The 57659-nt window shown below is 41.8% G+C and carries 43 protein-coding genes and 2 pseudogenes; 18 read left to right on the top strand and 27 right to left on the bottom strand.

Features of this window, described 5'->3' with window-relative positions; all coding sequences use genetic code 11:
- The 7 genes from L650_RS0119720 to L650_RS0119690 all read left to right on the top strand — a co-directional run.
- Window positions 1-440: uroporphyrinogen-III C-methyltransferase (locus L650_RS0119720; RefSeq protein WP_029774144.1), on the top strand; the 440-nt coding region annotated here is incomplete at its 5' end.
- A 48-nt stretch (window positions 441-488) separates the two neighbouring features.
- A complete protein-coding gene (cysD, locus tag L650_RS0119715) occupies window positions 489-1388 on the top strand; it encodes a sulfate adenylyltransferase subunit CysD (RefSeq protein WP_004588199.1) in 900 nt (299 codons plus the stop codon).
- Complete coding sequence (gene cysN, locus L650_RS0119710; protein ID WP_024032042.1) at window positions 1388-2812, top strand: sulfate adenylyltransferase subunit CysN; 1425 nt, start codon at window positions 1388-1390, stop codon at window positions 2810-2812. Before cysD ends, cysN begins: the two co-directional genes overlap by 1 nt.
- A gap of 31 nt (window positions 2813-2843) precedes the next feature.
- Window positions 2844-4568: an SLC13 family permease gene (locus L650_RS0119705; RefSeq protein WP_029774143.1), complete on the top strand. Its 1725-nt coding sequence runs from the start codon at window positions 2844-2846 to the stop codon at window positions 4566-4568.
- Window positions 4569-4601: 33 nt separating this feature from the next.
- Window positions 4602-5198, top strand: coding sequence for an adenylyl-sulfate kinase (gene cysC / locus L650_RS0119700; protein ID WP_024032040.1), 597 nt, complete (start codon window positions 4602-4604; stop codon window positions 5196-5198).
- A gap of 5 nt (window positions 5199-5203) precedes the next feature.
- A complete protein-coding gene (gene cysQ / locus L650_RS0119695; RefSeq protein ID WP_029774142.1) occupies window positions 5204-5974 on the top strand; it encodes a 3'(2'),5'-bisphosphate nucleotidase CysQ in 771 nt (256 codons plus the stop codon).
- 156 nt (window positions 5975-6130) lie between these two features.
- Window positions 6131-6412 (top strand): hypothetical protein, encoded by a 282-nt coding sequence (locus L650_RS0119690; RefSeq protein ID WP_029774141.1) that lies wholly within the window; start codon window positions 6131-6133, stop codon window positions 6410-6412.
- Between the two features lie 199 nt (window positions 6413-6611).
- Here the strand turns inward: L650_RS0119690 and L650_RS0119685 are convergent, their stop codons facing one another.
- Complete coding sequence (locus tag L650_RS0119685) at window positions 6612-7211, bottom strand: hypothetical protein (RefSeq protein ID WP_029774140.1); 600 nt, start codon at window positions 7209-7211, stop codon at window positions 6612-6614.
- A 362-nt stretch (window positions 7212-7573) separates the two neighbouring features.
- On the opposite strand from L650_RS0119685, the gene L650_RS0119680 reads away from it, so the two are divergent.
- Window positions 7574-8845, top strand: coding sequence for an aromatic amino acid transport family protein (locus L650_RS0119680; RefSeq protein WP_029774139.1), 1272 nt, complete (start codon window positions 7574-7576; stop codon window positions 8843-8845).
- An 83-nt stretch (window positions 8846-8928) separates the two neighbouring features.
- Here the strand turns inward: L650_RS0119680 and speD are convergent, their stop codons facing one another.
- From speD to L650_RS0119625, 10 genes are all read right to left on the bottom strand, one after another.
- Window positions 8929-9741 carry an adenosylmethionine decarboxylase gene (speD, locus tag L650_RS0119675; protein WP_004588193.1) on the bottom strand — a complete coding sequence of 271 codons (813 nt, stop codon included), beginning with the start codon at window positions 9739-9741 and terminating at the stop codon, window positions 8929-8931.
- 88 nt (window positions 9742-9829) lie between these two features.
- The gene (locus L650_RS0119670; protein WP_004588192.1) at window positions 9830-10243 is read right to left on the bottom strand and encodes an OsmC family protein; all 414 of its coding nucleotides are present in this window, start codon (window positions 10241-10243) and stop codon (window positions 9830-9832) included.
- A gap of 149 nt (window positions 10244-10392) precedes the next feature.
- Window positions 10393-10740 (bottom strand): DUF3802 family protein, encoded by a 348-nt coding sequence (locus tag L650_RS0119665; protein ID WP_004588191.1) that lies wholly within the window; start codon window positions 10738-10740, stop codon window positions 10393-10395.
- A gap of 140 nt (window positions 10741-10880) precedes the next feature.
- The gene (gene astD / locus L650_RS0119660) at window positions 10881-12350 is read right to left on the bottom strand and encodes a succinylglutamate-semialdehyde dehydrogenase (RefSeq protein WP_029774138.1); all 1470 of its coding nucleotides are present in this window, start codon (window positions 12348-12350) and stop codon (window positions 10881-10883) included.
- Window positions 12351-12366: 16 nt separating this feature from the next.
- Window positions 12367-13383, bottom strand: a complete 1017-nt coding sequence (gene astA, locus L650_RS0119655; RefSeq protein ID WP_004588189.1) for an arginine N-succinyltransferase — start codon at window positions 13381-13383, stop codon at window positions 12367-12369.
- Window positions 13384-13467: 84 nt separating this feature from the next.
- Window positions 13468-14673: an aspartate aminotransferase family protein gene (locus L650_RS0119650; RefSeq protein WP_004588188.1), complete on the bottom strand. Its 1206-nt coding sequence runs from the start codon at window positions 14671-14673 to the stop codon at window positions 13468-13470.
- A 444-nt stretch (window positions 14674-15117) separates the two neighbouring features.
- Entirely contained in the window at window positions 15118-16278 is a 1161-nt protein-coding gene (locus tag L650_RS0119645) for an HDOD domain-containing protein (RefSeq protein ID WP_029774137.1), read from the bottom strand.
- A gap of 46 nt (window positions 16279-16324) precedes the next feature.
- Window positions 16325-16906, bottom strand: a complete 582-nt coding sequence (locus tag L650_RS0119640) for an anthranilate synthase component II (RefSeq protein WP_004588186.1) — start codon at window positions 16904-16906, stop codon at window positions 16325-16327.
- A gap of 128 nt (window positions 16907-17034) precedes the next feature.
- Complete coding sequence (locus L650_RS23940) at window positions 17035-19308, bottom strand: putative bifunctional diguanylate cyclase/phosphodiesterase (RefSeq protein WP_085065537.1); 2274 nt, start codon at window positions 19306-19308, stop codon at window positions 17035-17037.
- Between the two features lie 332 nt (window positions 19309-19640).
- Window positions 19641-20630: a zinc-dependent alcohol dehydrogenase family protein gene (locus tag L650_RS0119625; protein ID WP_029774135.1), complete on the bottom strand. Its 990-nt coding sequence runs from the start codon at window positions 20628-20630 to the stop codon at window positions 19641-19643.
- Between the two features lie 301 nt (window positions 20631-20931).
- Here L650_RS0119625 and L650_RS0119620 point away from each other — a divergent pair, with 301 nt between their 5' ends.
- Window positions 20932-21171, top strand: coding sequence for a YdcH family protein (locus tag L650_RS0119620; RefSeq protein ID WP_004588182.1), 240 nt, complete (start codon window positions 20932-20934; stop codon window positions 21169-21171).
- Between the two features lie 146 nt (window positions 21172-21317).
- Here the strand turns inward: L650_RS0119620 and L650_RS0119615 are convergent, their stop codons facing one another.
- The gene (locus tag L650_RS0119615) at window positions 21318-22145 is read right to left on the bottom strand and encodes an SDR family NAD(P)-dependent oxidoreductase (RefSeq protein ID WP_024032030.1); all 828 of its coding nucleotides are present in this window, start codon (window positions 22143-22145) and stop codon (window positions 21318-21320) included.
- A gap of 306 nt (window positions 22146-22451) precedes the next feature.
- On the opposite strand from L650_RS0119615, the gene galE reads away from it, so the two are divergent.
- The 7 genes from galE to glpD all read left to right on the top strand — a co-directional run bounded on the left by galE (window position 22452) and on the right by glpD (window position 31442).
- Complete coding sequence (gene galE / locus L650_RS0119610) at window positions 22452-23465, top strand: UDP-glucose 4-epimerase GalE (protein ID WP_029774134.1); 1014 nt, start codon at window positions 22452-22454, stop codon at window positions 23463-23465.
- A 1-nt stretch (window position 23466) separates the two neighbouring features.
- Entirely contained in the window at window positions 23467-24531 is a 1065-nt protein-coding gene (locus tag L650_RS0119605) for a UDP-glucose--hexose-1-phosphate uridylyltransferase (protein ID WP_029774133.1), read from the top strand.
- Window positions 24521-25669: a galactokinase gene (gene galK, locus L650_RS0119600; RefSeq protein WP_024032028.1), complete on the top strand. Its 1149-nt coding sequence runs from the start codon at window positions 24521-24523 to the stop codon at window positions 25667-25669. The genes L650_RS0119605 and galK overlap by 11 nt, the downstream gene beginning before the upstream one ends.
- A gap of 19 nt (window positions 25670-25688) precedes the next feature.
- Window positions 25689-26690 (top strand): Gfo/Idh/MocA family protein, encoded by a 1002-nt coding sequence (locus L650_RS0119595; RefSeq protein ID WP_029774132.1) that lies wholly within the window; start codon window positions 25689-25691, stop codon window positions 26688-26690.
- 31 nt (window positions 26691-26721) lie between these two features.
- Window positions 26722-28050 (top strand): alpha/beta hydrolase family protein, encoded by a 1329-nt coding sequence (locus L650_RS0119590; RefSeq protein WP_029774131.1) that lies wholly within the window; start codon window positions 26722-26724, stop codon window positions 28048-28050.
- Window positions 28051-28255: 205 nt separating this feature from the next.
- Window positions 28256-29755 carry a glycerol kinase GlpK gene (gene glpK, locus L650_RS0119585; protein WP_085065536.1) on the top strand — a complete coding sequence of 500 codons (1500 nt, stop codon included), beginning with the start codon at window positions 28256-28258 and terminating at the stop codon, window positions 29753-29755.
- A 181-nt stretch (window positions 29756-29936) separates the two neighbouring features.
- On the top strand, window positions 29937-31442 hold the full coding sequence (glpD, locus tag L650_RS0119580; protein ID WP_029774129.1) for a glycerol-3-phosphate dehydrogenase: 1506 nt from the start codon (window positions 29937-29939) through the stop codon (window positions 31440-31442).
- A 71-nt stretch (window positions 31443-31513) separates the two neighbouring features.
- Here the strand turns inward: glpD and L650_RS0119575 are convergent, their stop codons facing one another.
- Together L650_RS0119575 and L650_RS0119570 are read right to left on the bottom strand one after the other, a co-directional pair.
- On the bottom strand, window positions 31514-32470 hold the full coding sequence (locus tag L650_RS0119575) for a 2-dehydro-3-deoxygalactonokinase (RefSeq protein WP_029774128.1): 957 nt from the start codon (window positions 32468-32470) through the stop codon (window positions 31514-31516).
- A gap of 1 nt (window position 32471) precedes the next feature.
- Window positions 32472-33223: pseudogene (locus tag L650_RS0119570) on the bottom strand (SDR family NAD(P)-dependent oxidoreductase).
- Between the two features lie 178 nt (window positions 33224-33401).
- Between L650_RS0119570 and L650_RS0119565 the strand changes: the two are divergent.
- Complete coding sequence (locus L650_RS0119565; RefSeq protein ID WP_004588172.1) at window positions 33402-34103, top strand: FadR/GntR family transcriptional regulator; 702 nt, start codon at window positions 33402-33404, stop codon at window positions 34101-34103.
- 63 nt (window positions 34104-34166) lie between these two features.
- Here L650_RS0119565 and L650_RS0119560 read toward each other — a convergent pair whose 3' ends face one another.
- From L650_RS0119560 to L650_RS0119530, 7 genes and pseudogenes are all read right to left on the bottom strand, one after another.
- Window positions 34167-36299, bottom strand: a complete 2133-nt coding sequence (locus L650_RS0119560; protein WP_029774127.1) for an alpha-galactosidase — start codon at window positions 36297-36299, stop codon at window positions 34167-34169.
- Window positions 36300-36744: 445 nt separating this feature from the next.
- Window positions 36745-38223, bottom strand: coding sequence for an SLC5 family protein (locus tag L650_RS0119555; protein ID WP_024032020.1), 1479 nt, complete (start codon window positions 38221-38223; stop codon window positions 36745-36747).
- 81 nt (window positions 38224-38304) lie between these two features.
- On the bottom strand, window positions 38305-39066 hold the full coding sequence (locus tag L650_RS0119550; RefSeq protein ID WP_029774126.1) for a SapC family protein: 762 nt from the start codon (window positions 39064-39066) through the stop codon (window positions 38305-38307).
- A 12-nt stretch (window positions 39067-39078) separates the two neighbouring features.
- Window positions 39079-40533 (bottom strand): tryptophan halogenase family protein, encoded by a 1455-nt coding sequence (locus tag L650_RS0119545; protein ID WP_029774125.1) that lies wholly within the window; start codon window positions 40531-40533, stop codon window positions 39079-39081.
- Between the two features lie 173 nt (window positions 40534-40706).
- A pseudogene (locus L650_RS0119540) lies at window positions 40707-43458 on the bottom strand (TonB-dependent receptor).
- A gap of 186 nt (window positions 43459-43644) precedes the next feature.
- Window positions 43645-44625 (bottom strand): aldose epimerase family protein, encoded by a 981-nt coding sequence (locus L650_RS0119535; RefSeq protein WP_029774124.1) that lies wholly within the window; start codon window positions 44623-44625, stop codon window positions 43645-43647.
- A 181-nt stretch (window positions 44626-44806) separates the two neighbouring features.
- Window positions 44807-45196 carry an acyl-CoA thioesterase gene (locus tag L650_RS0119530; RefSeq protein ID WP_024032015.1) on the bottom strand — a complete coding sequence of 130 codons (390 nt, stop codon included), beginning with the start codon at window positions 45194-45196 and terminating at the stop codon, window positions 44807-44809.
- Window positions 45197-45232: 36 nt separating this feature from the next.
- On the opposite strand from L650_RS0119530, the gene L650_RS0119525 reads away from it, so the two are divergent.
- Window positions 45233-45937 (top strand): 2OG-Fe(II) oxygenase, encoded by a 705-nt coding sequence (locus tag L650_RS0119525; protein WP_029774123.1) that lies wholly within the window; start codon window positions 45233-45235, stop codon window positions 45935-45937.
- Between the two features lie 20 nt (window positions 45938-45957).
- Here the strand turns inward: L650_RS0119525 and L650_RS0119520 are convergent, their stop codons facing one another.
- The 6 genes from L650_RS0119520 to L650_RS0119495 all read right to left on the bottom strand — a co-directional run.
- Window positions 45958-47193: a cysteine desulfurase-like protein gene (locus tag L650_RS0119520; RefSeq protein ID WP_029774122.1), complete on the bottom strand. Its 1236-nt coding sequence runs from the start codon at window positions 47191-47193 to the stop codon at window positions 45958-45960.
- Window positions 47194-47202: 9 nt separating this feature from the next.
- Window positions 47203-47835: a 2OG-Fe dioxygenase family protein gene (locus tag L650_RS0119515; RefSeq protein ID WP_004588163.1), complete on the bottom strand. Its 633-nt coding sequence runs from the start codon at window positions 47833-47835 to the stop codon at window positions 47203-47205.
- Between the two features lie 220 nt (window positions 47836-48055).
- Window positions 48056-52234 carry a PKD domain-containing protein gene (locus L650_RS0119510; protein ID WP_029774121.1) on the bottom strand — a complete coding sequence of 1393 codons (4179 nt, stop codon included), beginning with the start codon at window positions 52232-52234 and terminating at the stop codon, window positions 48056-48058.
- A gap of 234 nt (window positions 52235-52468) precedes the next feature.
- Window positions 52469-55066 carry a bifunctional aconitate hydratase 2/2-methylisocitrate dehydratase gene (gene acnB, locus L650_RS0119505; protein ID WP_004588162.1) on the bottom strand — a complete coding sequence of 866 codons (2598 nt, stop codon included), beginning with the start codon at window positions 55064-55066 and terminating at the stop codon, window positions 52469-52471.
- A gap of 308 nt (window positions 55067-55374) precedes the next feature.
- Complete coding sequence (locus L650_RS0119500; protein ID WP_004588161.1) at window positions 55375-56433, bottom strand: OmpA family protein; 1059 nt, start codon at window positions 56431-56433, stop codon at window positions 55375-55377.
- 334 nt (window positions 56434-56767) lie between these two features.
- Window positions 56768-57659 (bottom strand): protein adenylyltransferase SelO family protein (locus L650_RS0119495; protein WP_174380555.1); only part of this gene is annotated, 892 nt, incomplete at its 5' end.

Here is a 57659-nt window from a genome sequence, read left to right as displayed (position 1 = left end):
CTGCCGCCGCTGGTTGTAGCGCGTATGCGGGTATTCCGCTTACTCACCGCGACCACGCACAAGCCATCCAGTTTGTAACAGGACATTGTAAAAAAGATGGCCAAGAGCTCGATTGGCAATCGCTTGCTAAAGCGCATCAAACTTTAGCTATTTATATGGGCGTTATTAAATCGCCACATATACAGGCTCAGCTTTTAAAACATGGCCGTAGCGCTAATACGCCAGTTGCCATAATCGAAAACGGCACGCGTAAAAACCAGCGTGTTGTTACGGGGCAATTAGGTGAGCTTGCAGATTTAATAGAGCGCAACAGTGTGGTATCGCCAGCATTACTTATTATTGGCGAAGTAGCCGCCCTGCACTCGCAGCTTGCATGGTTTGGCCAAAACGAGCAAACCAGTAGCTTTGCTCAGCCGCTAACCGGCGTATCAAATACATAATTATATTTTACTTAATCACTTTTAATCATTTTAGTAGGACGACTAACAATGGCTTTAACTCACCTTCAGCAACTTGAAGCTGAAAGTATCAAAATCATGCGCGAAGTCGCCGCTGAGTTTGAGAACCCAGTAATGCTTTACTCTATTGGTAAAGATTCGTCGGTACTTTTGCACTTAGCGCGTAAAGCATTTTACCCTGCAAAAATTCCGTTTCCGTTATTACACGTAGACACCAACTGGAAGTTTCGTGAAATGATTGAGTTTCGCGATCGCCTTGCAAAAGAATACGGTTTTGACCTGCTGGTACACAAAAACCCAGAAGGCATGGCAATGGGTATTAGCCCGTTTGAGCATGGCTCGGGTAAACATACCGACATAATGAAAACCCAAGGCTTAAAGCAAGCGCTAGATAAATACGGCTTTGATGCTGCATTTGGTGGCGCACGCCGCGATGAAGAAAAGTCTCGCGCTAAAGAGCGTGTTTACTCGTTCCGCGATAAACACCACCGTTGGGACCCTAAAAACCAACGTCCAGAGCTTTGGAATACTTACAACAGCCAAGTTAACCCAGGTGAGAGCATTCGTGTATTCCCACTGTCTAACTGGACTGAACTTGATATTTGGCAATACATTTACCAAGAAAACATTGAAATGGTTCCGCTTTATTTAGCGAAAGAGCGCCCAGTAGTAGAGCGCGACGGCACCTTAATTATGGTCGACGATGAGCGCATGCCACTTGCTGAGGGCGAAGTACCACAAATGAAGTCGGTACGTTTTCGTACTTTAGGCTGTTACCCACTTACCGGCGCAGTTGAATCTACAGCCAGTAACCTAACAGAAATTATTGAAGAAATGCTGCTATCTACGTCATCTGAACGTGAAGGCCGTGTAATAGATCACGACTCAGCAGGCTCAATGGAGAAGAAAAAACGTGAGGGGTATTTCTAATGTCTACCAATACTAACGACACCATTAACGAAGTAAAAGAGATTGGCATAGACGCCTACCTAGCACGCCAACAAGATAAAAGCTTATTGCGTATGCTTACCTGTGGCAGCGTAGATGACGGTAAATCAACACTGATTGGCCGCCTACTGCACGACAGCCACCAAATTTATGAAGATCAGCTAGCAGCTCTTCATAAAGATAACGAAAAAGTAGGTAACGCAGGCGAAGAGCTAGACTTAGCGCTATTAGTAGATGGCCTACAAGCTGAGCGCGAGCAAGGCATTACTATTGATGTAGCGTACCGTTATTTTTCAACGGCTAAGCGTAAATTTATTATTGCCGACACCCCAGGGCACGAGCAATACACACGCAACATGGTAACAGGCGCATCAACAAGCGATGTAGCCATTATTTTGGTTGATGCCCGCTACGGTGTGCAAGTACAAACTAAGCGTCATAGCTTTATTTGTGACTCACTAGGTATTAAACAATTTGTGGTAGCGATTAATAAAATGGATATCGTTGATTTTGACGAAACCGTTTATGAAAAAATCAAAGCCGACTACCTTAAATTTGCTGAGCAACTTAACGTATCAAACATTAAGTTTGTGCCTATGTCGGCGCTTAAAGGCGACAACGTAGTAACACGCTCTGCTCATACGCCTTATTACACCGACAAGCCATTGCTTGAGCTTTTAGAAGACTCACCAGCGGCAGAAACCGATACCGGCTTTGAAGCTCGCTTACCTGTGCAATATGTAGTGCGCCCTAACTTAAACTTCCGTGGTTTTCAGGGCACATTGGCATCAGGTAAATTACAAGTTGGCGATGCAATAAAAGTATTACCGTCGGGTAAAACATCAAGCATTAAAGAAATTGTGACCTTTAATGGCAACCTAGATCACGCAGAGGCCGGCCAAGCAATTACCGTTACCCTAAATAGCGAAATTGATATTAGCCGCGGCGATGTCATTGTGCCGCAAAGCTCAAGTGCAACGGTTACTAACCTTATACAAGCTAAACTTGTGTGGATGCACGAAGAGCCGCTGGTACTAGGTAAAAGCTACAACATTAAACTAGGTAGCAAAAATACATCAGCCGTGGTTAAAAAGATTGACCACACTATTGATGTAAACACTTTAGAGCACGGCACAGCCGATTCACTTCAGCTAAACGAAATTGCCATTGTCACGCTTGAACTAAGCGAAACAATATTAGCTGACGAGTATCACAACAACCACGAAACTGGCTCATTTATCCTTATCGACCGTTTATCTAACTTAACGGTTGCCGCAGGTATGATTGAGCAAGTACTAAAAAGCGAAAAACAAAACAGCGATTTCAGCGACTTTGAAATTGAGTTTAATAGCTTAGTACGCAAGCACTTCCCACATTGGCAAGCGCTTGATATTTCAAAACTGTAAGTATAAAAATGTCTGTTAGGAATAAAAAAGCATGGTAGAGCAGCTCGTTTTAACAGGCATTATGCTTACCTTAGTTGGGTGCCTTTTTGGCACCCGCATTAATCCAGCATGGTTATTTGTAAGTGCTATTGGTACGGGTTATTTAACAGGCCTGATTGACCTTGAAAGCATGTTAGTAAACTACGCAAACCCGTCGCTCATTACCCTGGTATTATTAGTGCTGGTTTCAATCGCTATTGAAAAAACCACACTCATACAACAGCTTTCCCAATCCTTATCTAAAGGGAGCTTAGTAAATTCGGTAACAAAGCTTGGTTTATCAACCGCGTTTTTATCGTCATTTACTAACAATACCGCGGTTGTGGCATCGCTTATCACCGCCATAAAAGACAACCCAAATCATTCACCCTCAAAGCTACTATTACCGCTGTCGTACACCGCTATATTAGGCGGCACCATTACACTTATTGGTACATCAACCAATTTAATAGTGAACGGTTTTGCCGTAGATGCAGGTATGGCGCCACTGGGCTTTTTTGATTTTACCTTAGTGGGCATTGGCGCATTAAGTGTGGGCCTCATTACTATTTTAGTGATGCTCAAATACCTGCCCGACAACGGCAAAAACACACAAGAGGTTATTCCCTTTTACTTAGAGGGAAAAGTGCAGGCAGGCTCTAAACTTATTGGCCGCACCGTAGAAGAAAACGGCCTACGCGATTTAAAAGATTTATTCCTCGCCGAAATTATTCGTGGCGATGAGCGTATATACGCAGTAACACCTCAGCAAATTATTAGACAAAACGACGTACTGCTGTTTGTTGGCGATATTAAATCGGTGCCCTTATTAAGACGCTTTGACGGATTAAAAGTGGTGCACGACAACCACGAAAAAGACATAGAACACTTAGTTGAAGTGGTTGTAAGCCAATCATCAAAGTTTATTGGCAAAACCGTAAAAGAGGCACGTTTTAGAGAGCAGTTTCATGCCGCTGTTATTGCCATTCGCCGAGGGCATGACCGCTTACAAGGCGGCCTTGGGCAAGTGCAATTGCAAGCCGGCGACTCCTTAATACTCGCTCCCGGTAAAAACTTTTACTCTTTACCTAATTTAAACCGCGAATTTGTGTATATATCGGGGTTTGACTTACAAACACATCTAAAACCTAAACAATCTAATATTGTATTGGCAGGCTTTGCCGCCGTGTTAGGGTTGAGCATTGTAGGTATAGTTCCTTTAGTTAAAGGCCTGCTGGTGTTACTCATTGGCTTATTGCTTAGCGGTACAGTTAAACTGAGCGAAGTAAAACGTCGCTTTCCCATTGAGCTACTCGCCGTTGTAGGCAGTGCCATAGGACTTGCTAAATTAATGATAGAAACTGGGCTTGCCGGGCAAATATCAGATGCCCTATTTATGGTACTAGGTGATTTTGGCCCTTATGGCGCGTTTATCGCCATATTTTTAATGACCGTATTATTCACCGAGCTTATTACTAATAATGCCGCAGCAGCGCTTTCATTTCCTGTGGCTTACTCGCTAGCAGTGGGTTTTAATGTAGACCCTCTACCCTTTATTATGGCGGTAGCGTTTGGTGCATCTGCCAGTTTCATATCGCCGTTTGGGTATCAAACAAACCTTATGGTTTACAGCGCGGGTAACTACCGCTTAAAAGATTACATAACAATGGGCTTGCCCCTTTCTATTATTTATTCAATCACGGTATTAACCTTGATCCCGCTCGTATTTCCTTTTTAATACGGGCGCTTACAGTACAAGAGACACACCACTATGGATGAAAATATTGTTTGGCATAACTACGCAACCACAAAAGCACAGCGTAGTGAGCAAAAAAAGCATAAACCGGCCATTTTATGGTTTACCGGTTTTTCAGGCTCTGGCAAAAGCACCGTAGCCAACGCACTAGAAGCGGCGCTTAATCAGCAAGGTGCGCACACTTACCTGCTTGATGGCGACAACGTACGTCACGGCTTATGTAAAGACCTTGGCTTTAGCGACGAAGACCGCATCGAAAACATACGCCGCGTTGGCGAAACCGCAAAACTAATGACCGATGCCGGCCTATTAGTACTTACCGCGTTTATCTCGCCATTTAGAGCAGAGCGCGACATGGTGCGCAGCCTAGTAGATGACGGCGAGTTTATTGAAGTATTTATAGATACCCCGCTTGATGTATGCGAAAGCCGTGACCCTAAAGGCTTATACAAAAAAGCCCGTGCAGGTGAGATTAAACACTTTACCGGTATCGACTCAAGCTACGAAGTACCCAACAACCCAGAAATAATTTTAGATACCAGTAAAAACACCCTAGACCAATCGGTTACACAACTGATAACGTATCTAAAACAAAAGCATATTATAGGTTAACCCCAATGAACCAAACCGAGCTACTAGAAGAAACCCTCATCCTTGCCCGCAAAGCAGGCCAAGCCATAATGGGGATTTACGAAAAGGACTTTAACGTTGAATACAAAGCCGATGAAAGCCCAGTAACCGACGCCGACTTAGCAGCTCATAAAGTCATTGTGACAGGGCTAAAACAGCTCACACCCGACACACCTATACTTAGCGAAGAAAGCGCTGATATAAGCTGGGACATTCGTCAAACATGGAAAAGCTACTGGTTAGTAGACCCAATCGACGGCACTAAAGAGTTTATTAAAAAGAACGGCGAATTTACCGTAAATATAGCCCTAATCGAAAACGGCAAACCTGTGCTTGCTGTCGTTGATGCGCCCGCGCTTGGCGTATCGTACTTAGCCAGTAACGACATTGGCGCGTTTAAAGATAAAGGCGATGAGCGCATCGAGCTTAAAGTAACCACCAAACCTAATAAAGGGTTAATCCGCGTGGTGGGCAGTCGCTCGCACCCATCACCCGATTTAGCCGAGTTTGTAAAACGCTTTGACGACGTTGAAATGGTCTCAAAAGGCAGCTCACTAAAATTATGCTTAGTTGCCGAAGGCAGTGCTGATATTTACCCGCGCTTAGGCCCAACCTGTGAGTGGGATACGGGAGCTGGCCATGCTATTGCTGAAATAGCCGGCGCTAAAGTAACCAAGCTCGATGGCAGCCCACTTATTTATAACACCAAAGATGAGTATTTGAATCCGTATTTTATTGTTTCGGCTTTAGAGGGATAAGAGCAGTTTCGAGTGGTTAGCTATCAGTTGTCAGCAAGATAAGTGATAGCTTTAGCTCTGTATATTATCAATAGATGACCACTCCTAATCTGTTAACTAAAACGCCTTTTAAGGTTTATAAATAAAGAACTTAAAGAAAAAATAAAGGCAGTCAGTATGGATAAAAAGAAGGTTATTGTTTTATTGTTTGGCATTTTATGGTTTGTGTTAGGAGCTACTTTTTTCATAGGTTTTGAGTCAGTAGAAAAGCTGTTGTTCTGCGTGTTAGTATTTTTCTTCTGTTATAGATATATCTATGCATTTATATTAAAAATAAGTATTTATACACCGTATACCGGTGAGGAAATTCCTCCTACTGAAGGTAATTTAATAAAGCGGCTCTTTATGCTGATTATAGGCATCGGTGCGTGCACCTATTTTACTTTCTTTATTTCTTAAAAAGCATATTAGCCCAAAAGCCTGAACAACCCCTAAAAGAAAAGGTTATATTATCACTTGGTATGTTTATAACGTTGCTGTGTTTCAGTACGCTTTATCAATTGGTAGACAAGTTTTTTAGTGCGAAATAGCGAGGATGGTTAACGGGTACTACACATCGAGGAGACCATTGCCTAGTATAAAGCGCTTGTTGTATGCTTTAGTTAGCAGGCTTATTTCTGTATCTACGCAACTTTCTTAATAAGTGTTCAGGATCTTCGTCTGAGCCTTTAGCTCTCAAATATTCTTCGGCTACTTCATATTGCGAACGTTTTTTCTTTTCATTACTAATAGCTTCCATAGATAACGTCATCTCTAAAAATTTAACGTCTTGCTTTTTTGCTTCTCGCCCAGAAAAGTTTCCAATGCCTTTAATAGGCTTTCCATAAAATGATTCTTCAAGATCAACTTTACCAGCTTGTAGCATATACACTTCATAAATCTCTGATATTTTGAGAAGTAATTCAGGTGGTGGGTAAATCCCAAGCTCCATGAAATATGCAAGTTTACCAAGTGGATCTTCCGACACTAAAGGGCGGTCTCTTTCTAAATTTAACTCACTATAAAAGTGCTTATTAAGGTACTCCCACGCCTCCTCTAATTCATTAATGGTTTGCTCATTAATATCTAGGTATTTACTCTTCATAACAGCCCCTGAAAATATTACGGTAAAAATAAGCGCAGCAATTATGCTACCTAAAATATTTAAAGCTAATATACCACTTGGTTTCTTGTGCCACTTTATAGAATTATTGCTCATACTATTACCCCTTAATTAGTTAGGAAATAATTATTAACGAAGTCATTACAATAAGTAAGGACACTCAAGCTTTTAGATATCCGTTGCCACATCTACTCACTAAAATCTAAAACACTATAACTAAAATAAAGTAAGAATTTAGAGGAGCAATGGCGTGTTGGGTTTCGCTTCGCTCTACCCAACCTACAACTGTGCTGGTTCGGGTATTTGTTTATTTTTACAGCGCCGTTTCGTATTCATGACACTTTTGGTGCAACGGCGTCTAATTAATTAGTCTACAAACCCCCTCAAAACATGAAACTTTTAGCTAAAAACTATATTCTTGCGCGCGATTATTATTTAAATAATGGATGAGCACACACATGACACCATCACAAGATGCAACGCTTTCAAATGCATCAACAACAGGTGAACACACACCTACTTCTAAATGGAACCTGCACGATACGCAGTGGACGTTAAGCCTTTTTGGTACCGCCGTTGGCGCGGGCATTTTATTTTTACCTATTAACATTGGTATAGGTGGTTTTTGGCCGCTTATTATTATGGCGTGTTTAGCCTTTCCAATGACCTTTTTAGCACACCGTGGCTTAGCCCGCTTTGTGTTGTCGTCTAAAAACAAAGATTCAGATTTTACTGATGTTGTTGAAGAGCACTTTGGTGTAACGGCGGGTAGATTAATCTCTTTATTATACTTTTTATCTATATTCCCCATTTTGCTTATTTACGGCGTAGGCTTAACCAATACCGTTGACAGCTTTATGGTTAACCAAATGGGCCTTGAGTCACCTTCTCGCGTGTTGCTTTCGGGTGTATTGGTTGCCGGTATGATTAGCCTAATGATGGGCGGTGAGCGCTTAATGCTGCGCGCGTTCGCTATTTTGGTGTATCCGCTTGTAGGTATTTTATTTTGCTTATCGCTCTATTTAATCCCTAGCTGGCAAATGCCTGATATGAGCCTACCTGAGGCGGGCAGCTTTACAAAAACGCTGTGGTTATCTATTCCTATTATTGTGTTTTCGTTTAGCCATGCGGCGGCTATTTCAAGCTTTGTGAACGTGCAGCGTGGGCATTATGGCAATCAGGCCACTAATAAGGCTGAGGCTATTTTAAAGCGCACTAGCTTACTGCTTATTGTATTTGTACTGCTGTTTGTGTTTTCGTGCGTGCTTTCGCTTACTAGCGAGCAAATGGCGGCTGCTAAAGCGGCTAACGTATCGATTTTATCTTACCTTGCTAATATCACCAGTAACTCGTATATCGCGACCCTTGGGCCGCTGGTTGCCTTTATTGCGATTACGTCATCGTTTTTAGGGCACTTTTTAGGTGCACGTGAAAGCTTTACCGGTTTGGTGACTAAGCAAACAAGCTTAAGTGCTAAAGTAGCCGACAAAATTGGCGTATTAATTATGTTTTTTGCTATTTGGTTTTGCGCGGTTAAAAACCCAAGCATTTTAGACATGATGGATCAGCTCTCTGGCCCTATCATTGCGATGATTTTATTTATTATGCCAATGATTGCCGTATACAAAGTGCCTTCGCTGAGTAAATACCGCAACCGTTTAAGCACATTGTTTGTACTTGCTGTGGGCTCACTAGCCGTATGTGCGCTTATTTACAGCATGCTTAATTAAGCGAATTGCTATAAATGCCCCACATAAAAAATGGCGCTCACTGAGCGCCATTTTTAATACAACTAAATTGCTTTTAAACTAATTTATTCTGCGTCTGGTAGGTTACGACCGTAGAATATTTCCTGCATTTCGCGGGTTAGTTTAGAGCGAATTTCTTCTTCTTCCTCATCCGACAGCTCATCAGTAGATAGGCCGAACAGGTAAGTGTTTAAGTCGGTTTCTTTTAACATCATTTTGGTGTGGAACAGGTTTTCTTGATACACGTTCACGTCCATCATTTGGTACGCTTCTTTGGTATCTTCTGTCATGAAGTTTTGAATCGAGTTAATTGCATGGTCAATGTAGTGTTTAACGCCGTTTACGTCGCGGGTAAAACCACGTACGCGGTAGTCAATGGTTACTACGTCTGACTCAAGGCTATGAATTAAGAAGTTTAACGCTTTAAGTGGCGAAATAATGCCACAGGTAGATACTTCAATATCAGCACGGAATGTACAAATACCATCATCAGGGTGTGCTTCTGGGTAGGTATGTACACAAATGTGGCTTTTATCTAGGTGCGCAACAACGGAATCTGGTAATGGGCCTGGCGCTTCGTCAGCATCGTAATTTTGCTGCTCTTCTACCGGCTCTTCCGAAACCAAAATAGTCACACTTGCGCCTTGTGGTTCATAATCTTGGCGCGCCACATTTAAAATGTTAGCACCAATAATATCAACAACATCACCTAGTATGTCGGTTAGTCTATCTGCACTGTACTGCTCGTCGATATATTCAATGTATTCTTTACGTTGTTGCTCGGTCTTTGCGTAGCAAATGTCGTAAATACTAAAGCTTAAACTTTTGGTTAAATTATTAAAGCCATGAAGTTTAAGTTTATCGAAGGGTTTGTTCATGATAAACCAACCTATAAATTAGTGAAATCTGCACCTGCAGAATGAAAAGTTCGCGGATTTTATACGAATTTTCCTCACGGAAAAAGCGTTATTTTACCTGTTCTTGCACAACTTCGTGGCTGTGGGTAATTTCTACTGTTTTATCAAGCATTAAAGCAACAGAACAATACTTTTCAGCAGAGAGCGAAACCGCGCGCGCAAGGTGTTTTTCCGAGACATTATTGCCTGTAACAACAAAGTGTAAATTAATTTTAGTAAATACACGAGGCGCTGTTTCGGCGCGCTCTGAGCTTAGTTGTACTTGCACATCAGAAAAATCTTGTTTGGCTTTTTTTAAAATACTTACAACATCTACCGACGAGCAACAGCCTACCGACATAAGTACCATTTCCATTGGACTTGGTGCAGCGCTGTCGCTACCGGCATCAAAAACTACATTGTGATTAGAATTAGAACGGCCAATAAAGGTGTCGCCTTCAACCCATTTTACATTTGCTTGCATGTGTTTATCTCTAAAAAAATTTTGTTGATTGTATAACAATCTGCAACGATACGTGAGCGCTGAGATTAAATTTAGTGGTGTTATTAATAAGGCGAGAAGTAATAGGAGCGCAGTTATTAGGTAATACTGCGCTGTGTTAACGGGTAACGTTAAGAGGTTTGTGTTACCGCGTTATCAAATAAGTTTTTAATAAGCCCAGCAAACTCATCTATAAATGCGTGTTGTTCAACCGTAACGGGTTGTGAGGTTATGCTGCTTAGTACTTCTTGTAAGTCGTAAACAATACCGTCTACCTCGCGCACTATTTGGCTGCGTTGTTCGGTATTAAGATTGGTATGTTGTTCACAAATTAGCATAACGTTATGCGCTATTACGTCTTCTATGAGTTCCATAACGGTAGGGGCACCGGGTTTGATTTCGCCTGGCTTCTCAAATAACGCTAAATTTTGAGTTAGATACATGATCAAGTCATCGTACCCTTGCCTGTCTAAAACCATTGTGATTTTCACCTTTGAATAACTAATTGCATAGATTTAAGCAGAAAGCGCCACTAATTACTAGCTTTGCGCGATACCAATACAAAAAAAGCAGCCTAAGCTGCTTTTCTCATTCTTTATAACTACAAATAGAACAGTAATTAATCTATTTTTAAGCCTGGGCTTAGTGTTGCTGGCATCGTTACTTTTTCAAGTTCTACCGAAGCTACAGGGTATGCACAGTAGTCGGCTGCATAATATGCGCTTGCTCTGTGATTTCCTGATGCGCCAATACCACCAAATGGGGCTGCACTTGATGCGCCTGTAATTGGGCGGTTCCAGTTAACAATACCGGCACGAATACGACGTAAAAAGTGATTGTAGTCGGCTTCGCTATCGCTTAATAAACCTGCTGATAAACCAAAGCTGGTATCGTTTGCTTTATCAATTGCGTGGTCAAAGTCATCAAAGCGGAACACTTTTAATAATGGGCCAAAGTGCTCTTCATCTGGGAAGTCGCTAATTGCTGAACACTCAATAATACCCGGTGTTACAAAACCAGTATTGGCTGTGTGCTCAAGCTCTACTAGTACTTCACCGCCAAGCTCAACCAGCTCGTTTTGTGCTTTTACCATGCCTGCTGCAGCCGCAGATGAGATCATAGAGCCCATAAATGGCTGATCTTCATCATCGTAGTTGCCTACTTTAATGGCTTTAGTTGCAGTGATAAGGCGCGCTAAAATGTCATCGCCTTGCTGGCCTTTAGGTAAAAATACTTTACGTGCACAAGTACAACGTTGACCGCTTGAAATAAACGCCGATTGAATAATATCGTGTACCGCGGCTTTAGTATCTGCCACATCTTTAATAATCAGTGGGTTATTGCCACCCATTTCAAGCGCTAAAATTTTACCCGGTTGACCCGCAAACTGCTCATGTAAAATATGTCCAGTGCGCGAAGAACCCGTAAAGAATAAACCATCTATGCCTTTATGCGCAGCAAGGGCTTTACCTGTTTCTACTTCACCTTGAACAAGGTTAATTACACCGGCAGGTAAACCGGCTTTTTCCCATAGTTTAAGCGTAAGCTCTGCCACCATTGGCGTAAGCTCTGATGGCTTAAATACTACTGTGTTACCGGCTAAAAGCGCTGGCACAATGTGGCCATTAGGTAAGTGCCCAGGGAAGTTATATGGGCCAAATACGGCAACTACACCATGTGGTTTATGACGGATCATCGCACGCCCTACCGGCATAGCGTTTTCAACGTCGCCAGTGCGCTCTAAAAATGCTTTTTCAGAAATGGCAATTTTACCTACCATAGCGCCCGCTTCTGTACGCGTTTCCCACAGTGGCTTACCGGTTTCTTGGGCAATCGCAACAGCAAGCTCTTCGCTGTGCTCTTTAAGTGTTGCTGCAAAGGTTTTAACTATCTCTAGGCGCTCGTTAAAGCTTTTATCTGCCCAGCTGTAAAATGCTTCGCGCGCCGAATTTACTGCGCTATCTACTTGCTCTGCAGTCGCTGAAGATGCCTGCCAAATAACGTCGTTATTTGCAGGGTTTACTGAATTAAATGCGTTGCCTTGGCCTTGTGACCACTGACCATTAATAAATTGTGCAGGATGAGTCATTATACTTTCTCCTTAATTAAACTGGGGTTGCGCTTACGGTGTCGCCCGATTGTAGCTGTAGGGCATCGGCTATTTGTTGCGATAAAATAAGGCTGCTTGCACGCTCATCAAAGCTAAGTGCTGCAACCGTTGCACGGTAATCTTCTAACTTGCCGTTAGCAAGCAGTACCATGGTATCGCCCGATGCTTCGCCTATTTCTACTTTAAAGTCTTTCGCATTACGAATAGTGGCAATGTTATCTACTTTTGCTTCTACTGTAGGGCCCGCATCAAAAATATCGACGTAACCGTTGAAGGTAAATCCTTCATTTTTTAATAGCTCAATAGCTGGGCGTGTGTTGTCGTGTACTTTACCAATCACCGCTTGAGCGTCTTTGCTCAGCAAGTTTACGTAAATTGGGTACTTTGGCATTAGTTCAGCAATAAACACTTTTTGGCCTATACCTGTTAGGTAATCGGCGGTAGGAAAGTCCATTGAGAAAAAGTGCTCTTCTAGCCACTGCCAAAACGGGCTGCTGCCGTTCTCGTCAGACACGCCGCGCATTTCTGCTATTACTGTTTGTGCAAAACGCTGCTCATGCTGTTTTATAAACATAAAGCGCGCTTTTGAAAGAAGTTTACCGTTACAGTTTTTACGATAGCCATCTTTCAAAAATAAGGTACATAGTTCTGTCGCGCCGGTGTAGTCGTTACATAGGGTTAAAATATCAACCGCTTTGTATACATCTAACGTGCGTGATGAGTGAATTACTTTACTTAAGTGGTAATGATAAAACGCATCATCAAGCCCTACTGCAGCTTCAATAGCTGAAGTACCGACTACTTCACCGGTTTCGGTATCTTCAAGAACAAACAGGTAGCCTTCGTCACCAGGTTGTGACGTTTGTTTAGCAAATGAACTTACAGAATGGTCAATTTTCTTTTGCAGTAACTCTTCGTTTAACGGCAAAGATGTAAAACCATGACCCGATTCGTGGGCAATTTTTAATAACGCTGCGTAATCATTTTGCTGGATTGGGCGAAGGATCATCATGAGTCCGCTTGCTCCCTTATCAATAACGGTAAATAGAATATGCAGGGCAAGCAGGCTTGCCCTTAATAAGGTGGTTTAACGCGCTTAAGCGTTTACTACGCTTGCTACTGCTTTTTCAAAACGCGCCATACCTTCGCGAATATCCGCTTCGGTGATTACTAACGATGGCGTAAAGCGTACTACATCAGCACCCGCTACAAGCGACATAAGCCCTTGCTCGGTAGCTGCTACTAAAAACTCTTTAGCACGGCCTTTGTATTGCTCGTTAACGGCTGCACCAATTAATAAACCTTGGCCACGAATTTCGCTAAACACGTTGTATTTTTCGTTTACCGCGTTAAGAAGCTCGTTAAATAATGCTGCTTTTTCTTTTACGCCCGCCAGNACTTCAGGGGTATTTACAGTATCAAATGCGGCTTCAGCTACTGCACACGCCAGAGGGTTACCACCGTAAGTAGAACCATGAGTCCCTACTTTTAAGTGCTGTGCAATCTCAGTAGTCGTTAGCATAGCGCCAATAGGGAAACCGCCGCCAAGTGCTTTAGCTGACGTTAAAATATCAGGCACTACGTTTAAACCTTGGTATGCGTATAGCTCACCAGTACGGCCAACACCTGTTTGTACTTCATCAAAAATAAGCAGTGCATTGTGTTTAGTACATAGCTCACGAACGCCTTGTGCAAATTCGTCAGTTGGCGAAATAATACCGCCCTCACCTTGCAGTGGCTCCATCATTACGGCACATGTTTTGTCGCTAATTAGCGCTTCAAATGCAGCTAGGTCATTGTAATCACAATGTACGATGTCGCCTGGCTTAGGACCAAAACCATCTGAGTATGCAGCTTGCCCGCCTACGGTTACGGTAAAGAACGTACGACCGTGAAAGCCTTTGTTAAATGAGATAATTTGTGATTTTTCAGCACCAAATTTATCAAGTGCAAAACGACGAGCTAATTTAAGTGCAGCTTCGTTTGCTTCTGCGCCTGAGTTTGCAAAGTAAACTTTTTCAGCAAAGGTCGCATCGACCATTTTTTTAGCTAAACGCAGCGCAGGTTCGTTAGTCATTACGTTTGATAGGTGCCAAATTTTTTCGCCTTGCTCTTTTAATGCACCTACTAATGCAGGATGGCAATGGCCAAGACAGTTAACAGCAATACCACCGGCAAAGTCGATAAATTCTTTACCTTGTTGATCCCATACGCGAGAGCCTTCGCCTCGAACAGGAATAACGCTTGAAGGCGCGTAGTTAGGAACCATTACGTGATCAAATAATTCGCGATTGACTGTCATTTTTTTTCCTCTTAATTGTGAGCAACACAAAACATCAAAATAGGTGTTTGGTTATAAATGTAACCAAGATATTTACGCACTAAATAGCAAAAGGTTGAGCGTAAAACTGCCTTGTGGTTCAATTTTCAGGCGCTCATTATTTCAGATATTTGTGGTGCTGTCTCGTTAAAAACTTTCATGCAGGCCTTTAAAATAAAGGCCTTGGGATATTATTTCATAGATAGTGAATAACTATCTGCATAGAAAATAAATGCCATTTTTTAATACTTATGCGCCTGCGCAGTGAGTCGCGCCTTACATTAAGTGCTTAAAGCGAGGTGTGCTTGGGGAGATGTTAATGAATGAATAGTCGCAAAAAAATTAACAAAAAATTCAATAGTTAATGAAAATTTGCCGCCACCAACGGCAATTTACCGATATAAGGACCAGCGAGTAAGCTGCTTTTTAGTCAATTTGAATAGCAAGGTTGGTAAAATTGCTTGTTTCGAGGGCTTTTAGCTCATTTTTAGTGAATTGATGATACGAAAACCATGCCTGCATTTCATCTTGTTCAATAAGTTGGTGCTGTTTTAGATTTAAATACTGCGAATAGCATCGCGCTTTAAGCATGACTTCACTCATAGGGAAAACATCACTACTTTGCTCAATACCATGAACAAGTTGCGCCATAACATGATTAAACGGCAAAAACTTAAAAGCCATTTTTCGTATAACTTTAGCACTTAACTCAAGCGACTTATTACTTAACAACGTGGTTAAAAATAAGGGATCTGGCTTTAGCTCCATCAATGCCGTGTGTAAATCTTTTTGCTGTGCTTCGCGTGCTATTTGCACTTTGCGTTGCCATACCTGTTCAAAGGTTTTTAAGTACAAACGCACTAAGGCAATACGCCCAACATCTATAAGCATGCCCAGTGTAAACGCATGTACGGGGTTTACATCGTTAAGCTCTGCAATTTTTTGCGCCGCAATTGCATTGGCCATGGCGGCATCGCGCAGGCGGCGTTTTAATAATGGAAATGGCTCTGTGCTGTGTGGCATCCAATGGCGCATAGCAAAAGTAGGAATTACCAATTGTAAGTTATCAAGGCCAATATAGCGCAGTGCAAGTGCGGGGCTGTCTACTTTAACTGAGGTACTTTTGCTGCGCTGCTTTCGGTAGTAAGGCAGGTTTACCAATGACACTAATTCGCGGCCAAGCCAACTAGAATCATTTACCAATGGCTCTAAACGCCCAACACTTGCCGACTTAACCGCCAGTATATCTAGCATGGTAGCAACGTTATCTTCTATGCCTATGGTGTTTTGAATAACAGCATCCATATCTTCTAATTGCTTAAATATGGCTGTTTCTATTACTTTATGAAGTTGCTTGCTCGCTTGTGCTCGGTACTTATGATGCGCGGTGCTACTTTGCTGGCGTTTATGCTGTGCGGCAACTTCTACTTCTAATAAAGTGCGTTGCTTCATTGGTTCGCCATAATCAATTTCCAGCGTATGAATAAAGCCAATTTGTTGATGTGCAAAACTATGGCCAAGCATCAAGTCGTGAGCACGCTGGTCAAGCATTGAGGCTATTCGCTTTTGCGACGCAAGTTCAGTCATAAAGTCCATTCAGTATAAGTATTACCATTCGGTGGTTACTGTAAGGTTAGAAGCGAGATAAAAAGTTAGCAAGCAATTCGAGCCCTTGAGTTGTTAAAATAGCCTCGGGATGAAATTGCACGCCTTCAAGAGCAAGCTCTGTGTGAAGTAGCCCCATAATTTCGTCAAACTCACCTTGCTCGGTTTGGCTCCATGCGGTAATGGCTAATTCACTCGGTAAACTGTGTTTTTCGACCACCAGCGAGTGATAACGACACACAGTAAGCGGGTTTTCTAAACCGGTAAATACCCCCTTATTATTATGAACAATAGGTGAGGTTTTACCATGCATGACTTGCTTAGCACGTATAACCTTGCCCCCTAGCGCTTGCGCTATAGTTTGATGCCCTAAGCAAATACCCAAAATAGGATAAATGCCTTTTAGTTGCTCAACGACATTGAGTGACACGCCCGCTTCGTTTGGCGTACAAGGCCCCGGAGAAATAACAATATGCTTGGGGTTAAGTTGCTTAATTTGCGCAACAGATATTTCGTCATTACGCTTTACCAGCACCTCTTGGTTTAAGCGCTGAAAGTATTGTACTAGGTTATAAGTAAACGAATCGTAGTTGTCGATCATCAACAGCATTACACAACGACCTTATTTAATAATGTAGTGCTCTTTGCTCACATGTGTGGCTTGTAAAATGAGCGATAGAAGCTTTTATAGGGCCATTCTATCACTAATAATTACCCAACATACATTAGCAAAACGCCTTAAAAACTTACGCCTTTAGCTAAAAATGCTTCAAATTCGTTTGCTGGTATTGGCCGGCTTAACAAGTACCCTTGAATTAGGTCGCAGTTATACTCTTTTAGTTTTTCAAGTTGGGCATGCTCTTCTACGCCTTCGGCGATAATATCGAGCCCTAAGTTTTTAGCTAATTGGCAAATACTCAGTACTAAAGCCTGATCCCGTGTGTCTGTGGCCATATTGCGCACAAACGACTGATCTATTTTTAATTTATTTACCGGAAAACGCTGTAAGTAACCCAGCGACGAATAGCCCGTACCAAAGTCATCAATTGATAAGCTAATACCCAGTGCACTCAGCGCCTGCAGTACTGAAATACCAAACTCTTCATCGTCCATAATGGCGGTTTCGGTAATTTCTAGCTCAATTAAATGCGCGGGCACGTTAAAATGTGCCAACCGCTGTTTTATGCTTTGCACAAAGTCTTGCTGTGTAAATTGCCTTGCCGATATATTAATAGCCAAGCGGATATTTAAGTTTTGCTGATGCCATTTTTTAGCTTGGGCAAAGGCACTATCAAGTATCCATTCGCCTAATGGCAATATAAACCCGCTGTGCTCGGCAATAGGAATAAACTGTGCCGGAGAGACAAATTTCCCATTATCAAACCACCTAATTAAACATTCGCAGCTGTTTATGGTTTGCGATTTAAGGTGCATTTTAGGCTGAAAATAAAGCTCAAACTGCTGCTTTTCAATGGCGGTATCAAGGCGCCGAGCAATATGCAGCTGCTGGGCGTGCTTAACTCCGCTTTCGGTATCAAAATGAGCGTAGGGAATATTACGTTTTACTGCCTCTTCTAAGGCAATATTGGCGTGCAGTAGAAGCGTTTTATAGTCATTACTGGTTGGGTAGCGTGTTACACCGCAGTTAAAGCTCATGCGCATTTCACCGTACGGTGTGCTAATAGCTTGGCTTAAACGGCTTTGTACGCCTTTGAGTAAGTCATCTAGGGTTGTCGAGCAATCTTGCTCGGTATAAATAACCACAAAGTTTGCATCGGCAATGTGGTAGAAGGTCAGTTTGTTTTTACTTTTTAGCTGCTGAGAAAATTTATTAGCGCTGCGCGATAAGTGCGTAGCAAAGGCATTTATACACTCGTTAGCGCCCGATAAACCATATTGCTCAAGCAATAGCTTAAAGTGGCTTACATCAATCAGCATTAAACTAAAAGGCTGCTCAAGCGAAATTAGCTCATTGGTGTATGTTTCTAAACTGGCTTGGTTTGGCAACTTTGAATACGGGTGATGAAAGGCTAAATACTCTAATGAGCGCTCTGCCTCAAATTGCTCCGTTACATCGCGTATGTGTATATCAAAGGCATCTATTTCTTGCAGCCAATGTATTTGGTAAGTGAGGTAATGGTTATCTAGCTGTGTATAAAAACGCTCAACATGACTAGCCGACTGCTTAGTGTCTATTAGTTGCTGCTTTATATTAGGGCTTAGTAATGCAATGGGCGTGCTATGTTTATCGCTTACGTACGCTTTATGCATAGCAATAGCGGCAGGGTTACAGTAGTTAAGCTCAAGGTTGGCGCTTAAACTCACAATTGGGTTAGGGTTGCGCGTTGGAAATAGCGCTAAACGTTCGTTACGGGCACTAAGCTTTATAAATTTAGATGCGTAACGCCCTGTATAAATGCTTACCAGCACTATGGCAAACGTAAACAAAAACACAATATTGACTGTGGTGTGCAGGTTGCTTTCGGTGTCTTTGTAGCCGCTATCAACTGCATTTGAAATAATCGTTTCTGCATTTGTTAAGTGCCCCATCACTTGGGCTTGCAGTTCGGTGAGTTGCTCTAGTTGTGCTCTGGCTAAATCCCAACTAGTGCTGCTGCTTGATAAGTTTTCGTGTAATTTAAGTGCTAAGTCTAAACCACTTTTAAACTCATCACTTAAGCTGCTTTCTAGCGCTAATGTGCTGTGGTTTTGATCTAGGTTTTTTATTAGCGCAAGTATACGTACATGGTTTTCTAAAAAGTCGATTAAATAAAGTTCACGCTTACTCGTTGCGTAATACTCATATAATAAGCGTTCTTGCTTTACTAGGTAGGTTTCGATTAATCGAATATCGCGCAGCGCCGGAATTTGCTGTTCCATTAAGGTCGATGAGGTGCGCTTAATGGTTTCTGCCTGATAATAAACCATCGCAGACAGTACACAGCCTACCAGCACAATACCGATATAAAACTGCTTAGCTTTACTGGCAAATTTATTAGTGAATATTTTCATATAAACGCTTGCTCTGACCCTAAAATATTAACAACTCATTTTAAAACGTAATTATATACGATTAATAAAAGCACTATTGTTTATATTTGGTTATAAAAAAGGGTGTGCAAACGTTAATCAGGCGGGCATAAAAAAGAAAGAGGCCGGCGAGGATGCCGACCTTAATGATACCAATCCGCAATAATACTTAATCATTTTCAGGGGCTAAACGTGTCGCTATCTACGTTAAAAAATTCTCATTTAGAGCAACTAAATAGCGAATTTTTTGCCTTGCTATCAACACGCTTTTCCATCCTCAAATTAGATCACTTAATTATGCGGATTGGTATAATTTATTGTACAGAAATAACAACTTTGGCCATAGCTTGGCCACTTGCTAAGCGGTCATGCGCTTTAGCGGCTTCTTCTAAACTAAAGTCTTGCTCATCAAGTACTGGGCGCATACCGCCTGCTTCAACAATTTGCGCAAGTTTAGTCAGTTTGTCGCCGTGGTCTTGACGGTTAAAGTCGTGGATCATTGGAATAAGCATAAAGATTACGTTTAACGATAACCCTTTAAAGTGTACTGGGCTTAAATCTACTTCTAATAAAGAAAGCGTTGTAGATACCTGTGCATTTAGCTTTGCTGCAGCAAATGAGTTAGTAAGGTTACCACCACCTACTGTGTCAAATACCATGTCAAAGCCAATATTATTTGTGTGCTTTTCAACGTATTGCTCTACAGTCTCATCTTTAAAGTTAATGCCTGTAGCGCCAAAGCTTTCTATTAGTGCTAGTTGCTCTGCGTTACCGCCAGTTGAGTAAACATCAGCGCCAAAATGCTTAGCTAGTTGTACTGCTAAATGGCCTACACCACCTGCGCCGCCGTGTACTAATACTTTTTGGCCTGCACTTACACTTGCACGTGTTAAGCCTTCAAGTGCTGTAATACCTACAAGTGGAATAGCGGCTGCTTCTTTCATGCTTAGGTTTTTAGGTTTGTGAGCGATTAAGCGCTTATCAGCAAGAATAAACTCAGCAAGTGCACCTGGTAAATCGCCTAGGCCACCAGCACAACCATATACTTCATCACCTACTGCAAAGTCTGTTACGCCTTCGCCAACAGCTTCAACGGTGCCTGCAAAGTCCATCCCTAAAATGCCCGGTAGCTTTGGAGCAAAGGGTAAGTCAGCACCCATTTGACGAATCATCATATCAATTGTATTTACGCTTGTTGCGGCAATACGAACTAATACATTACCTGCTGTTACTTGTGGTTTTGCAACCTCAGCTGCTACAAACTCTTCAGTGCCACCAAAATTATTAATTGTCATTGCTTTCATGGGTATTGCCTCTGTTATCTGTCGATAAGTAATTATGTAATGAAGCTTCATTGTAGACACACCCTTTACAAATGATAATAAGGCTAAACATACAATCAGTTTCAAAATAATATTTATAATAGAGTTTAAAAATCACTCCATCACTGTTTAAAAGTAGGCATTAAACAAAATGCTACCCAGTCGCTGCGCTATATCAATTTAAGCTAGCTATGGTTGATTTATTATTGTCTAAGCCCCAGAGTAATATATGAAAAGGTAGTAATTCACTTAAGTAACTCATTTATCCTACTAAGGAGCGAATATGTTAGGCGAAGACCACTCACTTACCAATGACTTTCCACAGTACCTAAATACCATTGCAGAGCTAAATAAAAGCGACACAGAATTTGCTAAAAAGGCAGATAAATACGACAAGCTAGATAAAGAGATTCGTGTTTTAGAGCTTAAAGATGCGCCCATTAGCGATGAGCAAATGAATCAACTGAAACATGAGCGTTCAGAATTAAAAGATTGGTTGTACGAGCGTTTACAACAAGAGTAATGTTGTACGCAAAAAAAAAGAGTTCACCGTTAGGTGAACTCTTTGACGATCAACAAAGGGTAAAACATTTAAAGCACATATCGGCTTTATAAAAAACAACTAGGCCTTATAAGGCATGAGTAAAATCTTTTCGCGTTATTTTGCTACTAGCTATCAGCATTTAGCTGAGCAAGCAGGCTATCTAACGTATCAACTAACTGCTGATTTTTAGCAGGGTTGAGCGCATCTGGATGTGGCGGTGCAAAGCGCTCTGCATCGTTATCGAAATAAAGGCCAGTGGCATCTTTAAATTCGTCACTTAATGCGGCGCGGCAAAAAATATCAGCGCCTAGTTTTAAGTCGCCACCAGCAAGCCCGTAGGCATCTTTTACCATTTTACTACCTAGTAACGACTTAGGGTTTACCGCAACAACTAATGGCCCGCTGCCTTTAAGTGCTAAACCTAAGTGACGCGACCACATAGTAATAGCCAATTTGCTTTGCGCGTAGGCTGCGCTATCTGATAGTGGCTTTTTGCCCACTAACGAGTCAAAGTTAACGCTGGTTTGTGCAGCCGATGACACGTTAACCACACGTGATTGCGTGTTCATTACAGGCAGTAACGCTTTAGTAAGTAAATAAGGCGCTAACGTATTAACTGCAAACCGTGCATCTAGCCCATTTACAGTCGTGATATTTGCCAATTTATAAACACCGGCGTTATTAATAACTACATCAAGTATTTTATTCGCGTTTTGTAAGTCGGCTAACACTGACTGAGCCAAGGTGTTTACTTGCGCCATATCGCTTAAATCGGCAATGTAGGTGGCTGTGCTTGCTTGCGGGTAATCAGCGTTTAAGCTTGCTTGTACAGTATTTAACTTGTCCTGGTTGCGGCCATGTAATAATACAGTATGCCCTTGCGCTAACAACATTTTAGCGGTCTCTAGGCCAATACCGTCGGTGGCACCGGTTAATAAAATTGTTTTTTTCATGTTGAACGTTCCTTTTTATATTAAGACTTTGGCCATTGCATTAACGACAAATTACACACACATTAGCTAGCTGCTATTTATTAATAGTACCACCACTTTTAGCGACTAATAATTAGTGGCTCAGTAGAATCAGTTTATAGAATTAATTGATAAACCTATGCGCCCTTATTAAGTAGGTATAGCCATTGTGCCTTTGCTTGGGTGAATTTTAAGCGTTTATTTGAAATAACGGGCAATCATAACTATTGTTTTTAAATTACCTTAATAGTAGTATTTATCATATAAATACACTTTTCGAGAAAACACATGAAAGTTTTAGTTACAGGCGGTATGGGTTATATAGGTAGCCACACATGTATTGCCCTTCATGAGGCAGGCATTACCCCAGTTATTTACGACAACTTATCTAACGCAAGCCCCCGTGTGCTTGATCAACTCGAAAAAATTACCGGCACCCGTTTTGAGTTTATTTTAGGTGACATTCAAGACGAGCAGCAATTTAAACTTGCCCTTAAACACAGCCAAGCTGAGGCCGTATTTCACTTTGCAGCACTTAAAGCGGTAGGTGAATCAACCGAGCAACCACTGCGTTATTACCAAAACAATGTGTCGGGTACATTAAGCATGCTACAAAACATGCAAGAGGTAGGCGTTAACCATATTATATTTAGCTCATCGGCCACTGTGTACGGCGAGCCAGACTACCTACCTATTGATGAAAAACACTCTATACGCGCTACTAACCCATATGGTTGGACTAAAGTGATGGTTGAACAAGCCATGCAAGACGTATGCAATGCTAACAGCCAATTTATGGGCATTGCTCTTCGCTACTTTAACCCTGTTGGTGCACACCCAAGCGGCTTATTAGGCGAAAGCCCAAATGGTATCCCAAATAACTTAATGCCGTTTATTGCTCAAACTGCGGTAGGTAAACGCGAAGTGGTTAATATTTTTGGTGACGACTACGACACCAAAGATGGCACCGGCGTGCGCGACTATATTCACGTTTTAGATTTAGCTAAAGGCCATGTAGCGGCCTTTATGCAACACAAAACAGATACCGCCTTTCATGCTTACAACTTAGGCACAGGCCAAGGGTATTCGGTGCTTGATATGATCAAAGCATTTGGCGCATCAGCCAATAAAGATATTCCTTATAAAAGTGCACCGCGCCGAGCAGGCGATATTGCCTGTAATTACGCCGATGCCACAAAAGCGCAAACCACCCTTAACTGGCACGCAGAACTAACACTGAGCGACATGACTAACGACACATGGCGCTGGCAAACTAATTACCCAAGTGGGTTGGAGAGTTAACATGGCTTTATTAGAAAGTACTCACAGACGTAAAAACCCGCTAACGGGACGCTGGGTATTAGTATCACCGCATCGTAATAACCGCCCGTGGTTAGGCGCTACAGAAGCAGTAAACGAAAGCGTACTACCAAAACACGATGAAAGTTGCCCACTTTGCCCAAGCAACACCCGTGCAAATGGCGACAGCAACCCAGATTACAAATACACCCATGTATTTAGAAATGACTTTGGCGCACTTACCCCTAATGAGAGCGAGCAATCGCAAAGCTTGGACTCAGACAGCGATTTATTTATTGCTGATGAAGCAAGCGGCGAATGCCGTGTAATTTGTTTTTCGCCAGAGCATAACAAAACACTGCCAGAGCTTGAGCACGATGCCCTACACGAAGTAGTAAAAACCTGGAAAGACAACTACACAGAACTTGCACAACACTATGAATGTGTTCAGGTGTTTGAAAATAAAGGCGAGATCATGGGTTGCTCGCAACCTCATCCACACGGCCAAGTATGGGCGCATTCGCACTTATCAACCGAAATAGAAGCCGAAGATACCCAGCAGCTTGCCTATTTTAAAAAGCATGGCAGCGCGATGCTTGCCGATTACGTGCAAAAAGAGCAAGCAGATAAAACCCGCGTCGTATTTGAAAACGAGCACTGGCTTGTTGTGGTGCCATTTTGGGCAGCGTGGCCGTTTGAAACACTGCTTGTAACTAAAGATAACATTCAAAACTTTAGCCAGCTAAACGATGCGCAAACAGACGCCCTAGCACAAGCGCTTAAAGTATTAACCACTAAATACGACAACGTATTTAATTGTAGCTTCCCGTATTCTATGGGATGGCACAATGCACCGGCTAATCGTGGCTCAGATGAGCAACATTGGCGCTTACATGCCCATTTTTACCCGCCGCTACTTCGCTCTGCCACCGTTAAAAAACACATGGTTGGCTACGAAATGCTAGGCGAAAGCCAGCGCGATTTAAGCGCAGAAACAGCTGCCTCTATTTTACAAGCAGCCAGTACCACACACTACAAAAAAACAGCAGGACACACAGATGACGCTTAACGATTTTCAACAACAATTTTTATCACTGTACGGTGCGCCTGCTCAAGGTATTGCTGCAGCACCTGGGCGTGTAAACCTAATTGGCGAATTTACCGATTACAACGACGGCTTTGTATTTCCGTGCTCGTTAGAGTTTCGTACTCAAGTTATGTTTAAAGAGCGCGACGACAACATCATTACCGTGCATTCGTTAAATTACCCAGGCGAAAAAGACAGCTTTAGTGTTGATGAAGACATCAGCGAAGGGCAATCGCAATGGGGTAACTATATCCGTGCCGTGTCATTTGTTTTAAAGCGCGCGGGCCATACTTTACGCGGCGCCGATTTACTTATTGACAGTAACTTACCGCAAGGCAGTGGTTTATCGTCATCGGCGGCATTAGAAGTGGCCATTGGTGGTATGTTTAACCATATTGCACAGCTTGGCTTAAGCGAAGAAAAAATTGCCTTACTAGGCCAAGAAGCCGAAAACGACTTTATGCATTGCCAATCGGGCATTATGGATCAGCTTATTTCGGCAAAAGGCGAAAACGGCCATGCGCTTTTAATTGACTGTGAAAACCTAGCGACTGAATCAGTAAAAGTACCCGATGATTTAAACATTGTTATTGTTAACTCTAACTACCCACGTAAATTGGTAGATAGCGAGTACAACCAACGTCGTGTTGACTGTGAGCAAGCAGCTGCAAAAATGAATGTAGCCACGCTTCGTAAAGCCACCATGGACACGCTTGAAGCAACTAAAGATGCACTAAGCGAAAACGAATACAAACGTGCACACCATGTAATTAGCGAAAACGAGCGTGTAATTGCAGCAACTAAAGCGCTGCAAAATAACGACATTGATACGCTGCGCGAGCTAATGGCGGCATCGCACCAATCGCTTAAGCATTACTTTGAAGTAACCGTGCCAGCAACCGACGGCCTAGTAGAAATTTGTAAAGAAGCGATGGGCGAACGCGGTGCAGTACGTATGACCGGCGGCGGTTTTGGCGGTGCTATTGTGTGTTTATGCCGTGATGCAGAAGTACCACTTATTAAAGCAGCGGTTGAGCAGCACTACTTTGAACGTTTTAATTTAAATGCCGACATTTACGTATGTTCAGCAGGTTCAGGATTACAAATTACGTCTTTTTAAACATCATTAAGGAATAAGCATGGCAAAGGTTAATTGGGGTATTATTGGGTGTGGCAATATTGCTCACACCTTTGCTAAAAGCATTGCGCATTGCGCTAATGCACAGCTTATTGGCGCTGCATCGACCAGCGAGCAACGCGCAAAAGAATTTGCCACACACTATTCAGTTAAAGGCTATGAGAGCTACCAGGCCCTTATGCAATGCCCACACATTGACGCCATATATATTGCTAATACCCACGAGCAACACTTTAAAACTATTGCGCAATGCTTAGTGCACGATAAGCATGTACTCAGCGAAAAGCCCATTACTGTTAATGCACAGCAACTCACAACCCTTAGCCAGTTAGCCGAGCAACAAAACTGCTTTTTAATGGAAGGTGTATGGATGCGCTTTTTACCTGCCATAGTAAAACTGCAGCAGTTATTAAGCGAGGGCGTAATAGGCAAAGTACACAGTGTTAATGCCAACTTTAGCCTAGCGGGCAACTTTGCTGACTCACACCGTTTAATGAACCCTGCGACTGCAGGTGGCGCATTGCTTGATTTAGGTATTTACCCTATATCGATTGCCGATGTGGTATTTAATAAAGCCCCTGAACAAATTAAATCATTAGTACATAAAAGCACGACCGGCGTAGATGAGCGCAGTGTAACCCTTATAAATTACGGCCAAGGGCAATTTGCGCAGCTTAGTAGCGCGTTACAACAAAATGGCCCTACCGAAGCCTGTATTTTAGGGGAGCACGGGTATATTCGCATTGCTGAATTTGTTGGTGCACAGTCGCTAGAGCTTCATTTAAACGCACAACAAGTGCAGCAGTTTGATTTTAGCTTTAATGACGATGAAAACTTTAAATTTGAAATTGCTCACGTTAGCGAATGTATTTTACAACAACAAACACAAAGCAATGTATTACCGCTCAGCACAAGCCTGCGGGTAATGCACATAATGGATACGCTTCGGGCGCAGTGGCAGCTTAAATACAGCGATAGCGTTGAAGCCCATCAGCTAGATTAATAATAAAAAATACACACAACAAGGATACACAATGACAACCACACACACATTGAAGGCGCTTTCAAAAGCCTTGCTGCTAGCAACGGGCTGCTTAACAGCAAGTACTGTTTTTGCAGATCAAAAAACGCCTGAGCAACTCTACCCACCTTTAACCAGCGAAGTACTTCCTGAGCTTGCTGCTAAAGGTAGTTACAGCGTTGGCGTACAAACGCTTGATTTAATAAATCCCGCACAATTTGATCCTGCAACCCAAGGAAAAAAAGATCGTCCTTTAAAAGTAGAAGTGTGGTACCCGGCAACAAACAGTGCAAACGCACCCTTAACCAGCTACAGCGACATAACCCGTACAGGTAAAACGTTTACCTTACAAGCCGATGCCATGCGCGATGTAGCCATTAATAACAAGGAGCACTACCCTGTTATTGTGCTCTCACACGGTTATACCGGCTATCGTACAATTATGTATTACTTGGGCGAACATTTAGCATCGCATGGGTACATTGTGGCAGCCATAGATCATACCGACTCAACCAATGCAGATGTTGATTTTAAAAATGCGCCGTTTTCGGGCTTTTTTAGTACCCTTATTAACCGATCACGCGATCAACAATTTGTACTTAACTACTTTAACGAACAGAGCAACTTTGCCAGCAAGCAAGTGGATAACAAAAAAGCAGGCATAATTGGTTACTCTATGGGTGGTTTTGGCGCGGTTAATACAGTTGGTGGCTGTTATGACTTTAATGAGAAAACTACTGCAATGTTTACCGGTATGAAAGACCCTGCACAAATAAAACAAGTGCAGCAATTACTAAATAGCTGCGCGGGTGGGCAATATAAAAACCCACAAGTAGATACACGTATTAAAGCTATGGTGGCCTTTGCGCCTTGGGGCGGGCAACATAACTTATTTAATGCCAGTGCTATGCAAAACATTAAAGTGCCTTCGCTTTATATCGCGGGTAGCTTAGATGATATATCCGGTTATGAAGGCATTAAAAACCTATATAACCAAACGGGCAGCCCCGACAAGTACCTGCTTACTTACAAAAATGCGCGCCATAATATTGCGCCGCACCCTGCTCCTGCTATTGCCAAACGTAGCAGCGAATTAGATATAGGCCATTACTACGAGCCATCGAGGTCAATGCGCACCTTAAACGAGACCAACAAACACTTTGTACTTGCTATGATGGACTGCCACGTAAAAGGCATTACCAGCCAATGTGAATACCTAGACTTACCACAAAATGGCGACCAAGCTGTGGTTAATGGTAAGCCACTGCCAGCATGGCATGGGTTTGATAATCGTTTTTCTACTGGTATGGATTGGCAACAAGCTAAACCGCGCACCAAGTAACACAAACTTTGGCGGCTATTTTTATATTTAGCCGCATACGCACTTAAAATAATGCTGCTATAAAACACCTGTTATTTAAAAGAGTTAGCAAATAAAAACAGCGTGCTTATTTTTTAAACGGCTATTTTAAGAAAAAATCATTGCCATTAATGTAAGTTAAAGGCAATCTAGTCATATATAAGATAAGATAAATAACACAAATATCATGTCAAAATACATACTCTCAATTGATCAAGGAACCACAAGCTCTCGGGCCATCTTGTTTACAAAAGATGCAGACGTTTTTGGCTCAGCACAACAAGAATTTTCGCAGCATTTTCCACAAAATGGTTGGGTAGAACACGACCCTAACGATATTTGGCAAACCGTGCTAAGTACCAGCCGCGAAGTATTAGCAGATAAAAACGTTAAGCCTGAAGAAATTATTGCCATTGGTATCACCAACCAACGTGAAACCACTTTAGTGTGGAACAAAAAAACCGGCAAACCTATTTATAACGCCATTGTGTGGCAAGACCGCCGCACCAGCGATTACTGCGAAAGCCTAAGCACTGACGAGCTTTGCCAAACCATAAGCGATAAAACCGGCTTACTGCTAGACCCGTATTTTTCGGCCACTAAAGTACGCTGGATTTTAGACAACGTTGAAGGCGCACGCGAACAAGCCCTTGCAGGTGAACTGGCGTTTGGTACCGTTGATACCTACTTACTATGGCAGTTAACCGGTGGTAAAGAGCACCGCACCGACGCCACCAATGCATCACGCACTATGTTATTTAATATTCATACTCAGCAATGGGATCAAGAGCTACTCGATTTATTCGAAATTCCTGAATCTATGCTGCCCCAAGTGATGGACTCAGCCGACGAGTTTGGCTCAACCAGCGATGAGATTTTTGGCGCACCAATACGCGTATGTGGTATTGCCGGCGATCAGCAAGCAGCCCTTGTTGGCCACGCATGTTTTGAGCAAGGTATGGCAAAAAGTACTTACGGTACGGGCTGTTTTTTAATGCTGAATACCGGCGAAAAAGCGCTTACCTCTGAAAACCGCTTACTAACCACGGTGGCTTATAGGCTAAATGGCAAACCAACATACGCCATTGAAGGCAGCATTTTTATGGCAGGCGCCACGATGCAGTGGATTGTTGAAGGCTTAAAACTATTAAGCCATGCCGGAGAGAGCGAATCGTTAGTAAAAGATGTACCGCTTGATCATGGGGTATTTTTAGTGCCTTCGTTTACAGGTTTAGGCGCGCCCTACTGGGACCCAAATGCACGTGGCGCTATTTTAGGTTTAACTCGCGACTCGGGCATTAGCACCATTGTTGCTGCTGCGCTGCAATCGGTTGGGTATCAAACCAAAGACTTACAAAAAGCAATGGAGCGTGATGGCTTACGCCCAAGCGTGTTACGGGTAGATGGCGGTATGGTTAAAAATAACTGGGTACTGACCTTTTTATCAAACATTTTAGGCGCAACGGTAGAGCGCCCAACAGTGACCGAAACCACCTCTTTAGGCGTAGCATACTTAGCAGGCTTACAAACCGGTGTGTATGAGTCAACTGAGCAATTAGCAAAAATGTGGACCTGCGACCGTCGCTTTGAGCCAACAATGAGCGCTGACGAACGTAACGATTTATACGCAAAGTGGCAGCACTGTGTAGCGCAAGTTTGTCTCTCTAGTGNCCCAGCCGCTAATTAAAATTAGCGGCTTACAAAACACCGGCAACAGCGCTTAAATGGCGCGTTGTACGCTGTATGTTTTAAAAAGATCAGGATTAAAAATTAACAAGCAAAAAGCGCGGTTATCTATTGTCAAATAAGAGCCGCAGCTTTATGATGCTATATGTCTTATTTATATTACAAATAAAAAGGTTAGCTCGGTGGAATTAGCAGATAACGAATACGACCTACTCGTCGTCGGTGGCGGTGTAAACGGCACTGGAATAGCAGCTGATGCAGCAGGCAGAGGATTAAAAGTTCTATTGTGTGAACAATCAGACCTTGCCAGTGCAACGTCTTCAAATAGTTCTAAGCTGATCCACGGCGGTTTACGCTACCTTGAACATTACGAATTTAGATTGGTAAAAGAAGCCTTGGCTGAGCGCGAAGTGCTGCTTAAAAATGCCCCGCATATTATGTGGCCGCTCACCTTTAGGCTACCGCATCAATCGCACCTACGCCCTGCATGGATGATCCGCATTGGCTTATTTATGTACGACAACCTAGCTAAGCGCGAAACACTTTCTGGCTCGCGTGGCATTAAATTTGGTGAAAACAGCGTATTAGAACCTTCAATTACAAAAGGGTTTGAATACTCAGATGGCTGGGTTGATGATTCACGTTTGGTAATTTTAAACGCCTTAGCAGCCAAAAACAAAGGCGCAACCATTGCTACGCAAACCAAGTGTGTAAGTGCAAAACGCATCGATAACCAATGGCAAGTAACGCTTGAGCAACAACAAACTAAGGCGCAACAGACTATTAAAGCCAAAGGTATTGTTAATGCAGCAGGCCCCTGGGTTGCAAAATTATTTGACGAAGCACTGATAGAAAAGTCACCACAAAATATTCGCCTTGTTAAAGGCAGCCATATTGTGGTGCCGCGTATTCACGATGAAAAACAAGCCTACATTTTACAAAATAAAGATCAGCGCATTGTGTTTGTTATACCGTTTGAAGATGACTACTCGCTAGTAGGCACCACCGATGTTGAACACAAAGGCGCAGCGCAAGATGTAAAAATTAGTGATGAAGAAATCGATTACTTAATCGATATTACTAACAGCTACTTTAAAAACCACATTAAACGCGAAGACATAGTACATACCTTTTCGGGTGTGCGCCCACTGCTTGATGACGAATCAGTGAATGCACAAAAAGTAACGCGTGATTACAAGTTAGAGCTTTCAAGTGAAGGCAAACACACACCACTGTTAAGTGTGTTTGGTGGCAAAATTACCACCTACCGTAAACTTGCCGAAGCTGCAGTGAATAAGCTTGAAGAATTTTACCCACAAATGAGTGAAGCATGGACCAAACACAGCGCCTTACCCGGTGGCGATTTTAGCTCGGTAGAAGCGCTGACCAATGAGCTTAAAGCGGCTTATAGTTGGTTACCAGAAATCACTCTTAAACGCTTTGTACGTACCTACGGGACTCGTGCAAAACTAATTTTAGGCAGTGCAACCCAGCTCAGTGATTTAGGCCAAGACTTTGGTCATGGCTTATTTGCAGCAGAAGTTGATTACTTACTAAATGAAGAATGGGCGGGTAACGCTTACAATATTTTATGGCGCAGAAGCAAACTAGGGCTGCGCTTTAATGAAGCACAAGTGGCAACGCTTAATCATTATATTACGCAAAGCCTAGCGGCTAAAACAGCTTAACAGCAGCTTTAGCCCTTACTTAATTTAAGAACTAGCCCCCAATAATTGCACAATCAATATTGGGGGCTTTTTTATATTTGCTTGGTTTTATTACTATTAAATAAGTAGTTAAAACCACTTAACGTAGCCTCTTTCACGTCAAACTCTACACATTGCACACCAATGCAATTTAACGCATGGGTAAAGCAGGTATTTAGTTGCTCTGTGCCAATAACCACCACTTTAGAATTATTCACCAATTGCCATTCACTGGCATGGCGTGCAGCGCGTACATCACTACCAATAAGCACGCCCGACAAGTATGCCTTGGCTTGCACTGGTGTTAACTCTTTTGAAAGCTGGCGCGTACGAACACTAAAAATACCGTGCGCCAAATTACCGCTGTCACTGCCTAACGTGAGTTCACAGCCTTGCTCAAATGCATGCCAATCAAACTCCCCCGCTTCACAGTCGTTAGGAATAAGTACACTCTGATGACATAGCAAGTCGTATAATTCGCCGGTCATTGCGGTTTTAAAACAGATGATTTGGCCATCTTTTAACAGTACCCATTTAGTATGGGTACCGGGTAAACAAATGAGTACGTTGCCGTGCTGATAGGCCGGGTTTTGTTTTAAAAAACCTAATATTTGCAGCTCTTCGCCGCGCATTACATCAAATAAATTGTTTTGTAATGTGCATTTTGTACCAGGCAAAGCACTGACTTTGTTACCTGCACAATCAAAATTAATTGCGCCACTAAGTAGGCTTTCGGGGTTTATGGGGCACGCTAAATAAGGGGTTTCTTTCCAGCCAATACTTGAGGTGATTTGCCCTGCCATATAAATAGGTAAAACGCCGTATTCGCTGGTCCATGGTGCAACGACACCAATTAAAGTATGTTCAAAGTTTTGTTTATCTCTAATCACACCTGGGCCGTCGCGCTGAGCAATTAAAGTTAACTGCCCTGTGGTATTTACGCTGCATAAATAGGCGCGTAAATGACTCGTGCCCCAATCTACGGCTATAAAAAGGTTTAAGTGCTGCAACTTAGAGCCTCCCACCGTCAATTTTAATACCTTGACCGGTGATCATACTGCTTTCGTCGGCAGCTAAAAAAAGTGCCAAATTAGCTACATCTTCAGGGGTTACTAACTTTTTAAGTGCCATGGCTTCCATCCACTTCACTTGCTCTTGCTCGGTAAACCAACTGGCTAATTGGCGGTCGGTGGCAACCCAACCCGGTAAAATAGCATTCACCCGAATACCAAATTCACCATAATCGCGTGCTAGTGCTTTAGTCATGCCGATTAAACCGGCCTTTGCCGTTACGTAACCCGNGGCTGCCCCATGATGGCATTGATAGAGCTAAAATTAATAATACTCCCCGCGCCTTCGCTTTTCATAAAAGACATAGCGACTTGCGAGGCAAAAAACGCCGGATTTAAGTTAATTTGTAGGCATTGATCCCAATCTTGTACTGTAACGTCTTCACTGGCTTGGCGGCGGTCGTTGGCTACATTGTTTACCAGTACATTAATAGCGCCTAGTTCAGCACATGCATCTACCAAAGATTGCTGTAAAGCATTTGAGTCGGTTACATCAACCTGTCTAAACCACAATTTGGCGTTAGGCAGTGAGGCTATAAGAGATTGGGCAGCCTCGTTATTAATATCTATAAAGGCAATTTTGGCAGCTTGAGCGGCAAACGCCTTTACCATTGCACGGCCAATGCCTGAAGCACCCCCGGTAATAAAAACAACTTTGCCAGAAATACTGGGGTAGTGAGCGTGATTATTCAAATGCGTTTCTCCATAATACAGACTGCCCCTCTCAATATTTATAATTATTTGCTAAAGAGGATTACTGTTACAGCTGTGTTAAAATACTTGCCTTTAACAAAGTTTATAACATATCCTTTCGTACATTAATATGATATATGATATATAATAAAGCAATAACTCATTCGGATAACGCTCAATGAAAAGCCAACCTCGTCAAAATTTAACACAACAATTAACCCATGATTTAGGCTTTGCAATTGTGCGTGGCGTTTACCCTGTTAACGAAGGCCTGCCCTCAGAAGCTGACCTATGCGTAAAATACGATGTGAGCCGCAGTGCAACACGCGAAGCTGTAAAAATGCTCTCTGCTAAGGGCTTAATATCTTCTCGCCCTAAGCAAGGGATCCGCGTACTGCCAGAAAGTAGCTGGAATATGTTTGACACAGATGTACTGCGCTGGATTTTAAGCAGTAAACCGTCGCTTTCTTTATTAAAAGAGTTTACGCAAGTACGTGTCGCACTTGAGCCACAAGCCGCTGCCCTAGCAGCTGAAAATGCCAGCGCCGAACAACTTGCTGAAATAGACAACGCACTTGCCCGCATGGCCGATGCAGACCAAGGCTTAGACGATCCGCTTGAAGCCGATATTGCCTTTCATACCAGTATTTTAGTAGCTAGTAATAACCGCTTTTTTGTACAGCTCACTGAATTTATTAGCACCGCGCTGCGCGTAAGTATTCGTTACACCAACCACATTAAAGGTGTGCCAGGGGCCGACGTTGCAAAGCATGCTGATATTTTAGATACGATTAAATCGCGCAACCCAGAGCGCGCTAAAAAAGCAGTAGAAACTATTTTAGAAGAAGCGCTTGAGCTGATTGAGTCTAAACTCGACTAATAGCTTAAAAAACATTATTAAAAAAGGGAGCTAATTAGCTCCCTTTTTACTGCTTGCTATATTTTAAGCTTTGTTAAGCTCAAAAATAAGCGATGTTTGCGGGAATGAAATTGGCATTTGTAGGCCAAATTCCATCAACGCTTCACCCGTAAAAGTTTGCCCGTTAACAGCGGCAATAGACGAAGGTCGGTATTCTTCAAATTTAACAGGCCACACTAAATTAAGTGTGTACTGCGTATCTGCATCTAAACCAACAAAACGAAGCTTATTAGGCGCAGTGCGCGGTGTTTCGCGTACACTGTTATACGCAAATAACGCTTTTGATTTTTGCTCGTCGATTAAACCAAAGTTAATTGATAAATCGTCGCTATCGAGGCGGTACAAATCGGCAGCATGAATAAATTCACGGTGCTCTTTGTGCAGCGCAATAGCCGCTTTAAGCGCATTGTATTCGTGATCGGTCAGCTCGCGTGGGTCCATTTCAATACCCATGTGGCCAAACATAGATACCGCAGCACGCATTTCAATACTGACATTACGACCTGTGATATGACAATCACGAGGGCCTACGTGTGCACCCATAACCGACGATGGGAAGAAGAACGAACAGCCGCGTTGAATTTCAAGACGGTCAAGTGCATCGTTAGAATCTGACGTCCATACACGGTCTGTGTGTGCAAGCACACCATAATCTACACGGGCACCACCTGAAGAGCAGCTTTCTATTTCAAGGCCAGGGTGCGCCGCTTTAATGCGGTCGATTAAGCGATACAGTGCCAGTGTTTGCTGATGCACCGCAGGCTTGCCTGAGAAGTTACCCGCGTGGTTTATATCGCGGTTCATATCCCATTTAATGTACTTAATTGTTGGGTATTCAACTAAAATGTCATCAATCGCTTTGTATAGGTATTCAACAACCTCAGTGCGCGTTAAATCAAGCACTAGCTGGTTTCTAAAGCTAAGTTGCTCGTTATTTTCTGAGCCTAATACCCAATCAGGATGAGCGCGGTATAAGTCACTATCTGGGTTTACCATTTCAGGTTCAAACCAAATACCAAACTCCATGCCTAAGCTGTTTACATGGTCAATCACTGGCGATAGGCCGTCAGGGTAAATTTCGTAATCTACGGTCCAATCACCTAGGCCTGCATAATCACCTCGGCGACCTTTAAACCAACCATCGTCCAGTACAAAACGCTCAATCCCTAATGGCGCTACTTTATCGGCTAACTGCTTTAGCGTGTCTACATCGTGATCGAAGTAAATACCTTCCCACGTGTTGTAATGTACTGGGCGTGTTTTTTCGCGCTGCGCCTGGCTAAGTAAGTTAGCTTTAACAAAACGATGAAAATTACGCGACAACGCACTAAAGCCATCGCTCGAAAACGAGCCATAAATACTTGGGCTTTGATACGTTTGGCCTTTAGCAAGGGTTAGCTCGCCCGGTAATAATAACTCACCCATTTGCACATAGCGGCGCCCTTCTGGTAGTAGCTCAGCGCGTAGCTTGTTGTTACCGCTCCAGCCTAAATGAAAGCCATAACACTCGCCTTGTTGCTCGCCTGCGCCTTCGCTATGAACTAATAAACCAGGGAATACGTCGTGCGATGTTTTACCTTTGCGGTTTTCGCGAACAAAGCTGCCTAATACTAAATCAACCGATTGGCGTTGAAATTCGTTAGACCAACGTCCTTCAAAGCTCACTAGTTTACTCATGCTATCGGGTAGTTGGAACGTGGGTGCGGCGCAAAAATTAACGCTTAGCGGTGCATCACTTAAATTAGTTAATACGGTATGCGCACTTAGCACATCGGTGTTGCTATCAAGTGTGATGCTGTGCACTACTTCAATACCACGCAGCTCATCAACACTTACAAACTCTAAACTAGAAGGGGTTGGCTGACGAACATCTTGAAGAGCAGGCCCAACTGACCAAGCTATGGTATCGTTTGACAGCTCTAGCCCTGGCGCGCCTGTAAAGCCTTCACCTAATAGCGGAGAAAGAGAAATAGGTGCTTCTTCAACCACGGCACATTTTACTTCCTGACGAGTCGCAAGCTGAGTTAGCATTGTTTCAGTTGTTTGCTCAGATAGGCGCTTACCAAAATAAAGTAACGCTGGGGTTTTGCTCTGGCAGTCGAAAATAACGGTGCTGTTTGCGCTGTCTAATCGAAAGAATGGTTTAATATCAGCCATGATTCTCCTGTCCTCTTTAATGAAGATGAGTTTAATACGCGAGTACATTATATGTGTGCTTACTCGCCGCTTACTGCATCAAATTGCAGTCAGTGATTTTAAAATAATAGTATATATCATACAAATTACTTTTAGATAGTGTTTACGGTGTAATTTAGCCAATATTATTACTGGCTATACCAGTCATTAACTTGAACAGCGGTTAAAAAATTTAATACCACCTTGAGCAATATTATATTTAGTGGGCTTTTAGCCTGGGGTAGTCTGTAAAACCCCAGCAGGTAGTCACACGTTTAGCCCCGCAAAATGATTAAGTATTATTGCCCATGGGTGTTATCTACAGTGTCGGTTAATTGAATAAATAAAAATCGGCCTAAGTTACCTTAGGCCGATTTAGTAATGTGTTAACTAGCTAATAAAAAGTGACTTAACTTTTTACTACTGGTTATTTTGGTGCGTGCACTGGTGGCGTATCTTCAATAGCAGGTGTTTTACCTGCCCACTGTGCATTTAAACCAAACACTACTTTATTAACGATTAATGCAAAGGCTACACATACAATAAGTGTAATTGGCATTAAGTGAATATAGTGTAGTTCAGTATGTAGCGGCGAATTTTCAAACGTCAGCATGCCATACATAACAACGCCTAAAATTACCGCGGCAATACCTGCACGTGCATCCACATTTTTAAACAATAAGCCCACTACAAAAATTGAGAATATAGGCATACTTAACAAGCCGTTTAACTGTTGTAGTAAATTAATAATGCTGTCAGCTTGCTGATAAATTGGCACAAGCACAAGTGTTAAACTAGTAAGTAACAACGTAACGTAGCCACTTAGCTTTACTACACTTGGCTCTTTATTAAAGTAAGCTTCGTGAATATCACACACGTAAAGTGCCGTAGCCGAGTTTAATAAGCTGTTATAAGTAGAAAGCACTGCCGCCGCCATTGCTGCGGCAAACACACCCGTTAACCATGCAGGCATTACATCACCTACAATTCGACCATAAGCTGCATCGCCAATGTCGCCATACAATTTGTACGAAATAATACCCGGTAGCACCACAATCGCCGGTACAATTAAAAAGCGAATACCTGCTGCTGCAAATATCCCTTTTTGTGCTTCTTTAACGTTTGGCGCAGCCATTGCACGCTGGGTAATGGTTTGGTTAGTACCCCAGTAATACATTTGAATAAAGATCATACCGGTTAAAAGCGTAGGCCAAGGGATTGGCGAGTCAGCGTCACCAATTAATGTTAAGCGCTCTTGTGGAATACCGCTAAAGTCGTAATCAATCGCGTTAAGCGCTAAAAATACGACCAGTATTGCCATACCTAACACTAATAAACCATTGTAGGTATCGGATACGGCAACCGCACGTAAGCCCCCAAAAAATGCATAAATAGCGCCTACTAAAGCAAATGCGGTCGCTATGTACATTAGCGGAATATCAACTTTAAACATGGTTTGCATAAATAGCGCACCAGAATAAATAACCGCAGGCATGTAAATTAGCGCGTTACCTAAAAAGAATAAGCCACCAATAACAGCGCGAATGTGCTTGTTGTTGTAGCGTTTTTCTAACAGCTCCGTGGTGGTTGTACAGTTGTACTTGTAATACACAGGAATAAATACTTTGGCTAAAATAATAAGCCCTAAAATAGCCGCCAATTCCCACCACACAAGCAGGGCCATTTGATTGCCATTCATGCCCACCAGCTGGTCGGTACTTAAATTTGTGAGCGTAATTGAGCCTGCTACAAACATCCAAGTAAGGCCACCGCCCGCTAAAAAATACTCTTTTGTTTGATTATCACCACTATTACGGTTTTGGCCTCGGCACTTCCAATATGTAAGTCCACCAATTAAAGCGGTTACAAAGAAAAAAACCACCAACTGCAAAATGTTGTCTGACATGTGTGTGTCTCCAGCGCGTTAAACGCAATGTCTGTCTATGTGAACGTATTAACCTATAAAGGCTAATTAATAAATTGCACCTTACAGTGCGTGTGCATCTCGACTTAGTTCTAACTTAATTTGCTTTAATGGCATAAGTTCAGGATGCTGGTTGTGACGCTTTACTAACGCATTTAACTGAAACAACGAAATAAGCATGCTGTTAAGTACGCTCAGGTAACCTTGTTTGTGTAAATTGGCAATGGTATCGCTGTCTAAAGTTTGCAGTTTATCTTCATCAACAGTGCTCAAACCTTGAATAGTTTGCGCCTCGCCTTGTTCAAACTGCAAAACAATATCTATGTTTTTAATAAGCCCTAAGCGGGCAATTTCTTGGGTAAATTGATACGTTTGGTAATCATTTTTTAAATCGCTTTCTAGTAGCTTTTGCTGCGCACTTAAATACAGGCTTGGGTTGCCTTTGGCATCAAATAGCGGCTCGCCTTGCTGGGTATTAACGGCTGAGCTTTGCTCATCAATAGCAATAAAGTAATCACTGCTATTTGCCTCACGAGTGAGTAAATAAAGCGGCTGGGTTTGCATGCACACAGGCGTGTACAGCGCTTGCCATTGATTGTTACTCACAAATAAACTTTGCTGAGCACTAAAGCTGGTTAAGCCCGAAATGGTATAGCTGCCGTTGTGTGCGTTACGCGCTAAAAAAATAGGTAAATCGCAGGCTGCTTTTGCTACTTCGTTTGCACGCAGATTGACTAAATGCTGTGTTTTTGCGTATTCAACACCCGCATTAGGGTTAATTTTTATTGCTTGGTGCTGAGTATTTGATAGTTCACTAATTGCCATAGTTACACATCCTTAAACTGGGTTAGCCGCANGCCACTGCTCAATATAAGCACGGTGAGGCGGCAACGTTTGCAACATCTGCTGTGTAAGCTGGCTGTTACGTTCAATTATTTGATTTGCTTGCGCATCGTTTGAGTACAAATACGCTTGCTTAGTAAAGTCGGGCTTAAAGCCCATACCGTATAAAACATACTGGTAACTGGCGGCAGGAAATAGCTCTAATGCGCCATGAAAATCTTGAATAAGAGGGCCACGCGTCCCCCAAAGCAGTAAATCTTCTTGTAAACTTTGCGGAATGCTTTGCGGTTGTACGTGCGCTTGCCAATAAGGCTCTGGGCGCTTAGTTAACATGTAATGTAGTTTTAAAAAATCGATAATACGCTGCCAGCGATAATCCATTTGCTCATTAAAGCGCTTTGCAACAATGGGCATTACTTGGGTATCGGCTGGNCCTGCCGACATCCCCACTGCAACACAGTTTTTGTGCCAAAATTTTTCGCGATAGCCTGACTCAAAACTTATTTTTCGGGCAGTTAAGCCTTTAGCGGCATCACCTAAATAGTTTCGTAAGTTTTGCTCGGCTTCTTCATCTGATAAAAACTTGCTTGAATATACATGCCCTACACCACGGCGATGCGTTAGGCCTATATCCCAAATCCACCCAGCATTTTGTGCGGTGGCAATGGTATGACTGGCCAGTGACTCATCACCTTCATCGTAGGGGACTTGCATAGCTAGGGCGCTGTCGTTAAATAATACGTGATCCATTTTTTTAAATGGCACGTTAAGGGCTTGGCCTAGTAACAGCGATGAAAAACCCGTGCAGTCTATGTATAAATCAGCGTTTATGGTGCGGGTTTGATCGGTTAAGGTAAGGGTGTCTATAGCCCCGCTTTCATCAAGCTTTACCTGATCAACGGTGCCAATAATATGCTCAATGCCTAGTTTGCTCTTACAATGTTGCTTTAATAGCTCAGCAAAGGCACCGGCATCTAAATGGTATGCGTAATTACAATTTGCTTGATACTCGCCTTGCGCAATGCCTCTCGGCGCTAGGTTTGCTTCGCAAATATCGTGCTGAAAATTAGTTTGCTGAGCAAAGTTTTCAACATTATCTAAATAGGGGGCTAAATCTATACGGCCGTAGCCTAGCGGTACCGTAAAGGGATGGTAGTAAAAATCGTTGTTGCCATGCGTCCAGTTTACAAATTTACCGCCTTGTTTAAAGGTGGCATTACAAGCTTTAAATACATCCACTTCTCGCAAACCAATTTGCTGAAGCGTGTTTTTCATAGTGGGCCAGGTACCTTCACCTACACCAATTGTTGGAATATCAGATGATTCTACCAACATCACTTTTAAGCCATCACCCTTATTACCTTGGTGATACGAAGCGATAATTGCAGCGCTCAGCCATCCTGCTGTGCCGCCACCAATTACGGCGATTGTTTTTATTGCTTTATTCATAACGGACTACTCTTTGAGTACTTTATTGATAACCGGTTAGACAACAAATGCCCTTTCGGGCATTTGTTTAAATTAGTCTCATTTTGTGCAAATTAGCTACTAACTTTATTAGTAACAGTACTTATAATGCACTGCAATGAAAACTAAGAGGCAATCGCTGCCTCTGCTATCAATTAAAACGTACCGCGAATACCAAACGCGTAACGTGAGCCATTATCTTCTACAGAGTAGATTTGATTAGCAAAACGGCCCGTTTGCACTAGCTCTTCTTCAGTAATGTTGATGCCTTCGGCAAAAATAGTGAAGTTTTCGTTGATATCGTAGCTTGCACTAATATCCCATTGACCGTACGTTTCTACGTTCACTGGTTCGCCGTTAAAGCCGTTATCAACTAAGCGTAAAAAGCCCTCACGGTTGTTAAATGCAACACGTGCTTGCCAGTTATCTTGCTCGTAAAACAGCACTAAGTTTTGTGAATCACCTAACCCTTCAAGCGCAAATGTTTGGCTTGTATCGCCATCAACACTAATATCGCTATCTACTACCGTGGCATTAGCAATAAAACCAAAGCCGTTTTCAAACATATGAGTTACACCGATTTCGTAACCCGTTACCGTTGCAGACTCGCCATTTTGCGGGCGACTTACAGTGTAAACTTCTGAGCTACCGTTAAGTTCGGCATCGGTTTGGTCAGTACAGGTTGTACACGCAAAATCAGGGCCTGTACGGTCAGTCATGTCGTATGTTTCGTCGCCGGTTAGGGTAACAATAAAGTCATCCACTTCTTTACTAAATACGGCAAAGCTAAATAAGTTAGCGTCGTTGTAGTACCACTCGTAAGAGATATCCCAGTTTTCAGATTGGAATGGCTTAAGTGCAGGGTTACCACCACTTGCTGTTAAGTTTTGACGACGAGGCTCGTTAAACGTGGTCGCAGGTGATAACTGTGACATAGTAGGACGAGTAATACTGTCGTACGCTGCAAAGCGTAAAATCATGTTGTCTTGCAGTTCAAGCTTAACGTTAAAAGAAGGAAGTAAGTTTGAGTAGCTCGTCCCTTCTTGAATGTCTGTTGCCGGGCCAAATACGTTTTGGAATAAAGTGGCATCAGAGGTAGGAATAACGTCGCTGATAAAGCTTTGTACAGCCGCTACTTCAATATCAGTTTCTGAGTAACGTGCACCCATGTTAACCGTTACTGGCATATCAGCTAGGTCAAAACCAATGGTAAAGTCCATGTAAAGGCTAGTGATATCTTCGTTAATTGTGTAACGGTTATTTTGTAGTGTTGGCTCTACAGGGAAACCTTGGTCAGCAAGGTAATCAAGCATTTTATCGCCGTCGTAGCTATAAAATGTATCAATTAAACCTGGGAAGTAGTTACTTGCTGAGTAAGCTTCAAAATCAATTTCATCAAGTGGTGCTTCAGTGCCGTAACCACAAAATTGACATTGGCTACCAAAAATTTGGAAGCTTGATTTTTCACGTTCTTGACGATAAGCACCAAAGTTAATGCGATCAACTGGGCCTTTATCTGGTACATATTCAAAATCGGCTTTGATTTCGGTAATTTCATCTTCATCAGTAAACTGGTTACCAATTTCGTTGTAGTGAAGACGCGCAAGGCTTGCATCTGGCAGCGAGCCATTTTCAAAACCATCATGCTGTACGGTAGGAACGCTACCGGTGCCGTCAAAGCTGTAGCTGTTAATAATACCCACTACGTTAAAGCGGTCATTGCCAGCACGGTCGTTTTCAGCTGTTGAGCGAGATACGTCAAATTTTGCTTTTAATGACTCGTTTACTTGCCAGTCAACGTTAATACCAAATGCTTTGTTAGTTACATCACGCGAGTTACGTGTGTGTGATACAAAGTCGGTTGCAGGGTTGCCACTGGCGTTACCTAAACCCACCTCTTGCGTAAAGGTAAGCAAGGTGCCCGTTTCTGGATCGATTGTTGCGCTACCTACACGGTCTGGTTCAAACCAAGAAGCTAAATCGCGTACTGATGAGTCCACTTCAAATTTAGAAATTAAACCATCTACGGTAATAGTAATATCGTCAGACGGTGCATATTGTAATACTAAGCTTGCATTAGTACGTTCACGGTCTTGCTCATCTACAACTTGGTCCCAGTTACGTGGGATGTATGCATTGTCGTACAATACGCCGTCTTGTGGATTTGAAATAGTTTGTCCACCGCGCCAACCAGCCGTTAAAATTTGGTTGTTTTGCAGCTTACGTTGTTGGTTAGTGATGGCAAAAAGCACACCGAGCTTGTCGTCGTTAAACGTATTACTTACTAAAAATGAAGCCGATGGCGATACTTCTTCAGAAAGGCTTTCGTACATGCCTTTTACTGAACCAATCACATGTAAGCCACCAAAATCGAATGGACGAGCTGTGGTTACGTTAACCGTACCACCAATGCCGCCTTCTTGAAGCGTTGCACTGTTACTTTTATAAATATCAGCGCCGGTGATTTGATCTGCCGCTAATACATCAAAATTAAATTCACGCCCTGCACTGTCAGTCGCAATTTGACGACCATTTACAAGTACCGTGTTAAATTGTGGGCCAAAACCACGAATTGTTACTGCTTGCCCTTCACCGNCCGCCACTACGGTCAATGGCTACACCTGTAATACGTTGCAGAGACTCTGCTACGTTTAAATCAGGAAATTTACCAAGATCTTCTGCTTTAATCCCATCGGTTACAACATTAGATGCTTTTTTATCTAACATTGATGAACGTAAGCTGCTGCGAATACCCGTTACTGCGATAACCTCAACATCTTTATCTACTACTGTCGGTGTGTCGCCTTCAGCGCCTTGAGCTGCAACGTGGCCGCTTGCCAATATGCCTGTAATAGCAATACTGAGTGCGGTTTTCTTGTTGAACGATAACTTATTGTTAATTATCATTTTTTAAAAACTCCTGATTGTGTGTAGTCATTTTGTCGTTGTGTGGTGTGTATAGCTTCAAATACTATTTATAATATAAATACTTTAAATTGAGCAAAAGTGCAACCTTTTCCTTAATTATGGCTATCTTTTTGTTACGTGTATTTTTCTTTTTGTTTTCTTTAATTTAACAGTGGAATTAGTACGTTATTGCGAAAACGCAAAAATTATTTGCTGATTATATTCTTCATTCGGCAATAAATTAGCTTTTGGATAATCGCTTCTATTTGCTGCATTGGGCCAGTTTTGAGCTTCTAAACACACTGCTTGGCGTGCTTTAAAAGGAGAACCTACAAAATTTGCCGTATAAAGCTGCATACCAGGCTGGGTACTTTTAAGGGTTAAATTAACGCCCGTGTGTGGCGAGGTTAATGTAGCCATTGTTTTTAAACGATTGTCATCACTAAAAATATAGCAATGATCAAAGCCACTACCGGCATCAAGTTGCGCATGCTGTGCGCAAAGTGCGTCGCCAATGGGCTTAGGGTGAGTAAAATCAAAACAGCTGCCCGAGCCATCTTCATGATGGGCAAGCGGTATACTGTTACTATCGATAGGTAAATACGTTGCGGTATTTATTTGCAGCAGGTGATTATTAATGCTCTCACTGCCTTCAAGATTAAAATAGCAGTGGTTGGTAAAGTTAACGAGGGTTTCTTTATCGGTAATGGCTTTGTAACTGAGGATTAGCTCGCCATTGCATGCAGTAATTGTTTGCCAAACTTGTAATTGGCCAGGAAAGCCTTCTTCTCCATCTGCCGAGCAGTAATAGAGCTCCACTTCATTATTGCTTTGTTTAGTGACTTGCCACAGTACTTTATTAAAGCCTTTTTCGCCGCCGTGTAAGCTATTTGGGCCATTATTTGCTTTAAGTTGGTACTCTGTGCCTGATAATACAAAACGTCCGTTTTCAATACGATTTGCGTAGCGCCCGACTGTTGCCCCTAAATAAAATGGGTTTTCTAAATAATAAGCAGGTTCGTTAACGCACAGTGTCATCTCTTGGTTATTAAACTTTATGCTTTTGATAATAGCACCAAATGGCAATATTTCTGCAGTTAAGCTTTTACCATCGCTAAGCGTTATTACCTCTAACGGTTTATTGCCAGTTGTAGATGCCACATTCATTCTCCATAAACTACCAGCTCAACAGTACCTGTCATAGCGGTGCAACAATATATAATATAAATAGTATATAAGTGAGAAGCGTAACTCAATCAAAATGCGTTAAAATAACGCTATAATAATTCACAGCTGTCGCTTGTGGTTTACATCACCGCTCCTCGTTGCGTGGAGCAAATGCACCTAGTTAAACTAGGTGTTCGCTGAGTGCTGCGACTTCTGCTTCGCTTAAATTTTGTTTAGCTTTGTTTTTAAAGTTATAACGCACTAATACAGTTTTACCCACAACACAGCATTTACCTTGCTGCCACGCCTCTTGCTTAATGGTAAAAGAGCTATTTCCTACATGCTCAACGGCTGTTTTAATCGTCACTTCGTGAGCATAAAATAATTCCCCTACAAACGAAGCTTCTATTTTAGCGATGATCAGTTTCCAGTCGTGTGGGTTTAGATCGGGGGTAAAAAATTTAAAAATAGGGACGCGTGCGGCTTCAAACCACACAGGTAGTACGGTATTGTTGATGTGTCCGAGTGCATCTGTTTCGCTAAAGCGCGGCATCACTTTTTCAATAAACATAAAAATCCAAATAATAACTAAATAAAAAGGTAAATCATGACGGACTTTATCCACGTTATTGATAACGCGTTAAGCGATGATTTTTGCGATAACTTTATTACCACATTCTCTAACAGCCCGCATGTAAAACAAGGTGTAACCTCTGGTGGTGTGGACTTAAAAAAGAAAGACAGCCACGACCTGCAATTAAACAGTTACCCAGAATACGCCCAACAATTAAAGCATATTCAGCAAACCACTGCACAGCATGTTTTTAACTATGTAGAAGCACACTTTTTTATGCTAATTGGCGCATTTGGCTTAAAAGTGTATCACCCAAAAACGGGGGATGTGGTGGATTTAACACAGGATAACTTTGACGAAGTAGGCAAACCGCAGCTCTCTGTGTTGGTGCAGCAAATATTTAGACTTGGGAACATTCAGGCGCAAAAGTACGAGGTAAATAAAGGCGGCTACCCTTACTGGCATAGTGAAGTGTATCCACAGCTACAACACAATGAAGCCCTGCACCGTGTATTATTATTTATGTTTTATTTAAACGATGTAGAGGAAGGTGGCGAAACAGAGTTTTATTATCAAAAACGTAAAATTGCGCCTAAAAAAGGCACTATGGTCATTGCCCCAGGCTACTTTACGCATACCCATCGAGGTAATAAACCTGTCTCTAACGATAAGTATATTTTAACCTCGTGGGTGCTATTTAACCGTGCAGAGCAAATATATGGTGCGCCTAAAAGTTAGCGCACCAAAATTAGTATCATTTAACCGAGCAGTTCATCAAATAAATTAAACAACTGATCTAGCTCTTCAATGGTGTTGTAGTGCATACAACCAATACGTACTACACCGCCTTTATCAAGCACACCTAATTGCTTACACAAACCTTGCGCGTAAAAATTACCATCCCATACACAAATATGCTGTTTGCCTAAAAACTCAGACACCTCACGCGGCTCTAAACCTTCAAACGTTAAAGCAAAAGTAGGTGTGCGCTCGTTTAAGCGATCAAAATCATCAATACCAAACAATTTAATACGCGGGTAATTAACCAAACGTGTTAAAAAGTGCTCACTAAGCGCCATTTCATGCTGCTTTGTTTTAGCAAAAGCCGCAGCTAACTTTTCACGGCGCGTGTGGCCTTCATCAAGCCCGCTAATTGCAGCAATGTAATCAACAGCGGCAATAAAACCCGCTAAGGCTTCGAAGCTTTGCGTGCCTGTTTCCCATCGGCCTGGTGCTACATCTTTAGCTGGTTCTACTTTGTAAGGCGTAAAACCTTCAAGATGCTGTGTTTTACCGTACACCATGCCTAAGTGAGGACCAAAAAACTTATAGGCAGAACAGGCCAAAAAGTCACAATCAAGGGCCTGAACATCAACAAGCTCATGCGGTGCATAATGCACGGCATCAACGTACACTAATGCGCCTACAGCATGGGCAAGCTCTATAATACGTTTTATATCGTTAATAGAACCCGTAGTATTTGAAGCGTAAGTTACCGCAACCAGTTTAGTATTGCTGTTTAATAAGCTTTCAAACTGCGCCATATTTAAGCTGCAATCAGCCTCGTTAATTAAAGCTGTTTGAACTTTAACGCCTTTATCTTGCGCTGCTTGCTGCCATGACGATACATTTGAGAAGTGATCAGCGTTAGTTACAATAATCTCATCACCGGCTTGCCAACCGCGTGAAATAGCACGGCTAAAGCTAAAGGTAAGGCTGGTCATGTTAGGGCCAAACACTATATTTTGTGCACTTGGCGCATTAAGTAAATCGGCTGCTGCTTGGCGCGCATTTGCCATTAACTCAACGGTTTTATCACTTGAAAAAAACGCACCGCCTAAGTTTGAGTTGTAGTGCCCTAAATAAGCAGTCATTGCACTTAGTACAGACTGCGGCACTTGAGAGCCACCTGGGCCATCTAAAAATATTGGCGATTTACCATCAACGGTTTGTATTAATGCAGGAAACTGCTCACGTAATTGCGCTATGTTCATGAGCATTCCTTAAGAGGTAAGTACAAAACAATCCAGGTAACCTGGCTTGTTTGTATCTACTTTGTTCATTGGCGTTGCATTGTGCCAAACTTGACGGTCGTTTATTAGTGCAAACATTCCGTCTTTAATTTCCATTTTAAAACACGGTTCAGCTTGCTTGTTTTCGTATACTAGCAGCTCGCCGCCTTCTAAGTTTTCGTGAGAAACACCACATACACAAACATGGTCAAACCCATCTTGATGCACACCTTCAGGTGCTGCCGGCGTATCGCTATCAATGGCAAGCATTCTAAATTGGTGAATTTCAATATCACGGCCTTCATCAATGCCGGTAAGCTCACAAAACTCACTTACAATGCTTTTCATACCTTCTGACTCAAGTAAGCTTTGCTCTAAGTTTTCATAAGTACGCTCAACATTACCCTGAAAGGTATTAATAGAATCGTCTTGAACAAACGCTTTGGCAGCTTGTAGTTTTAGCTCACCATTTTGAAATTTAATTACCGAGTAACGACGCTTACGAAATTCACCATCTGCATACGGATTAGCAGGTAGGTTATCAAAAGAAGGCTTAACCAAATCAATATTTGCTTGGTTAATAAAACGAAGTTGCAGTAAATTCTGGTTGTTTAATGCAGTCATAAAATCTCGCTTAAAATAATGAGAATATTGAAAGGGATTTTAATGCATGTAGAAAGGATTTTCTGAGCATAAATTGAGGCATAAAAGATAAAAAGTTAAATTTTAAGATATAAAATTCTAGTTTATTGAAAATTTAATTCAAAAAAATTGGCTACACTGTGTAGCCAATTTATTAAATTTAATCACCGCTCTAATTTTAGAGCGAAACTATAGAGCGTATTCACTCCATTAGTTCAAATGCGATATTAATATCGCAGCTTTGCGCCAAATAATGAACCGTGTATGTATTGTCTTCTAAAACGCCATCACACCCGCTAATAGACTCTAATTTATAGCCTGCATTTGCAGAAATATTAAAGCTTAACGTATCGCCATGAAAGCTTGTGTAGTTTTCAACCCCGTTATTTACCACACCATTACCATCTGAATAAACTGTAACATCATACCTTGGCGCAAAAATCGTAAAGGTCATCTTTTCTTGATTTTGACATGCTGTACCTTGTAAATACTCACAAAGCACTATCTCATCGCGATCATTCGAGATAAATTCAATCACCTTATTTTGGCCGTCTTGTTCGTAGGTAAACTTACCTTCAACTAATTCAAGTGATCCAGCTTTAATATCGTTTTTCCAAAGCTCGTACCCATCTATATAGTAAATACCCCACTTTACGAAGCTCTCACCACTGCGTTCGTAAATTTCAAAAGGGATTTCATGCTCATAAAACTTATCAGCGCTTGTATTTTCAATATAGTTTTCAAAGTAAAGTGATGCGTAAGAAAGGTTTTCTTCTCCCGTATCAGTATCAAATGATCTAGATACACGCTCTACAACTTGGTAACTATCATTTTGATTAATAAGCCTATAATCCATCGTATAATCAATTAAGCACGTTTCTAAAGTCAAATCACAATCGGAGCCGTGTGTTCCTGTAAGTTGATCATATTTTCGGCTTCGACTAAAGCTTTCATCTTTAAACTCACCTTGAATGGAACTTGTTGAATAAGTGAAGAATACTTGACCATCTTCATATACTTGTAGCTCATCCCAAATGGTCTCTAAGTCATGACCTTGTTTAAATAAGTGACGCCCAGCAAAATTACTCGGTGTTATAGGTTGTTCTTCAAGCCTTATCATCACGGCAACATTTACCTGTCTTTCATCTTCATACTGGCCTTGCATTATCATTTGATAGCCAAGGTCTATATCCTTAGTAATATAGATATCTTCAACACTATCAGAAGTCGTAATTTGAAACCCTACTTCTGTTTGCTGCCAAGTAAAACTTTCTGCTTGCGTTGTATCAATAGTATCGACTACATTACCTGTTCCATCACCATTTAGCAGTAATTCCTTAACTGTACTCTCAGATGGAATATCCAAAGACCAGCTACCAACCAAATCGCTTGGGGTTAAATCAATTTGAGATTCTACAGAATCAAATAATTTAACATGGCTATCACTGTGCCACTCTTCAACTAGTTCCTCGTTACGAAACTTACTTATACTCTGCGTCATTTCGTACCAGCCGTTACCTAAATCAAAACGTTCCTTTAGTACCATACTGGTCATTACATCTTTACGTCTAACTTCTACTTGAGTGCCATTTTCAACTTCATACGCAACACTTTCATTTAAAACATACTCATCAGAAAAATAAACTCTAATTTCATCAAAATATTTATACCAAGTGATCGCAACCTGGTTATTGCCAGTAAATGCGCCCTCTTCATTTTCGTTGAGCTCTAATTTGAAAGAGGTAGAGGTAAAATAATCAGGATTATTAATTAAAAATTGCCCTGATATTGTTTCTGGCTTTTCCACAAATGTAGCATTAATTTCGCAGTCACTGTGTCCACTAAAGGCAATATAATATTCCCCCTCAATATAACCTTCGCAGCCTTCTATTGAATCAACTTCATAGCCCTCATTAGGCACTATATTAAAACCAACCAACTGAGCAAAAGGCACCTCTTGCACTGCTGGCTGTAATTGACCAAATTCATTAGATAGAGCTGTTAAAGTCACTCGTGGGTTTTTAGATTGATAGACTGTTTTATCGCTCTGTGTACAGCTACTACCTTGTTGGTAATTACAAATAGTGTATGTTTCACCATCACCACTAACAATTTCAAAAAGCCATGTTTGCGCATTTTTTTGATATTCAATGACACCTTCATTCAACTGCGCTTCATACTCTATGCCATCGATTGTTATCGTAAATGAGCCGTCATCGTAATTAACCCGGATTCGATCCTCTATTACTTGCTCACCAGCACTTTTATAAAGATTAAAACTGCTTTGTAATAAGTAGGGGGTAAACTCTGAATAGCTTAGCTCTTTACTGTACTGATAAATAAGTAAACCTTTTTGGATATCATCAATATCTCCTTCAGGAGAAAACCATTTAAACTCTCTTAGTAAGTAATATTGACTATCTTCTACTGCAATGATGTCATGGGTTACTTCGGCGCTTAAGTAGCAGGTTTCATCAAACCCTTCACAACTGCTAACGGTGTAGTCATTATATTCATAACGGCGTCTAGTTAGTTTTCCATCCTCAAGAATCCCTTGGTAAGACGTAGTTCCTAGCCCTAACATTATTGTGCCATCGGCAAACACGTTCATATCATAAAGTTGTGACGTGCCAACAAAGCCCTGCCAACGCCCAACTAAATCGTCATTTGATAAAGACACCGCTTCTCTTTTTATCATTAAGCCATATTGGCTATCAGCTGGGTCGGCTGATGTAGTATCTAATGAAACTAGCTGATAGCCTGCTTTTAAATTTTTAGTAAACCAAAAATTTGTTGTTCCAACGCTACCGTCTTCATCATAGGTTACTTGTAATTGATTATTAGTCAGCTCCCACTCAAACGGTGCTGAATTATCACTTAAAACAGCGCCGGTCCCATCCTCATAGAAAGCAATAGTCTCTAGGTGGCTAATGAAATTACGGCTTTCTGCACGCTCCATTTCCCATTCACCGACAATATCTCCGACAGTCAAACTTAAGGTTTTACTTTTAAGAATAAGGTTGGTGGTTTGTATTTCTTGCTTGTTTTGCGCTTCAACGCTGTTTTCATAAACTGAAATATCGCTTTTAATATCTACTGTTTTAAAAACATCGTTTTCGCCGAGTACTTGGAGCGAAAATGAATTTAAATGCTCCTCATAAATAGTTTCAACATCTTCTTCGATCTGGGAGTATTTATTAATAAGTACTGGAGACTGTAAATTAACTGCGATTTTACCACTTACTTCTTCCCACGTTACTGGGCTACCCGTCACTGCATGGTATTGACCAGTACCATTTTCGTTTAAGGTTAAGTGACTAGCGGGGTTTGCATAGTAACGCGGAGAGTTAATTATATACTCACCAACCAACGGCTCTTTTGAGCCTGTTACTAAATCTTCATCTTCTTTAATTTCGGTTTTCGTTTGCTCTATTAGGTCGGGGTCTTGCTCGTTAACTTCTTCTTCAAATTGCTGTGCAACTTCTTCATCGGTAACTAAATCAAGGGTGCTTTCTACCCCCTCCGGCAACTCATAATCAGAATTATCTACAATAATTTTAATCAAGCTTGCAAGTTGTACTTTTTCATCAGCATCAACATTTAAAAGTGCATTATCTAGTTCATCTTCACTTGTCGGTTCATCTCCATCTCTTACAATCAGTGCATACTCTGCTGTTGTCACATTAGTTGTGTTAACACCAAAATTCTCATCACTGTCTAAAATGCCATCATCGCCTGCCTGCGTAGCTAACTTTTTAACAGAGCTAAGCTGAGAGATAAATTCCACCCCAGGATTTAAATCATCCCGCCCTTTAGCTTTAACTTTTACTAGGGTTTGCTCTAAAGCTTCATCGACATCTAATACTATTGTGTAAACACCATTTTCATCTGCTGTCGCTGAATAAACTTCATCACCTATTATTATTTCTACGCTTGCATAACTAATTGTATTATCGGTGATTAAGCCATTAAGAGTCACTGCCGTTGAGTTGCGTTTAATTAATACTTGCTGAGTAGCACTTGTTGTTGCCCCATCATCATCTTCTACAGTTACTGTAAAGTTGACAGTTACATCTTCTGTAATATCGGGGGAGAGGTATGTTATTTCATTTGAATTTGGGTTTTGTGCGCTGAGGTTTAAAGTCGAGTCATGCTGCCAATAATAATTTACTATTTCTCCATCTTGATCTGATGCGCTGGCAGTAAGTGAAAAGCTGGTTTTTTCTTGTATTTCGCCTTGCCCAGAAATTGCTACAGAGGGAGCTAAGTTTACGGTTTCGTCGCTATCCTCATCTTTATCAAAACTACAGGCCGAGACTAAAAAACACGTACTCACAGTACTCGCTATTAGTTTTAATCGGTAGTTACTTTTATATTCCATTATGTGCTCCGTGAGTTGTTTAAAGCGGAGCAAGAAAATACTTGTTGATTGCTCCCTCAATCTTTAACAAATGTTATTGAGACTTATAATTGTTCATTTTTTGTTAACTTTCAAATTAATTTACTAGTTTTTATGCTAATTATTTATTTTCATAGCTTAGTTATTGAAAACATTAGATTTTATTTTAACCAATAAAAAACCCGCCTAAGCGGGTTTTTTTTAAACAGGTTTAGATTATACAGCTTGCTGAATAATTACGTTGTCTGCTTTTTTAGTGTACTGAGGCATACGGTGGAAGTTCAAGTAACGGTATGTATCTGCAGCCGTCGCATTGATTTTCTCTGCGTATTCTTGGTACTCAGCTGGTGTAGGTAATTTACCTAAAATTGCCGCTACTGCAGCAAGCTCAGCTGATGCTAAGAATACATTTGCGCCTGTACCTAAACGGTTAGGGAAGTTACGTGTTGAAGTAGAAACAACCGTTGCTTTATCAGCAACACGTGCTTGGTTACCCATACACAGTGAACACCCTGGCGTTTCGATACGTGCACCAACACGACCAAAGATACCGTAGTAACCTTCGTCAGTTAGTTGGTCTTTATCCATCTTCGTTGGTGGAGCTACCCAAAGTTGAGTTGGGATACGACCAGTAAAGCCATCTAGTAATTTACCCGCTGCACGGAAGTGACCAATGTTAGTCATACAAGAACCGATGAATACTTCGTCGATTTTCTCGCCAGTAACATCAGAAAGTAAACGCGCATCATCTGGGTCATTTGGAGCGCAAAGGATTGGCTCTTTAATTTCTGCTAGGTCGATTTCTACAACGTGCTTGTACTCTGCATCAGCATCAGCTTCCATAAGTTCTGGGTTAGCTAACCATTCTTGCATTGCATTAATACGACGTTCGATTGTACGTACATCGCCGTAACCTTCAGAGATCATCCACTTAAGCATAACAATGTTAGACTCAAGGTATTCGCTGATAGACTCTTTAGAAAGCTTAACAGTACAACCTGCTGCTGAACGCTCTGCTGATGCATCTGATAATTCAAACGCTTGCTCAACAGTTAAGTGCTCAACACCTTCAATTTCTAGTACGCGACCAGAGAATTCGTTGATTTTACCTTTTTTCTCTACTGTTAATAAGCCTTGCTTAATACCGTAGTAAGGGATTGCGTGTACTAGGTCACGTAAAGTGATACCTGGTTGCATTTCACCTTTAAAGCGAACCAAAATAGACTCAGGCATATCAAGTGGCATAACACCTGTTGCTGCTGCGAACGCTACTGCACCTGAACCCGCTGGGAACGAAATACCTAATGGGAAACGTGTATGTGAATCACCACCAGTACCTACAGTATCTGGTAATAACATACGGTTTAACCAAGAGTGAATTACACCATCACCAGGGCGAAGTGAAACACCGCCACGGTTCATGATGAAATCAGGAAGCGTATGGTGAGTGTTTACGTCAATTGGTTTAGGGTAAGCAGAGGTATGACAGAATGACTGCATTGTTAAATCTGCAGAGAAACCTAAACAAGCTAAGTCTTTAAGCTCATCACGTGTCATAGGACCTGTAGTATCTTGCGAACCTACAGTGGTCATTTTAGGCTCACAGTATTGGCCTGGGCGAATACCTGCTACGTTACATGCTTTACCAACCATTTTTTGCGCTAGTGTAAAGCCTTTATCAGACACTTCTGTTACTGCTGGTACTTTAAATACGTCAGTAGCACCTAAACCTAAAGAGGTACGTGCTTTGTCTGTTAAACCACGACCAATGATTAGAGGAATACGGCCGCCGGCACGTACTTCATCTAAAATTACGTCTGATTTAAGCTCAAAAGTAGAGATAACGTCATCAGTACCGTGGCGCTTAACTACACCTTCGTATGGGTAAATATCAATTTGATCACCCATGTTGAACTCATCAACATTTAACTCGATTGGTAACGCACCTGAATCTTCCATTGTGTTGAAGAAGATAGGCGCAATTTTGTTACCTAAACATACACCACCAACGCGCTTATTAGGTACGTATGGGATATCATCACCCATAAACCAAAGCACAGAGTTAGTTGCAGATTTACGAGAAGAACCAGTACCTACAACGTCACCTACGTATGCAAGTGGTAAACCTTGTGTTTTTAATTCTTCAAGTTTAGTGATTGGACCTACTTCACCCGCTTTGTCAGGAGTGATACCGTCGCGCTCATTTTTTAGCATTGCTAAAGCATGAAGTGGGATATCTGGACGTGACCATGCATCTGGTGCAGGTGATAAATCATCAGTGTTTGTCTCGCCGGTTACTTTAAATACAGTAACAGAGATTTTTTCAGCAACAGCTGGCTTGTTAGTAAACCATTCAGCGTCTGCCCAAGATTGAATAATCTTTTTAGCGTGCTCGTTGCCTGCTTTTGCTTTTTCTTCTACGTCGTAAAATGCATCAAACATTAATAATGTGTTTGATAGACCTTTTACAGCGATAGGCGCAAGTGTTTCGTCATCAAGTAGCTCAATCATTGGGGCGATGTTGTAACCACCTAACATTGTACCTAATAATTCTGCTGCTTTTTCTTTAGATACTAATGGAGATTGTGCTTCGCCTTTAGCAACTGCCGCTAAAAAGCCTGCTTTGATGTATGCTGCATCATCAACGCCTGGTGGTACGCGGTTGATTAGTAAATCTAAGATGAACTCTTCTTCACCCGCTGGTGGGTTTTTAATTAGTTCAATAAGATCAGCCGTTTGCTGAGCATCTAATGGCGCTGGTACGATACCTAACGCGGCACGTTCTTCTACGTGTTTACGATATTCTTGTAGCACAATATTGCCCTCTTGGTGACGTGAAAGTATTCGGTAGCGCCTCATGCGCAAAAAAAGTAACCCAATACTTATAGTATTCTAACGCGGGATTATAAAGCTTTTATGTATAGATGAAAATCCATCCAGCTAAGCAACTGATTATACCGACTATAAATATTATGAATAGTGGTAAGCGTAAATTCTATTTTCGTGAATGTTTGTTAAGTAATAATCATTCTTGTTTAATCAGGTTAATACTGCATATGCTGTTTTAAAGGCATAAAAAAACCCAGCACTAAGCTGGGTTTTTAAAATAAAGTAAGTAACTATTAACGCTTAACTTTTACACGTTCAATAGATTTTACATGTGCTTCTACACGACGGTTTTCAGCGTGAGCTTCTTTCGTGTTAGCTGTGTTTTTAAGACGTTCTTCGCCTAGACCAACAGTTGTAATGCGATCTTCAGCAATGCCATCTTTAATTAGCTCTTGTGCTACATCATCAGCACGCTTTTTAGAAAGCATCTTGTTGTAGTTTGCGTTACCTACCGCTGACGCGTGGCCTTCAAGTAGTACAGTTGTATCTTCGTGCTCTTTTAAGAACTCAGATACTGATGCAATGTCGTCAAAGTAACGTTGACCAACTTGTGCAGAATCATGTGGGAAAGTAACTAATAAGCTTGTTGTTACTTCACGGTCTTCGTATAAAGTACAGCCATCGCCATCAACAGCGTCTGTCATTGGCGTGTTAGGACATTTATCATCTTTATCTAGGATGTTGTCGTTGTCGCTGTCTTTAGGTTCTACAGGTACTTCTACTACTGCTGTTGGTGCTGGCTCTACAGGCTGTGCAGGCATAGAGTTTTGGCCAAATAAGTAGTTAATACCAATTTTAGCACCTACATCTGTGTAACCTTTATCAAGACCTTGGTATACCGCAGTTTCAGCGTTTACGAAAAAGCCATCAGTAATAAAGTGTTGGTAACCAACACCTGCGTTTAAGAATGTGTTGTCATCCACTACGTCCATTTCTTTAATACCGAATAGACCGTAGAAAGGACCGCCGTCAAGGTGGTAAAGCGCATCAATACCGTAACGCTCGCCGTCGATATTATTACGATTGCCCGCAGCTTTATCGAACGCGTTAAAGTCCATATCTGCATACTCAAGGCGTGCGCTCCAGTAATCGCTGAAACGGTAACCTGCTTCTACACCCCAACCAGTTGACTCGTTTACGTCAAGGCCAGCTTGAGCGCGCATGTTTTCCCATGACGCATCATAGTAGTCACCAAATGCACCAATATAGAAACCTTCTTCTTTATCGGCAGCGAATGTAGACGCGCTAGTTGCAGCTAACGCAATTGCAATTGTAAGTGATTTTAATTTCATTGTTTTCTTCCCATTTTAACAACTTAGAAAATTGTAGCTAATCAATACTAGCTCAACCAGTTTTGTACACACTACCCGAGCTTTTGTTAATCGATACTTAACGAAAAATAAAGTTTATAAATTTTTTCAACGATCTACAGGCATTCCAACCACCAATTGTAGGTTAAGTAAAAATTTTTACCTAATCTGCAATTAATAAATTATGGTAATTTATAAATAGTTACTTTTTATGAATGCGCACAATAACACCGAGCGAGTAACTGCTCAATCATTGTACACTGCATTATTTAAAAATGACTATTTATAATCAAAAACTTACAATTAATTACAATACTTAAGTACCGCAAAAAGTTTGATAGCCCTTGTCATCTTTACCTGTCTCTTGAAAGCGGGCTAAATTAGCTGATTTATCATATGGGTTACTCATCACCGTTAAAAAGTCGCTTAGCAGCTCGCTCTCGCCGTGTTGATTATATTGCGCAAGGATTTCTTCGACGATGTGATTACGCGGTATAGCCCTTGGGTTAGCCGCTCTCATTAGGTTATAGCTGTTTTCATCACATCTTTTTTGCCATAACTGGGCCCATTGCGTTAATTCATTTGGCACTTTGCCACCCTTTAGTGACTCAGTTAGGACATCAAAGGTATTGGTGTAATCGAGCTTATGCTCTTGAAATAACAATAATAACTTATTTACAAGCTCTACATCGTCTTCGTTATAACCTGCTAAGCCTAATTTTTGTGCCCACATTTGATTATATTGCTCGTTAAATAACGTAGAAAACTGATTAATTAACGGCGTCATTAAACTTACAGCTTGTTCGTCATCTTCATCTATTATCGGGATTAGGCTTTCGGCTAAACGCGCGCAGTTCCAACTTACAATATTTGGCTGATTACCATAGGCATAGCGACCTTGTTTGTCAATTGAGCTAAACACGGTATCAAAATCAAAGGTATTCATCATTGCACACGGGCCGTAGTCGATAGTTTCGCCGCTTATCAAAGTATTATCAGTATTCATAACGCCATGAATAAAGCCTACTCTCATCCAGCTAATAACCAGCGCTAGCTGACTATTTATAACGGCTGCTAAAAAGTCTAAATAGCGCTGAGCCCCTGTTGATTGAATACTTGGGTAATGGCGTTCAATGGCTACATCAGCTAATTTTTTTAATCCCTTTACATCACCTTGAGTTGCTAAATACTGAAACGAGCCAACGCGG

The organism is Pseudoalteromonas sp. TB51, assembly GCF_000498055.1.
Lineage (GTDB): Bacteria > Pseudomonadota > Gammaproteobacteria > Enterobacterales > Alteromonadaceae > Pseudoalteromonas > Pseudoalteromonas atlantica.
Note: the sequence above shows the minus strand (reverse complement) of the source record. Positions and strands in the feature narration are given on the sequence as shown.

What these genes read in the sequence shown, in the direction of transcription:
- cysD (WP_004588199.1), top strand. Translation starts at nt 489, where the DNA reads ATGGCTTTAACTCACCTTCAGCAACTTGAAGCTGAAAGTATCAAAATC.
- cysN (WP_024032042.1), top strand. Translation starts at nt 1,388, where the DNA reads ATGTCTACCAATACTAACGACACCATTAACGAAGTAAAAGAGATTGGC.
- L650_RS0119705 (WP_029774143.1), top strand. Translation starts at nt 2,844, where the DNA reads ATGGTAGAGCAGCTCGTTTTAACAGGCATTATGCTTACCTTAGTTGGG.
- cysC (WP_024032040.1), top strand. Translation starts at nt 4,602, where the DNA reads ATGGATGAAAATATTGTTTGGCATAACTACGCAACCACAAAAGCACAG.
- cysQ (WP_029774142.1), top strand. Translation starts at nt 5,204, where the DNA reads ATGAACCAAACCGAGCTACTAGAAGAAACCCTCATCCTTGCCCGCAAA.
- L650_RS0119690 (WP_029774141.1), top strand. Translation starts at nt 6,131, where the DNA reads ATGGATAAAAAGAAGGTTATTGTTTTATTGTTTGGCATTTTATGGTTT.
- L650_RS0119685 (WP_029774140.1), bottom strand. Translation starts at nt 7,211, where the DNA reads ATGAGCAATAATTCTATAAAGTGGCACAAGAAACCAAGTGGTATATTA.
- L650_RS0119680 (WP_029774139.1), top strand. Translation starts at nt 7,574, where the DNA reads ATGACACCATCACAAGATGCAACGCTTTCAAATGCATCAACAACAGGT.
- speD (WP_004588193.1), bottom strand. Translation starts at nt 9,741, where the DNA reads ATGAACAAACCCTTCGATAAACTTAAACTTCATGGCTTTAATAATTTA.
- L650_RS0119670 (WP_004588192.1), bottom strand. Translation starts at nt 10,243, where the DNA reads ATGCAAGCAAATGTAAAATGGGTTGAAGGCGACACCTTTATTGGCCGT.
- L650_RS0119665 (WP_004588191.1), bottom strand. Translation starts at nt 10,740, where the DNA reads ATGGTTTTAGACAGGCAAGGGTACGATGACTTGATCATGTATCTAACT.
- astD (WP_029774138.1), bottom strand. Translation starts at nt 12,350, where the DNA reads ATGACTCATCCTGCACAATTTATTAATGGTCAGTGGTCACAAGGCCAA.
- astA (WP_004588189.1), bottom strand. Translation starts at nt 13,383, where the DNA reads ATGATGATCCTTCGCCCAATCCAGCAAAATGATTACGCAGCGTTATTA.
- L650_RS0119645 (WP_029774137.1), bottom strand. Translation starts at nt 16,278, where the DNA reads ATGACTGAACTTGCGTCGCAAAAGCGAATAGCCTCAATGCTTGACCAG.
- L650_RS0119640 (WP_004588186.1), bottom strand. Translation starts at nt 16,906, where the DNA reads ATGCTGTTGATGATCGACAACTACGATTCGTTTACTTATAACCTAGTA.
- L650_RS23940 (WP_085065537.1), bottom strand. Translation starts at nt 19,308, where the DNA reads ATGAAAATATTCACTAATAAATTTGCCAGTAAAGCTAAGCAGTTTTAT.
- L650_RS0119625 (WP_029774135.1), bottom strand. Translation starts at nt 20,630, where the DNA reads ATGAAAGCAATGACAATTAATAATTTTGGTGGCACTGAAGAGTTTGTA.
- L650_RS0119620 (WP_004588182.1), top strand. Translation starts at nt 20,932, where the DNA reads ATGTTAGGCGAAGACCACTCACTTACCAATGACTTTCCACAGTACCTA.
- L650_RS0119615 (WP_024032030.1), bottom strand. Translation starts at nt 22,145, where the DNA reads ATGAAAAAAACAATTTTATTAACCGGTGCCACCGACGGTATTGGCCTA.
- galE (WP_029774134.1), top strand. Translation starts at nt 22,452, where the DNA reads ATGAAAGTTTTAGTTACAGGCGGTATGGGTTATATAGGTAGCCACACA.
- L650_RS0119605 (WP_029774133.1), top strand. Translation starts at nt 23,467, where the DNA reads ATGGCTTTATTAGAAAGTACTCACAGACGTAAAAACCCGCTAACGGGA.
- galK (WP_024032028.1), top strand. Translation starts at nt 24,521, where the DNA reads ATGACGCTTAACGATTTTCAACAACAATTTTTATCACTGTACGGTGCG.
- L650_RS0119595 (WP_029774132.1), top strand. Translation starts at nt 25,689, where the DNA reads ATGGCAAAGGTTAATTGGGGTATTATTGGGTGTGGCAATATTGCTCAC.
- L650_RS0119590 (WP_029774131.1), top strand. Translation starts at nt 26,722, where the DNA reads ATGACAACCACACACACATTGAAGGCGCTTTCAAAAGCCTTGCTGCTA.
- L650_RS0119565 (WP_004588172.1), top strand. Translation starts at nt 33,402, where the DNA reads ATGAAAAGCCAACCTCGTCAAAATTTAACACAACAATTAACCCATGAT.
- L650_RS0119560 (WP_029774127.1), bottom strand. Translation starts at nt 36,299, where the DNA reads ATGGCTGATATTAAACCATTCTTTCGATTAGACAGCGCAAACAGCACC.
- L650_RS0119555 (WP_024032020.1), bottom strand. Translation starts at nt 38,223, where the DNA reads ATGTCAGACAACATTTTGCAGTTGGTGGTTTTTTTCTTTGTAACCGCT.
- L650_RS0119550 (WP_029774126.1), bottom strand. Translation starts at nt 39,066, where the DNA reads ATGGCAATTAGTGAACTATCAAATACTCAGCACCAAGCAATAAAAATT.
- L650_RS0119535 (WP_029774124.1), bottom strand. Translation starts at nt 44,625, where the DNA reads ATGAATGTGGCATCTACAACTGGCAATAAACCGTTAGAGGTAATAACG.
- L650_RS0119530 (WP_024032015.1), bottom strand. Translation starts at nt 45,196, where the DNA reads ATGTTTATTGAAAAAGTGATGCCGCGCTTTAGCGAAACAGATGCACTC.
- L650_RS0119525 (WP_029774123.1), top strand. Translation starts at nt 45,233, where the DNA reads ATGACGGACTTTATCCACGTTATTGATAACGCGTTAAGCGATGATTTT.
- L650_RS0119520 (WP_029774122.1), bottom strand. Translation starts at nt 47,193, where the DNA reads ATGAACATAGCGCAATTACGTGAGCAGTTTCCTGCATTAATACAAACC.
- L650_RS0119515 (WP_004588163.1), bottom strand. Translation starts at nt 47,835, where the DNA reads ATGACTGCATTAAACAACCAGAATTTACTGCAACTTCGTTTTATTAAC.
- L650_RS0119510 (WP_029774121.1), bottom strand. Translation starts at nt 52,234, where the DNA reads ATGGAATATAAAAGTAACTACCGATTAAAACTAATAGCGAGTACTGTG.
- L650_RS0119500 (WP_004588161.1), bottom strand. Translation starts at nt 56,433, where the DNA reads ATGAAATTAAAATCACTTACAATTGCAATTGCGTTAGCTGCAACTAGC.